At 46.6% G+C, this 57671-nt stretch carries 58 protein-coding genes and 1 pseudogene (1 of these 59 running past the window's edge); 9 read left to right on the top strand and 50 right to left on the bottom strand.

The genetic code is table 11. The features are described from left to right. The 18 genes from MMG03_RS02295 to MMG03_RS02220 form a co-directional block, all read right to left on the bottom strand. Positions 1-146 carry the beginning of an ATP-binding protein gene (locus tag MMG03_RS02295; RefSeq protein WP_249505542.1) on the bottom strand. It extends 1189 nt beyond the left edge of the window, so the window shows 146 of its 1335 coding nt (coding positions 1-146); it begins with the start codon at positions 144-146; the stop codon falls past the left edge of the window. 1 nt (position 147) lies between these two features. Next, positions 148-1200 carry a contractile injection system tape measure protein gene (locus MMG03_RS02290; protein WP_249505541.1) on the bottom strand — a complete coding sequence of 351 codons (1053 nt, stop codon included), beginning with the start codon at positions 1198-1200 and terminating at the stop codon, positions 148-150. Next, entirely contained in the window at positions 1197-2393 is a 1197-nt protein-coding gene (locus tag MMG03_RS02285; RefSeq protein ID WP_073284219.1) for a hypothetical protein, read from the bottom strand. The genes MMG03_RS02290 and MMG03_RS02285 overlap by 4 nt, the downstream gene beginning before the upstream one ends. Beyond that, positions 2386-3156 (bottom strand): hypothetical protein, encoded by a 771-nt coding sequence (locus tag MMG03_RS02280; protein ID WP_073284216.1) that lies wholly within the window; start codon positions 3154-3156, stop codon positions 2386-2388. The genes MMG03_RS02285 and MMG03_RS02280 overlap by 8 nt, the downstream gene beginning before the upstream one ends. Further along, on the bottom strand, positions 3143-6178 hold the full coding sequence (locus tag MMG03_RS02275; protein ID WP_249505540.1) for a hypothetical protein: 3036 nt from the start codon (positions 6176-6178) through the stop codon (positions 3143-3145). The genes MMG03_RS02280 and MMG03_RS02275 overlap by 14 nt, the downstream gene beginning before the upstream one ends. A gap of 3 nt (positions 6179-6181) precedes the next feature. Then, positions 6182-6586, bottom strand: coding sequence for a GPW/gp25 family protein (locus MMG03_RS02270; protein WP_199505714.1), 405 nt, complete (start codon positions 6584-6586; stop codon positions 6182-6184). 1 nt (position 6587) lies between these two features. Continuing rightward, a complete protein-coding gene (locus MMG03_RS02265) occupies positions 6588-6887 on the bottom strand; it encodes a PAAR domain-containing protein (protein WP_073284208.1) in 300 nt (99 codons plus the stop codon). A gap of 9 nt (positions 6888-6896) precedes the next feature. Then, a complete protein-coding gene (vgrG, locus tag MMG03_RS02260) occupies positions 6897-8681 on the bottom strand; it encodes a type VI secretion system tip protein VgrG (RefSeq protein ID WP_073284206.1) in 1785 nt (594 codons plus the stop codon). 5 nt (positions 8682-8686) lie between these two features. Next, the gene (locus MMG03_RS02255; protein ID WP_073284203.1) at positions 8687-9355 is read right to left on the bottom strand and encodes a hypothetical protein; all 669 of its coding nucleotides are present in this window, start codon (positions 9353-9355) and stop codon (positions 8687-8689) included. Beyond that, positions 9355-9507, bottom strand: coding sequence for a DUF5908 family protein (locus tag MMG03_RS16270; protein WP_369077388.1), 153 nt, complete (start codon positions 9505-9507; stop codon positions 9355-9357). Before MMG03_RS16270 ends, MMG03_RS02255 begins: the two co-directional genes overlap by 1 nt. Positions 9508-9509: 2 nt before the next feature. Beyond that, a complete protein-coding gene (locus tag MMG03_RS02250; RefSeq protein WP_073284202.1) occupies positions 9510-9956 on the bottom strand; it encodes a phage tail protein in 447 nt (148 codons plus the stop codon). Between the two features lie 14 nt (positions 9957-9970). Beyond that, positions 9971-10429: a phage tail protein gene (locus MMG03_RS02245; RefSeq protein ID WP_112132756.1), complete on the bottom strand. Its 459-nt coding sequence runs from the start codon at positions 10427-10429 to the stop codon at positions 9971-9973. Between the two features lie 16 nt (positions 10430-10445). After that, positions 10446-11888 (bottom strand): phage tail sheath C-terminal domain-containing protein, encoded by a 1443-nt coding sequence (locus MMG03_RS02240; RefSeq protein WP_249505538.1) that lies wholly within the window; start codon positions 11886-11888, stop codon positions 10446-10448. A gap of 23 nt (positions 11889-11911) precedes the next feature. Beyond that, a complete protein-coding gene (locus MMG03_RS02235) occupies positions 11912-12643 on the bottom strand; it encodes a hypothetical protein (RefSeq protein ID WP_249505537.1) in 732 nt (243 codons plus the stop codon). After that, a complete protein-coding gene (locus MMG03_RS02230; protein ID WP_249505536.1) occupies positions 12643-13221 on the bottom strand; it encodes a DUF4255 domain-containing protein in 579 nt (192 codons plus the stop codon). Before MMG03_RS02230 ends, MMG03_RS02235 begins: the two co-directional genes overlap by 1 nt. Positions 13222-13494: 273 nt before the next feature. After that, positions 13495-13671: a type II toxin-antitoxin system RelB/DinJ family antitoxin gene (locus tag MMG03_RS16015; protein WP_073159319.1), complete on the bottom strand. Its 177-nt coding sequence runs from the start codon at positions 13669-13671 to the stop codon at positions 13495-13497. 277 nt (positions 13672-13948) lie between these two features. Further along, positions 13949-14896: a malate dehydrogenase gene (mdh, locus tag MMG03_RS02225; RefSeq protein WP_073159321.1), complete on the bottom strand. Its 948-nt coding sequence runs from the start codon at positions 14894-14896 to the stop codon at positions 13949-13951. Between the two features lie 202 nt (positions 14897-15098). Next, complete coding sequence (locus tag MMG03_RS02220) at positions 15099-17567, bottom strand: FISUMP domain-containing protein (protein WP_249505535.1); 2469 nt, start codon at positions 17565-17567, stop codon at positions 15099-15101. 104 nt (positions 17568-17671) lie between these two features. On the opposite strand from MMG03_RS02220, the gene MMG03_RS02215 reads away from it, so the two are divergent. Together MMG03_RS02215 and yfcE are read left to right on the top strand one after the other, a co-directional pair. Next, entirely contained in the window at positions 17672-18400 is a 729-nt protein-coding gene (locus MMG03_RS02215; protein WP_249505534.1) for a sulfite exporter TauE/SafE family protein, read from the top strand. A gap of 266 nt (positions 18401-18666) precedes the next feature. Further along, on the top strand, positions 18667-19254 hold the full coding sequence (gene yfcE, locus MMG03_RS02210) for a phosphodiesterase (protein WP_249505533.1): 588 nt from the start codon (positions 18667-18669) through the stop codon (positions 19252-19254). Positions 19255-19331: 77 nt separating this feature from the next. Here the strand turns inward: yfcE and MMG03_RS02205 are convergent, their stop codons facing one another. Then, positions 19332-20249 (bottom strand): fibrobacter succinogenes major paralogous domain-containing protein, encoded by a 918-nt coding sequence (locus MMG03_RS02205; protein WP_249505532.1) that lies wholly within the window; start codon positions 20247-20249, stop codon positions 19332-19334. A gap of 170 nt (positions 20250-20419) precedes the next feature. On the opposite strand from MMG03_RS02205, the gene MMG03_RS02200 reads away from it, so the two are divergent. Then, positions 20420-21301, top strand: a complete 882-nt coding sequence (locus MMG03_RS02200) for a TIGR01212 family radical SAM protein (RefSeq protein WP_088665678.1) — start codon at positions 20420-20422, stop codon at positions 21299-21301. A 74-nt stretch (positions 21302-21375) separates the two neighbouring features. Here the strand turns inward: MMG03_RS02200 and MMG03_RS02195 are convergent, their stop codons facing one another. The 14 genes from MMG03_RS02195 to MMG03_RS02130 all read right to left on the bottom strand — a co-directional run bounded on the left by MMG03_RS02195 (position 21376) and on the right by MMG03_RS02130 (position 35365). Next, entirely contained in the window at positions 21376-22605 is a 1230-nt protein-coding gene (locus tag MMG03_RS02195) for a beta-ketoacyl-ACP synthase (protein WP_073159331.1), read from the bottom strand. Then, the gene (fabG, locus tag MMG03_RS02190; protein ID WP_249505530.1) at positions 22602-23345 is read right to left on the bottom strand and encodes a 3-oxoacyl-ACP reductase FabG; all 744 of its coding nucleotides are present in this window, start codon (positions 23343-23345) and stop codon (positions 22602-22604) included. Before fabG ends, MMG03_RS02195 begins: the two co-directional genes overlap by 4 nt. Positions 23346-23361: 16 nt before the next feature. After that, complete coding sequence (locus tag MMG03_RS02185; RefSeq protein WP_073159335.1) at positions 23362-23829, bottom strand: thioester dehydrase; 468 nt, start codon at positions 23827-23829, stop codon at positions 23362-23364. 15 nt (positions 23830-23844) lie between these two features. Beyond that, positions 23845-25074: a beta-ketoacyl synthase N-terminal-like domain-containing protein gene (locus tag MMG03_RS02180; RefSeq protein ID WP_249505529.1), complete on the bottom strand. Its 1230-nt coding sequence runs from the start codon at positions 25072-25074 to the stop codon at positions 23845-23847. Then, positions 25074-25682, bottom strand: coding sequence for a DUF3261 domain-containing protein (locus MMG03_RS02175; protein ID WP_073159339.1), 609 nt, complete (start codon positions 25680-25682; stop codon positions 25074-25076). Before MMG03_RS02175 ends, MMG03_RS02180 begins: the two co-directional genes overlap by 1 nt. Before the next feature lie 26 nt (positions 25683-25708). Beyond that, entirely contained in the window at positions 25709-28030 is a 2322-nt protein-coding gene (locus MMG03_RS02170) for an MMPL family transporter (RefSeq protein ID WP_249505528.1), read from the bottom strand. Between the two features lie 12 nt (positions 28031-28042). Then, the gene (locus MMG03_RS02165; protein ID WP_249505527.1) at positions 28043-28735 is read right to left on the bottom strand and encodes an outer membrane lipoprotein carrier protein LolA; all 693 of its coding nucleotides are present in this window, start codon (positions 28733-28735) and stop codon (positions 28043-28045) included. Further along, a complete protein-coding gene (locus MMG03_RS02160) occupies positions 28735-29160 on the bottom strand; it encodes a thioesterase family protein (protein WP_073159343.1) in 426 nt (141 codons plus the stop codon). Before MMG03_RS02160 ends, MMG03_RS02165 begins: the two co-directional genes overlap by 1 nt. Before the next feature lie 15 nt (positions 29161-29175). Continuing rightward, positions 29176-30702: a histidine ammonia-lyase gene (gene hutH / locus MMG03_RS02155; protein ID WP_249505526.1), complete on the bottom strand. Its 1527-nt coding sequence runs from the start codon at positions 30700-30702 to the stop codon at positions 29176-29178. Between the two features lie 39 nt (positions 30703-30741). Then, positions 30742-31431, bottom strand: coding sequence for a lipid A biosynthesis acyltransferase (locus MMG03_RS02150; RefSeq protein WP_249505525.1), 690 nt, complete (start codon positions 31429-31431; stop codon positions 30742-30744). Between the two features lie 295 nt (positions 31432-31726). Further along, the gene (locus MMG03_RS02145; RefSeq protein WP_073159347.1) at positions 31727-32482 is read right to left on the bottom strand and encodes a glycosyltransferase family 2 protein; all 756 of its coding nucleotides are present in this window, start codon (positions 32480-32482) and stop codon (positions 31727-31729) included. Next, the gene (locus MMG03_RS02140; RefSeq protein ID WP_073159349.1) at positions 32475-34814 is read right to left on the bottom strand and encodes an AMP-binding protein; all 2340 of its coding nucleotides are present in this window, start codon (positions 34812-34814) and stop codon (positions 32475-32477) included. The genes MMG03_RS02145 and MMG03_RS02140 overlap by 8 nt, the downstream gene beginning before the upstream one ends. After that, complete coding sequence (locus MMG03_RS02135; RefSeq protein ID WP_101479294.1) at positions 34814-35071, bottom strand: acyl carrier protein; 258 nt, start codon at positions 35069-35071, stop codon at positions 34814-34816. Before MMG03_RS02135 ends, MMG03_RS02140 begins: the two co-directional genes overlap by 1 nt. An 18-nt stretch (positions 35072-35089) precedes the next feature. Then, positions 35090-35365: a phosphopantetheine-binding protein gene (locus tag MMG03_RS02130; RefSeq protein WP_073159353.1), complete on the bottom strand. Its 276-nt coding sequence runs from the start codon at positions 35363-35365 to the stop codon at positions 35090-35092. A gap of 127 nt (positions 35366-35492) precedes the next feature. Between MMG03_RS02130 and MMG03_RS02125 the strand changes: the two genes are divergently transcribed. Genes MMG03_RS02125 through argH form a run of 5 tightly spaced genes read left to right on the top strand, consistent with a single transcriptional unit; the run spans position 35493 to position 39977 of the window. Then, positions 35493-36584, top strand: coding sequence for a methyltransferase (locus tag MMG03_RS02125; RefSeq protein ID WP_073159355.1), 1092 nt, complete (start codon positions 35493-35495; stop codon positions 36582-36584). 24 nt (positions 36585-36608) lie between these two features. Beyond that, positions 36609-37298 carry a beta-ketoacyl synthase chain length factor gene (locus MMG03_RS02120; RefSeq protein ID WP_073235362.1) on the top strand — a complete coding sequence of 230 codons (690 nt, stop codon included), beginning with the start codon at positions 36609-36611 and terminating at the stop codon, positions 37296-37298. Between the two features lie 5 nt (positions 37299-37303). Continuing rightward, entirely contained in the window at positions 37304-38077 is a 774-nt protein-coding gene (locus MMG03_RS02115; protein WP_249505524.1) for a 1-acyl-sn-glycerol-3-phosphate acyltransferase, read from the top strand. Between the two features lie 10 nt (positions 38078-38087). Continuing rightward, positions 38088-38507, top strand: a complete 420-nt coding sequence (locus MMG03_RS02110) for a hypothetical protein (RefSeq protein WP_141099742.1) — start codon at positions 38088-38090, stop codon at positions 38505-38507. A gap of 18 nt (positions 38508-38525) precedes the next feature. Further along, positions 38526-39977, top strand: a complete 1452-nt coding sequence (argH, locus tag MMG03_RS02105; RefSeq protein ID WP_249505523.1) for an argininosuccinate lyase — start codon at positions 38526-38528, stop codon at positions 39975-39977. Positions 39978-40057: 80 nt separating this feature from the next. On the opposite strand, the gene MMG03_RS02100 is transcribed toward argH, so the two are convergent. The 14 genes from MMG03_RS02100 to hemL form a co-directional block, all read right to left on the bottom strand. Further along, positions 40058-42127 carry a hypothetical protein gene (locus tag MMG03_RS02100; protein WP_249505522.1) on the bottom strand — a complete coding sequence of 690 codons (2070 nt, stop codon included), beginning with the start codon at positions 42125-42127 and terminating at the stop codon, positions 40058-40060. A 26-nt stretch (positions 42128-42153) separates the two neighbouring features. Continuing rightward, entirely contained in the window at positions 42154-42810 is a 657-nt protein-coding gene (locus tag MMG03_RS02095; protein WP_088665683.1) for a hypothetical protein, read from the bottom strand. A 22-nt stretch (positions 42811-42832) separates the two neighbouring features. Next, positions 42833-43471: an OmpA family protein gene (locus MMG03_RS02090; protein WP_073159365.1), complete on the bottom strand. Its 639-nt coding sequence runs from the start codon at positions 43469-43471 to the stop codon at positions 42833-42835. 3 nt (positions 43472-43474) lie between these two features. Beyond that, entirely contained in the window at positions 43475-45367 is a 1893-nt protein-coding gene (locus tag MMG03_RS02085; RefSeq protein ID WP_249505521.1) for a fimbrial protein, read from the bottom strand. 17 nt (positions 45368-45384) lie between these two features. After that, entirely contained in the window at positions 45385-46260 is an 876-nt protein-coding gene (locus MMG03_RS02080; RefSeq protein WP_249269269.1) for a hypothetical protein, read from the bottom strand. Positions 46261-46308: 48 nt separating this feature from the next. Beyond that, positions 46309-47043 (bottom strand): hypothetical protein, encoded by a 735-nt coding sequence (locus MMG03_RS02075; RefSeq protein WP_249269270.1) that lies wholly within the window; start codon positions 47041-47043, stop codon positions 46309-46311. Next, positions 47040-47870, bottom strand: coding sequence for a hypothetical protein (locus MMG03_RS02070; protein ID WP_073159371.1), 831 nt, complete (start codon positions 47868-47870; stop codon positions 47040-47042). The genes MMG03_RS02075 and MMG03_RS02070 overlap by 4 nt, the downstream gene beginning before the upstream one ends. Positions 47871-47894: 24 nt before the next feature. After that, positions 47895-48407, bottom strand: coding sequence for a tRNA adenosine(34) deaminase TadA (gene tadA / locus MMG03_RS02065; protein WP_249505520.1), 513 nt, complete (start codon positions 48405-48407; stop codon positions 47895-47897). Positions 48408-48425: 18 nt separating this feature from the next. Next, the gene (locus MMG03_RS02060) at positions 48426-48845 is read right to left on the bottom strand and encodes a hypothetical protein (protein WP_073159373.1); all 420 of its coding nucleotides are present in this window, start codon (positions 48843-48845) and stop codon (positions 48426-48428) included. Between the two features lie 44 nt (positions 48846-48889). Further along, the gene (gene nirJ2 / locus MMG03_RS02055) at positions 48890-49882 is read right to left on the bottom strand and encodes a putative heme d1 biosynthesis radical SAM protein NirJ2 (RefSeq protein WP_073235350.1); all 993 of its coding nucleotides are present in this window, start codon (positions 49880-49882) and stop codon (positions 48890-48892) included. Positions 49883-49990: 108 nt separating this feature from the next. Beyond that, positions 49991-50341 (bottom strand): hypothetical protein, encoded by a 351-nt coding sequence (locus MMG03_RS02050; RefSeq protein ID WP_249505519.1) that lies wholly within the window; start codon positions 50339-50341, stop codon positions 49991-49993. An 85-nt stretch (positions 50342-50426) separates the two neighbouring features. Beyond that, complete coding sequence (locus MMG03_RS02045) at positions 50427-51614, bottom strand: cytosine permease (RefSeq protein WP_073159379.1); 1188 nt, start codon at positions 51612-51614, stop codon at positions 50427-50429. 137 nt (positions 51615-51751) lie between these two features. Beyond that, complete coding sequence (locus tag MMG03_RS02040) at positions 51752-52120, bottom strand: hypothetical protein (RefSeq protein WP_249505518.1); 369 nt, start codon at positions 52118-52120, stop codon at positions 51752-51754. Between the two features lie 105 nt (positions 52121-52225). Beyond that, positions 52226-53512 carry a glutamate-1-semialdehyde 2,1-aminomutase gene (gene hemL / locus MMG03_RS02035; RefSeq protein WP_249505517.1) on the bottom strand — a complete coding sequence of 429 codons (1287 nt, stop codon included), beginning with the start codon at positions 53510-53512 and terminating at the stop codon, positions 52226-52228. Positions 53513-53790: 278 nt separating this feature from the next. Here hemL and MMG03_RS02030 point away from each other — a divergent pair, with 278 nt between their 5' ends. Then, the gene (locus tag MMG03_RS02030; protein WP_249505516.1) at positions 53791-54558 is read left to right on the top strand and encodes an Rpn family recombination-promoting nuclease/putative transposase; all 768 of its coding nucleotides are present in this window, start codon (positions 53791-53793) and stop codon (positions 54556-54558) included. A gap of 124 nt (positions 54559-54682) precedes the next feature. Here MMG03_RS02030 and MMG03_RS02025 read toward each other — a convergent pair whose 3' ends face one another. The 3 genes and pseudogenes from MMG03_RS02025 to MMG03_RS02015 all read right to left on the bottom strand — a co-directional run. Beyond that, positions 54683-56524, bottom strand: a complete 1842-nt coding sequence (locus tag MMG03_RS02025; RefSeq protein ID WP_249505515.1) for an FISUMP domain-containing protein — start codon at positions 56522-56524, stop codon at positions 54683-54685. Positions 56525-56811: 287 nt separating this feature from the next. After that, positions 56812-57120: pseudogene (tnpA, locus tag MMG03_RS02020) on the bottom strand (IS200/IS605 family transposase); the annotation flags it as partial. Between the two features lie 212 nt (positions 57121-57332). Then, a partial coding sequence (locus tag MMG03_RS02015; protein ID WP_275976868.1) for an FISUMP domain-containing protein occupies positions 57333-57671 on the bottom strand: 339 nt, incomplete at its 5' end.

Raw genomic sequence — 57671 nt, 5'->3', positions numbered from 1 at the left:
GGAGAATCATCATCCAGTTCTGGAGGCAATATAGCCTGCACCTGAATCATTTTACGTTCATCAGCAGCAGCAGAAAAATACTGTTCAAAGCGAGCATCAATAATCTGGCGACACCAACAAATTTCCTTATCTAGAACGGCACTCATTCTACCTCCACGCCACGCTAATCTTAGATTTCATCCAAGATGTTTTAACCATGGAATAACCCCAGGGGAGTTTATCTAGCAGCATATCATAAGCACTAGATGACACCTTAAGCAACAAGCCATCTTCAACGTCTTCAATGCTACCGGAACGAATCAAAAAACTGGTACGTAACCCATCTGCAGAAGTAGAACCTAAAGCTCCCCAATTCTTGACAACTGCATCAAGCAAGCTATTGACAACAGACTTGTCATCATCAGAAAGAATCGGTAATTTTTCGGGATCAAAAGAGCGATCATAACCACAGATAATGTTCATCAGTGAGGCTGGCGTCTTGGGGACTTCATAACTTCCATAAACAGCATACTTTAAAAGAGACAAACCTTTCAAGCGGGCGTCTTCAGAAGTAAACGTATTCCCAGATACACAACCCAAACGACCCAATAGCACAGGAATGTAAGGAGCCAATAAAACCAAGCCGGCATCATGAACTACATTCCTAGTTTCCTTAGGAGAAATCTTTTGGGGAGCAGGACGTTCCATCCTTTTAATATTCTGATATACTGAACATGCGATTTGACGAAAATCCAAACCAGGATTTCTCTGCATCATAATTTTGATAATGTATTCCGAGACTGCCAATGGGTCAAACTTTGAATTCGGATTTTTTACAAGCCATTCTTCGGCATAATATTCAAACTCTTTCTCAATATTCATCACTTGATTTATGGGAAGCAAGCGTCTGTAAGTTTCAGAAAGCATATTTAACGTAAGCTGGCTATGTTTCTTAAAAACAACCTTGGATAGGCTCTCCTTTAGAGTCACCGGCAATTTCCCGGAAAAATGTTGCAAGGCATTTTCAGAATCAACCTCTCCCACATCAATCGTAAGGTCATCTATTTCTAATTCACCGTCAAAATCCAGTTCATTTAAAATTTGATCCAATATATCAATCAATGTATTCCGGGCAAAAGAATAGAGAGAACCTTCCAAATTCTGGCAGGTTTGCGAGTCTGCAGCGACAATATTCAATGTCAAATTGTCAATGACGTTCATTTTTCATAAAACCAAGAAGCAGAAATTTTTTCGGGTAACGATTCAGAAAGCCAAATAAAAACAGGAATAAGATGAGCGGGCAATTCTTCTCGCACAAAATCTTCCATACTGTTGCGGGTTTCTTCGCTATAGGTATCAGAATTTCCCCATACAACAAAAATTTTTCCAAAATTTTTATTTAGGTAAATTCCATCCACAATATGATTTTTAACGCCAAGCATTATTTCAAGACGCGTTCCAAAATACTTTCCGCAACGATGCATGTGTAAAGCTGGCAAAGATCTAATGTATTTCACTTTAGCTCGTAACAGATTAACAAATGCCGTCTCTCCTTCGTGTTCATGGATTTTCATGAACAATTCATCAGGATACTCCATGCCATACATAGCGAGCATCTGGTCCAAAATTTTGCAGTACTTCTTTTTACTTGTCTTTAAAACGTCTACAGAAAAAAGATCTGCAAAATCATCTATTTTCGAAAGGAATTTCTTAATCAAAAACTCAACTGGTTCAAGAAACTTCTGTAAGGTTAAAGCATCTTCCCCCTTACGATATATCATAGGGAACTGATCAACAATGGGAGCAAAATTCAAGAAATCTCTCCGTATACCTTCAACAGAAACAACCTGATGTTTAGCAGTCTCTACAACAACCTTTTCTATATCCGAGTCTTCGTCAAGCCAGAGAAACTTCACTGATGAGATATTTTCGCCAAGAAGTCGCCAATCATTCCACAATTCATTAAAAGATTTCAGCAGGGCGATTTCTGCATTTTCCTTTTTAAGTTGGCTATTATCCTTTGCTACAATCATCACTTCGTAACAGCCATCTGTACAATTCAAGAATTCTGTCCGAATCGCGCCCTTCAAATACTTGGAAAAAAAACTGGAGTAATCTTCCGCCGAAACAGGAAAACATTCCTTTACCTGTTCTGCAGTATACAAAGCTTCACGACGCAGATCAATATTTCCATCTTTGGATGTCAAATAATCTTCAATATCAAAATCTGTTTTATAACCCAATTCCGATATAGCAAAGATGATGTTTTCCAAAAGGGTAATACCAGGATCATGGGCATTGAAATCTGTCCATATATTCCCACTCAGCTTTTGAATTAAAGCTAGGGAATCAAGGCGCATAGCCTCGTAATCAAGATCTTGCGCTCCACTTATTTTCGAAATTGTCTTAGCCAAGAGACTGCACCATCATGTTATCAAACCACAATTTTGTCAATCTATAGCGAATCAAGGATCCATTTTTATAGGCACAATGGGTGCGGAGTTGTAATTTAAAGGTATAACGCTCCTCCCCTCTTGCCCAACGAATGTCAATGCGGGACCCTCTACCTCCATAATAAGATTGGGTTTTATTAATAGCCGGCTTTCCATGAAATACGTTCATAGCAATAGCATGTGTCAAAGCAAAACGACCTTCATTTTCTTGACCACCAACGCCCGCGATAATCTCAAAGGCTTCGCATCCATTCAGTTCTTCCGTAATATCGTGCCACCTACCATCAGCCTCAACTTTAAGTTTATCATTTTCTTTACCAATTCGACCTTCACTACTTATGACACCATTCACGTCCAAGGTACATTCAGGAGTTCTTGTGCCAATACCGACTGCGGTAACCGAAGATGAGCCAACTAATGAAACCACACTATTTGACGACTCTTGAGAAGGTGTGGAAACATGCAAGCTAGAAGCATCCTCTTCAGCACCATTCTTACGAAGCTCCACTTGCCAAAGAGGAGTACCTTCGGTGACATTTTCATAAAAACTCATCAGTTTTCCAGAATCAGTCAACTGAGAAATTTTAAGTCCATTTTCAGGAGTCTTTTCAAAGCCATCTTCTTCGATATTTACAGAAGAATCGATCAAATCATTAAAGTCTTCTTCACACGGCATCTGTCCAGCGCGAAAAAGTGATTTAAGAGCATTTCTACTTAATTGCATTACCTCTCCTTCGAATAATGAAAGTGGAGCCAATTTCCAAGTCCCCAAAGCCAACACTGATGGGTTTAGATTCATTAATTTCGGGAACAATGTTTAAGAAGTGCTTTGCCATCGGAGTAGATACACTCCAGGGACAAAGGCCGCGAAGAATTCCCGATTCAAGTTGCTCAGAATGGTCCACATAAAAATTACAGTCATCTTCGGACGCAATCCTCAAAATGGACAGTTCCTTGATAAACTTTACATATTCCAAATTTTCAATGAACGTTTTCAGGTCATTTTCATTTAAGGACCAACCAAAGAATTTCTGTTGTCCTATCGGATACCAAGGCGAAATAAAACGGTTAATCTGATTGTTTAAATCCAACAGACATTCGCCTTCACCGAAACCATCTCGGAAATCCACAACACAGCGAACTTGCATCCTCTCAAAATACGGATTCAACACACGAATTTTTGCCGATGCCGGGATTTTTTCTTTCAAGAAATTCTTAATATCGTAAAGAATTTTACCTCCAAGACAAGGATCCCAGGAATTACCCTTTGTCTCAACCAATCGGGATACGGGAACAATGGTCACATAGCCAGGAGTCAAAACGCCCTGATTTTCAGGATTCAAACCCGCAAAACATTTGACCATGTGCACTTCCGGGAAATGTTCCAAAATAATGCGCTCATAATCCTTAGGTGAAAGAGCGCGCCCGCGATGATAAAGAAATTCCGCCACACGAGTGCGCATCCGTTCCTTATCTTCGGCCACCCGACCACCAAAAGATTCCGTTATCTGGAAAACTTCAGAAAGGCCTGCTCGGCTTTGCGCAAGTTCAGTAATGGTTTTCGGCTTAATTCTTTCCAATTTTCCGTAAGAATTTCCATCCATGCAACGCTTAACTTCAACCGCATTGGTGTAAACGGAATAAATTCGGCTGCATTGTTTCCAATTTCCTAAGGGTCGCAAACGAATCCAAGCTAGATTACCATACATTAACTTGCCCCCCTGACTCATTTCCTTTGGAAGCTTTAACGCAACAATTCCTGACGTAGTAAAACCAGAAGTTGAATTGTAAAGTACGTTTTCCGCAGGCAAATTCACCCAATTATCATTGCACAAGACGGACCAGGAAAAATCACCGATATCATCGGAAACCACGTAATCAGAATCCCGTTTCAAATGAAAAAAAAGATTTAGTCGCTGAGGAATCTTATTACAGGATATTCCTATCAGAAATGCGCCACCCAGATCATTCAAACCTTTTTTGGGGCTAAAGCCTAGAGGATGTAAGAAGAAAATCGTACTTGATTCCCCATCTTTATTAGAGTGACGGACGCCAAGTTCACATTTTGCTCGATAATTCAATCGCAGATTTTCTAATTCAGGAGTATACGGCTGATTCGGCAACGGCATTCCAGAAACCTTCTTTAAAGCCTTAGCCATCAGGGAATCACAAAGAGCACGAGTATACTCCTGATGCATAAAGGCCGCCTCGGGAGAATACAAGCGCATTCTATATTGAGCCCTGGCACTGCTTGATGCCAAAACCTCTCTAAATGATATATGAAAATCCGAAGACACTCCATTTTTTTGCGAATCAAAAAGATTTGCTAAAATAGGTTTCATATTCGCAGAAGGGTACTGTACACCATTATTAGTACTGCAAAGAGAAACCTTAAAATCAGCCGTATTAGGAACATTTGGATAAAGGCTATACCAAGAAGAGAAATCCCGTGAATTCGGAAGACCACGCCAAGTTCCATACAAATCTATATCGGTCAAACGTTTACCAAACAACTCATCACTAGCAAAAGCAAATGTATTCCCAACACAGGGCAAAGGACCAAAGGGTTGTAACGGACTAGAAAGCGATAGAGGGCCTAAATCGTTCATTACATCAAATGAACGCAATCCACACACATTCACATCTGCCTGGATTTTCTGTAACTTCAGTAGACGCAGTTGTTTCCAGGGATTATAGGAATTTTGAGGATTAATTTCGATTTTTACAACAGGATGTTCCGTATCAAATAAATCCTGATGAATAACGGAATTATATGGAACAATCGAGGGAACCGATTCCGACAAGACAAAAGACAGGCTAAAGCAATCACTTTCGAAGCGAGGATCAAGAATACAGGATTCCAACTGATAGCCTTCAACGCCATACCATCCTTCTTCAGTGGTCAAGTAAATCTTGAATGCAGTCGAGAATGTCTTAAGAAAGAGGTCAGGATCACTACCATACTCCAACAACGAACCTTCAACAGAATCTGGATCAAAGAAGAAGGTCAACTTAACTTTACGACACCCCTCTTTCAAGCGAAGAATCGGAGACGCAAATGCAATTCCAAGACGAGCATTTTGCGCATTTACAGAACGATTTCTGGATCTTGTCAATCCAAACAGCGGATAGGGGGTAATATCATCCCCATCGGCAACCAATTTTGGATCATAAATAGGAATTTCGGTTATAGTTGCCGGGGAATCGTCATGGATAGCAATTGAAAGTAGTCGCGCAACAGAAGCATCATTAATATTTGCGTCCTTAACCGACTCAAATACGATATCCATTCCCGCATCATCAAAACCAGCCAAAAATTTTGTCCCCGCCGGAAGATCACAGCAAGTTCCCACAGCCGGTTGCGGAAAAACAACATGGGCAGAGTCACCTTGGGTGGCCATTTTTTTTTCGCCAAGAATTTTTTCGTAATAAAAATCAACTCGCTTATCCGGTAAAGTATTCAAGCGATTCTTGACACGCAATAGTAAAGATGCGCATGTAGCATAAAGAGCTGTTGCAGGTTCCATATTGCCATCGGCAACACCCTCAACCTTTCTCACAAGGTCATCAACATCTACCGATTCTAGTATTTCAGCAATACCACGCTCTATGCAAACAGCCTTTAATACAGCCAATAGATCCCGTAACGAAGAAACGTCAACGGAATAAAAGCCCTGTTTCAATTCCTTGAAAAGGCGAGTTTCCTGGCTAAGTCCATCGCGAATGTTAAACCTAATTTTTTCCATAAACTACAGGGTCACATCCGTTCCTTCGTTAATATAGAAGGGAAAAACTAAATTGCTTCGTGAATTAGTCATTCGTACAGTGTATTGAATTTCCACATTCACAACGTCATCATCATCAACTTTCGTAATCAAAATTTCATCTACATCAATTCGAGATTCGTTCAGCAGAATGGCCCGCAGTATTTCATCTTTAAGTTGAGCAATAAATTCTTCATCAAAATTTCTATAGCAGAAATCTCGAATACGGCATCCAAAATCAGGATGCATCAAACGTTCTCCAGGATAAGTAAACAGGAGAATACGCAAACTCTCTTCAATATCCTCTTCAGCTACAGACATTTGAACCCCATCCTTTGAAAATGAAAGAGGGTACTTAAATCCACGTCCTAAAAATTCAGCAATACCCAACTCAGCCTCCAATAATAACCGTAGGGCATCCCACAGATATGGCGCCTCCATGAGCAGTTGTATCACCCATACGGGCAGCAGGTTTCTTACCAATCATAACCGTTGCTGACCCCTTGATAATGGTATCGGGAGGTCCAACGCAAACACAGGAATCCCCCATAACAGCCGCGGGCATACCTCCAATTAATACAGTAGGAGCACCGGGGCCTACAACTGGTCCTCCAACATGAGGAACCGGCGGAACGCCAGGAGTTTGCATGGGGCAAGTATGTAAATCTGTAATTCGAGCTGCGGGAGGCATACACATTCCTTAATTAATCATAACCATTGCACCCTTAACGGTCGTCTGTCCCGAAGCGGATATTTCAGCAGATGCATTACCCTTTACGGCGACGCCAACTTGGGCGGTTAAGTTCACATTCATCCCCTCACCTTTCAAATCACCTTTGGAGTTAAGATTTATGCCGCCCTTGGCATCCACATTAAACTTTCCTGTTACATCAAATGTCACGTCTTTAGAAGTTTTAACCTTTACACCACTATCCGAAAGTTCAACGGTATTTGTAGAATCGTCAAGAGAGATTTTCTTTTGATCATCATCAAGAACGAACATTCGGTTTCCGGGCGTTTTTATAGTAATAGATTTCTTCTCTTCGTTAAATTCAACACTCATTTTTTCGCGAGTGAGAAGCATCTTTATGTTATTAGGCTGTTTCAAGGCTTGCGGGGGAACTCGATTGGCGCTATAAAGGCTACCAAGAATCACAGCACTGGAAGGATCCGCATTAAAGAATCCAAGAATCACTTCATCTCCCACTTCCGGAAAAACAAGGCATCCAACGCCATTTGATGCATAAGGGCCGCCTAATCTTGCCCAAACGCCTTCTTCCTGATTCTGCATCAAGGGAATTTTAACCTTGACGCGATTCATCTTGTCAGGATCGTCATTAATCTGAATAACGACACCGGTCAACAACCCACTCACGCCACAATTATATCCAGAGCATGTAGGAGCTTCAACATCAAACTTTTCCACATGCCAAACCTTTTCCATTCCAAAGAAAATTTTAGTACACCACCGTCCCGGCTCCATATGATGCTGAATACCCGACACAAGGGCATTACCGTTAAATCGATCTCCCAAATAATTCAGTTTGACCAAGCCCCCCAATTTTACCTCAAGAGTACCAATGCAAGTTACAGAACCACAAATTCTTGAAAGTTCGTTTTTAAGTTGTTCCGCCTCGGCCCAAGTATCCAATTCAGACTTTTCGACCAGGGAATTAATCTGAAGTAAACGCGTGGGCGCATCAAGGACCTTGGCCATAGTACTGTTATCCAGATTCCCCACACAAGAAAGGCTCTGCAAAGAAGCCTTTCCCGTAATCACATCCTGTTTAGAAACGTCCCAAGCACGGGCTTCTGTCTTTTTTACTTGGTGAGTAGCATCGGCATAGGCATCAAACTCAATAATATCGGTCCCCCAGGTAAGGGAAAGCGAAGGTCCTCCATTGGTTGCAATTTTCTTGATGCTAACGCCATCATTATCATCAATAAGCCAGCAGCCATTGGCCTCAGCCCTAGCCATAACAAAATCCCAATCTGTACAATAGTACTGAAGCAATTCCTTATGATTTACGCCACCAATAGTCGTTGAAGCGTTTATACCATACGTCTTGAAAATATCCCCAACAATGGCATCATCACTCTTATTCAGATAGTTGGCGTTTTTGCGGGAACAGGTCATGGCAATAGCCTTATGACGACATTCGATTTTCGTGTAACTACGACCATCATGAGATGCAAAAATTCCAAGCTTTACAATTATCCCTGTAAAAACCTCATTCATCTTCGTGCCATAGCCAGCCTTTATGGTAATTTCGTTACCGGGCTTAAGGTCATCTCCTTCACACAGGGGGAATTTACCCTCTCGCATATAACCATCATCCACAACAACAACTGCTTTCGCAATGCCATTTATACGATAAATGATATCTGCCGAAATAACAACGAGTGCAGACTGCAGAGATTTACCCTTCGAAAAGACAGCACACTCTACAACACCATCGGCTTTGGAAAATGGAGAATTAGGCATAATACTTAATCAACAAGGGGCGGAAAATACAACTGAGATCCAGGTTTCAGACTTCTAAAATTGGTCAGGTTGTTGGCCTTGGCCACCTGCAAATAAAGGGAAGAATCCTTATAGACTCTAGCACACATCAAAGGAAGAGTATCCCCCACTTTGACCTCTACCAAATGAGTCAAATCCGGAGATTGTTTGTTCTGCCTAGCCAAAAGTTCTCTTATAGTTACATATTGATTGAACTTTAAGGAAACTTCAGCTCGCACAGGCTTTCCAGAACGATTGAACATTTTATATTCAATATTCATGGAACTAAGCCGAGCATACTGCAGAAATTGCCCCCACTGAATCTTTACAATAGGGGGCTCATGTTCAGCACTTATATAATCCGAAACAACCTTTTTCAAGGCGGCAATCATTTCGGGAATATCGTTGCAATTAATAGGCCAATCACATTTAGGAATGGCACCTGTAGCATCTAAAAATATTTTAGGGACAGCAAATAATTCACTATCATAGCCACCAAAACGAACCAATCCATTATAGTACCAAGTTTTGGTATAATTCAGATTCTGCGTCGTGTTTATAGTTTCGGGATTTACCATTACCGAAAATGGATTCACGCCAGAAACGGGAGACTTATCGGGATTGCAAGCCGTCAAAGTGAGCTTAGTTAATTTCATTAGCGATCCCTACTTTCAGAAATAGCATCTTGAACCATGCGTCGACATTCGTTCAACAATTCAGAGCGAAGGGACTCCTCATTTTTCGCCTTATTTTCGCTCTTAGGGGCTACAGATACATTAATACACAGATTTTTAATTTCTAGAGACATAGCTACACAGACGACATGCTTTCGTACTTTAAAGAGATTGATTCTATGGCAATTTCATTCTTCATAGCATCCAGTGATCCCAACGACCACTTATATGGATAAGCCCTTATAAAATGCCAAGTCCTCAAAGGCTGTTTTTTTTCATTCAACAACGAAACCAGCACATTCCTTGTTTCGATGCTTATTTCACCATTCATTGAAGCAAAAGTATTCTTGCACCATTCATATATAATGGAATCCTTGTGAACAAAACCTTTCTTTAAAACAAGGTCATCATGCTTACAATGCTTGGGCAAGAAAAAGGAACGTGAATTGTCGCCTCCAGAACGAATTTCTTCACATTCGATAGAAGTGGAAAGTCCTTCAACAACTTGAAAGGATTCCTCCGCACCTCCAATCTTCACTAGGAAATGAAATACAACCGGAAGCGACCATTCAACGTTTTCCATAAAAACCTACAGGATTAGCCGTTAGAAATGGTAAGGCCTTCGTGAACAATTTCGATGCTTTCAACAGCAACTTCATTGCCTTCGGCCTTCAGTTCATAACCAGAAATCTTGGTGGGCCAAGCATTCTTCAAGGTCCAAACCATAGTAGGTGCGTTGGTTTCATCTAGCAAGCTGATCACAATATCAATACGTTTAATGGTATTCTGTTTGATCTGATTAAACCAATCCCAGAACTTGTTATCACCCTTGAAGATACCCTTCTTCATAGTCACATTGCTGTACTTGATGAGACCAGGCATCTTGATTACAGAGAACACAGCGCTGTCGCCTGTACGATACTTGATTTCTTCGGACTGAGCATCCAAACCAGTCACTTCCTGGAAGGACATTTCCTGATCGCCCCACTTTACAGAAAAGTGGAATTTCGGCAAGGGCCAAATGTTTGTACTTTGGGTAGAACCATCTTCTGCCATATTTAATTACCTCCTATTAGGACTTCTGCTGTTGTTGCTGGAAAGTGAGTTCAATAAATTCTGCCGGGCGGAGCAAAGCCACCTTAACGGTGATACGCAGAATTCCTTCAAGAATATCTTCGGCAGTCATAGTTTCGCCAAGACCAACATAGACTTCAAATGCATCGGTCGCACTAGCTCCAGCCAAACCGCCACGACGCCAAATGTTGAAGAGGAAGTTCTGAATCATGCTCTTCATGGTCACCCAAGTATTTGCATTGTTGGCTTCGAAAACGAAAGCCTTAGATGCCTGCTTAATGGATTCTTCGAGCATAATCATAGTTCGGCGAACGTTCACATAGCGCCAATCCAGACTATTGCCATCGAGAGTACGGGCGCCCCACACCTTATTGCCATCGCCAATAAAGCTACGGATTGCATTGACAGCCTTACCATTTACAGGAACGTTCAAATCTTCCTGCTGTTCATCGGTCAGGTTAACTGCAGGAGAAATCACGCCATTAATTCCAATATTTGCAGGAGCCTTCCAGACACCAACATTGTTATCGACCATGGTATAAAGACCAGCAATAGCACCAGAAGGAGGAATCAAATTCAACTGCTCACGAACAATATCCATAATGGTGGAATAATTCATGCAAACCACAGAAAGGGTACGATGGAGAGCAAGAACTGCTTCTTCATCGGTCAAATCTACCGTAGAAATCTTTGCAATTTCAGCCTTTACAGCTTCAGCCTTTGCAGCGGGTTCCGCAGGAACTGCGGCATTGAGCTGCGCCACCAGAGCATCGAGATTTTCGACATTGGCAAAAGTTACTTCATTAGACTGAACAACACTTGCATTTACCCACGGATAATATGCAGCACCATAATTCAGGAATGAGGTCACCTTTTCGCGGAACTGAGAAATGCATTCATCAGTATCCTTAAAGCCATCAAACACATCCAAAATTGCAAAGCGGTTCTTCATCTTACCACAATGAGCAAGCATTGCATTTTGCACGTTTGCACAAGCATCCGCAGATTCCAGAGAAACTGCTTCAGGAATCACAACGAGAGTGGGCTCCTGTTCCTTTTCGAAAGGGATAATCGCTTCGGTCAAAGCCTTTTCAGAAATTTCTTCGCCATAGGCACCTACAGACATGATGTAGCAGGTTGCACCACCGTTCTGGAAGAACATGCGAATAGCATCAAAAAGACGGAAACGAACCTTAGGAGATTCAACCGCACCATCATCCTTCAAGGTAAAGCGCATCAAAGCGCCTTCACCATAAATGGAACGAAATTCAGCAAAAGAAGTAACACGCTGCGGTTTATTGAAAACAGACTGACCTTTATATTCAGCCTTGGCAGTATAGCCAATGAACGCAGGAATCGCAGTTGCGACTTCTACTACGGAACTAGGAAAGGCGTTCTTTTCTACTAGATAGACGCCCGGTGTTTTGTAAGCAGTGGCCATTTTTAGCTTGAGCTCCTTTTTTGTTAGAGATTAATGAAAGATTCTGCTATTATTTCATAGCCATTATCGTTTAACTCTATTCGCGATAAAGATCTGTAATCCATATTAGGCATGGCCTTCAACAACAATCGAGACGTTTTCTTTGTCTTTAACTGAAATCTTGGCGCATCACCATAAACAATGGGGTATTTATGTTGAGAGATAAACGCAACAGACTTTTCATCCTTGCGATACACATCAAAATCAGATTCATCATTTCCTCTTAACCCATAAATTTTCAAATCATCCAAATCGATGTCGCCCTGAATGTAATAACACCAACGGCAATTCCTTGTCTCTAAAGGGATTTCCAGGATCTCTGTGGTTTCATGATTTTTTGAAATTTGATAGTTTAGAATAAACAGAGGTCTTCTTAATCTCAATTCCTTTTCACACTCATCAAGGGGAATTTCAGAAAAAAACACAGTATTGTCTTTAACCACCACCATAGATATATTGTCAGAACTAGTCTTAAGGTTTGTTACACCATATAGGTTTGAATCCGTCAAAAACACGCCAAACCGCATAGATTCAAGATTATCAAGAGATTCATTCGGTGCTAAAATCTGCAAGTTTCCCAAATTCCGACGCAAAACGATATTACGATGAGCCATTTCATCGGCAGTAACTTCCGTCGGTACAAAGGAAAAACTGGAACAACGTCCTCCGTAATATTCATGCGACACGCTAATATCTGTAAGAAACCGATACGGCATCAAACAATCCCAATCGAAGCATCTTCAGGAAATTGGATAACATAGGGGCTGTAGTAAGAGTACCCTTCTCCAAGAGCAACTGCACGAACTTTGTACAATACAGAAGGAACGTATTTACCTCCTAAAATACTCCAGAGGCTATTTAGTTCTTGTATGCCCATATTTTCCATATCCAGGAACATTTTTTCTAGACCTATAGGCATATCAGGGGAATTAGTTCGATCAAACACGGTATGATCTTGCAAAAATGAAATTGTTTTGGAAAGATACCGCAAAGATTCACTATAATTAGAATTCTTGAAATTCGCAGCAATCATTACATCAAGATTCAAAAATACCTGTTTTGAAGGAACGACATTCCTATACCCGTCAAACGTAGTTGTCGCATTTTTTCGAGCATTACTTTCACTAGAGACATTCACAAGAAATAAATTCAATTTATTTATAGATTGCTCAGACTCTCGGCCATCATTTTCAAACAGCCTTGAGACAACAACCAAATTTTCTTGTAGTGATTGCTTTGTTCGCAGCCGATTATTTAGTCGAGTTGCAAGAAATTGAAGCGTTGCATTAATCATTAGAACAAACTATTTATATTTTTTTGATACAAATTTATAATCGCAATAAAATAACGTCAATCCGCACAAAAATCATCCAAATTGCATAATACATATACACCATATAGTACACATACAACAATCATCAATACGCTGTACAACAAAGTGTAATAAAAATATTTTTTGTTATTTTTAACTTACATTCATTTTTTTATACAAAAAAAACTACCATCAGGTAGTTTCAAAAATTCAAGCAAACATTTATCCCATACCCCCCCCAAAAGTTTTAGGTGACTACCCATTAATCAATCGTGATTCACCTCCCCTTACTTCAAAAGGCAAACGATTCTCACGAATAGAAGACTTAATGAAGATTGTAATCGCTGACGTTACCGAAATTCCAACAGAATCGCAGAATTCCTGAAATTCCTTTTTTGTTTTCTCGTCCAACCTAACGCAAATTGTACTCATTATGCATTAACCCTCTCTTATAAAGAAACCAAATTCAGTGTTTTTATCATCCGAATTTCTGCGCGAAAAATAATATAATACACGAACAAAATCAACACAATTTATACATTTTTTTCAATTCAAAGTAAAACACTTTATTAAGACACTTTATATAAGGTATTACAAAAATACAACAAAAATAATACAATTGCAGACAATGTAAAAAAGAACAAATTCTACAAACTAAAAAAAGACCTGCCCTTTAAGGCAGGTCCTTTTTACACGAAGGGGCTAATAATTAAGTATTAGCGTCAACCCATTCAGCGTTCTTCTTGCAAGCTTCGATAGACTTTTCGAAGGCAGCCATTTCAGCGTCGTTCATCTTCACTTCGAAGATCTTTTCGACACCGTTTGCGCCGATCACGCAGGGAACGCCGCAGTAGAGGCCCTTGCCCTTACCAGCATATTCGCCGTCCAGCTTGACAGCGCAGGTAAGAACGCTCTTCTTGTCCAGGAGGTAAGCTTCAGCCATCTTGATAGCGGAAGTTGCCGGGCTGTAGAATGCAGAGCCGCGGACGAGGAGAGAAACGATTTCGCCACCAGCGTTAGCAGTACGAGCAGCAAGTTCGTCGAACTTTTCCTTGCTCATGAGCTGCGGCAGAGGAATGCCACCGACGGAGACGCAGTCATAGAGGCTGACCATGGTGTCACCGTGACCGCCCATAACGATTGCCTTAACGTCTTCAGCAGAAACGCCCAGTTCCATTGCAACGAAGCAAGCGAGACGAGAAGAGTCCAGAACACCAGCCATACCGATAACCTTGGAGGAATCGAAGCCGGTCACCTTCTGCATGTTGTAGACCATTGCGTCCAGCGGGTTGGTGATAACGATAACGAATGCGTTGGGAGCGAGTTCCTTGATCTTGAGGCCCACGTCCTTGATAACGCCGCAGTTGATGCCCAGGAGGTCATCACGGCTCATGCCCGGCTTACGGGGAACGCCAGCGGTAACGATAACGACGTCTGCACCAGCGATATCGTCATAGTTGGTAGAACCGGAGAGGTTGCAGGAAGTGCCCATAACGGAGCGGCCTTCCATAATGTCGAGAGCCTTACCCTTCGGCATACCTTCAGTCATCGGAATATCGATGAGGACCACGTCACCCAGCTGCTTCTGAGCGAGGACGAGAGCCATAGTACCACCAATCTGACCAGCACCAACGAGTGCAATCTTCTTTCTTGCCATGATTTTACCTTCCTTAATAAGGTGTTGAAAAATTTACGCCATAAATATAGCACATTTAGGTGAAAGGATAAAGGTTAAAGGATAAAGGTTTTGGCAAAAGAAGATAAAAAACACGTTTAGCGGAAAGCGTAAAAGGATAAAGATTAAAGAAAACTCTGTTTTATAACATTGAAAGGGGGCAAACTGCCCCTGGAGGCTCAATTTACTCATCCTTGACGCATCGAATAGAGTAGCCATACGTCTTATACTCTTCTGTATCAAGAATTGCGTCCGAAGGATAAGAGAAATACATAGTCTTGGCTATAGTCGTAGAGACATCTTCATCCAGCCAGAAATACGCACGCTCGCCCTTGCCTTTAAAATCTGATGAACTGGAATAATACCCTATGGGGAAAACGCCAAAGCCCCAGCGGTCCTTGCCACTTTCGACGCCTGCATAATAGGTCCATCCATAGGAGGTCTTCAGGAGAGATGGCGTTGAACCATATTCCGAGAAACCACTCACAAAACCAAGAAGGGTTTTGAACTCATCCAGACTCGGCAAATGCCAACCAGAAGGGCAAGCACCCTTATACGGGCGTTTTATTTTACAACGACTCACCCCACAAATCGCTTCTGCAGTATCTAAAGCCTGCGCCCAGGTGTAAAGCTTTCCGTAAGAACTGTACTTGATAGAATCGTTATCGTAGAATTTTCCATCTCCGTACGCAAGGTTTTCTGCCATCCAAACCTGGTCTCCCATGGTAACGAATTTATAGGCTCTGCCATCACGCTTGTCTATAAAGCACGTATTCTTGTCGGCCCAGAAGGCCTTAGCCTCAAACCACTTGGTCGAGGAAGCCAATCGATTGGTGGAATAGGACGCACGAAGAGTTTCCTTATCCTTCACAAAGACTTTTTTCTCGAAGTTCTCTACATTTACAACCTCGGGATCCTTCGTGAATTCAACGTAACCGATACGTTCCGTACCATCTCCACCGGGAACCGTATACATATCAACCAGTACGCCATAAAAATCAGATTCTGACGAAACCCGGATGGTCACCGCATCGTTTTCGGTAAGGCTTTCATCCACCAGTTTCAGGACAGCCTTGTCAGTAACATCCATATACAGGGAATCACCGAAAGATACCGTTGCGTAAAGAGCAAATCCAGCCTTGGCCATATCCTTTGATACGGTCCCTAACGTTGCGTCTTTATACTGGATAAGAATGGTGTCCTTTTCATCAATGGCCAGAACACCATCATTCTTGAGGCCATTCATAAGGAATTCTCCATAGAAGTAATCCTTATATCTGTAAGCAACAGCGCGGATTTCATCGCCTTTTACCTTACTGGAGATCGTCACCTCTACGGAGTCCTTACCGCAACCTTCGTCATAGACATAGAAATGTCCCTTGGAAGCCTGGTTATATCGATCCGCATCAAACTCCACTCGGCTATCGGCATTTTTCTTCCAGTAGACAGTTACGTTTTCAAATGTCTTTTTTTCATCTTTAAAGGTATATCGCACATCAACTGTCAAAATTTTCGCAGGATCAGAATAGAAGTAGTTATCGTGATTCTTACCTTCATTCACAATAAAGAAACTTCCTTTATAAAGGCCACCTGCACCAGCAAGCTTGAGATGGGCGTCATAGGTACCGAAGCCGCCCTCATTTTCTGTATAATGACATTCATAGCCGTCGTTATAGCACAAAATCATGGATACCTGTATGGAATCTCCTTCGGCATTCTTATCATTAACGGTAACAACCACTTCGGCGCTGTCCCCGTAATACCAAGGTTTATCCAGGGAGATAAAGTCTCGTTCACCCTTGGAAGCCAGGATAAATGCCACATTGCGTTTAATGACTCTTTCAGGGTTTTCATCCTTGTAGCTGACTACCACGTTATCCCCATCCTGCACCTTGATCGTCCTGGATCCAGAACTCTTCTGAGCGAAGAACAGAATGGCATAGTAGAAACCGTCCCTAAGTTCTGCAGTCAGCACAATCCCCTTGGAATCAGAGGTACTGGTCACAGTAACTTCAACAGTATCCTTTTTAGCCAGGATATCGTTATCGCTAATACGAATTAACAAGGAATCGGAATAACTCCATACGGTATCGCCAATTTCCACATGTTCGGCCTTATTAAAATCAATACTTGCAGTGGTACCACCATTGCTACCGGCCTGGCCATTGGTTCCATTCCAAATCGTTCCTATAAAATCCTTGCCACAGTAAATATCGATGCCCTTTTCGTCATCGCGGTATTCACCAGAACAACTCAGACCATCCACACCATCCTTGCCGTCCACACCGTCCTTGCCGTCTTCGCCGTCGGTTCCATTGATGCCGTCCTTGCCATCGGTTCCATTGACACCATCTTTACCGTCGGTGCCATTGACCCCATCCTTACCGTCGGTTCCATCTTTTCCGTCGGAGCCATCCTTACCGTCACTAGACTCGTATACGGGAATCTTGCTCACACCATAGGTTTTCCAGTCCCCTTCCAGGCAAAGCAACAATTCGCCCGTACTTGTCACATAGGACATTTCCCCTTCCATGGATTTCTTGCAGGAATCAAGGTCTGATTTTGCAGAAACAACCTTCAATCCTTGACGATTTGGAGAATCATCCTTCTCCGCAGAAGATCCATTGTCATCCCCGCAGGCCCAAAAACACATAACTGCAACTAGCAGCAAAAATGAATATAAAATTTTTTGCATTTTCATATTTCCCTCTTATTCTATGCAAAATTATAGTAAGATTTTTAAATTTGAGATTGATAATGGAAATACATTACATTCTCATACTGGTAGGCATTAGCTGCATGGGTAGCTTCATCCAGCGGGTCAGCGGTTTCGGGTTCGGCATTTTCGTGATGACAATCCTCCCCCACCTACTGCCCAGTTATGGAGAAGCTACAGCCCTATCGGGTATGTTGGCAGGTTCCATGTCCATTGTCGTGGCCCTGCGAATAAGAAAGTTCATCGTCTGGAAAGAAGTTTTGCCCATCCTGGCCATTTTTGCCGTAGTCAGCTTTTTTGCTGTAGGGGCCGTGGCAAACTTCGATGACAAGATGCTGAAACATGTGCTGGGGGTAATTCTAATTGCCATCAGCATCTACTTCTTCTTTATCAGCGAAAAAATCAAGCTGAAGCCCACCATTTTCGTCCAGGCAGTCCTAGGGATTATTTCTGGAGTCATGGGAGGCCTGTTCGCCATGCAGGGGCCGCCAGCAGCGCTCTACTTTTTGGCATCTTGCGAGACCAAGGAAAAGTACATCGCCCACAGTCAGGTGTATTTCGCCCTAGGGAACCTAATGATGACGTTCTTTAGAGCGACAAACGGATTCGTAACACCTGCAGTAGGAGCCGCCTACGTTTACGGTTTGGCCGCCGTGATTCTTGGAGCTTTTATTGGCGGCAAGGTTTTCAAGAAAATTCCCCACAAGGTGCTAAAGAAAATCGTGTATGCGTATATGGCCGCGAGCGGAATCGTGGCACTAAACGGATGAGAGAGAGCTGGTAGTAGGTAGTAGACGGGAGGTAGTAGACGGGAGGTATGAGGGCGGAGCCTGCGGCTCCTTTCAGGTAAATAATCGCGCCGATTGCACCTGGCTTATTAATTCATATCTACGTCACTAGATCCTTCGACTTCGTCGCTTCGCGACTTCGCTCAGGATGACACGCAGCCCCCCACTCTTCACTCTTCACTATTCACTGTTCACTATTCACTGTTCACTCTTCACTATTCACTGTTAATTATTTACTTTTGCTTCGTATGCGTGCTTTAATTCTTTCTGATATTCATGGTTCTGCAATCGCAGCACGACGGGCATTGTCCTTCTTCGAAAAGTTCGGCTGCGACAAGATTTTCTTGCTGGGAGACACTCTTTATCACGGGCCACGTAACCCGCTGCCCGAAGGACACGGTCCCATGGGAGTTGTGGAAGCGTTGCGACCTTATGCGGATAGGATTGTAGCCGCCCGCGGCAACTGCGATGCCGACGTTGACTTGATGATGCTGGACTTCATCAAGATCGAAGATGAATATGCCGTAGTTGAAGATGGACCCGTGCGCTTGTTCCTAAGCCATGGCCATATTTTTATGCCGGAATGTTTCCCGTCTAACGCACTTTCTCAGCTGGCCCCCACCCTTAAAGAAGACCGCCCCATTGACGCCTATCTTTATGGCCATACACACATTTACCAGTTGCAAAGGAACTTCAAGGGCGTGCTCATGGTAAATCCCGGATCAACCAGTCTGCCCAAGGGCGGCAACCCACCCACCTTCGGTTTCTACGACAACGGCAAGTTCAGCATCCACCATCTTGAAACCGGCGAAGAATTAGCTTCCGTCACCTTGTAACGCAGGCTTCACTTGCAGTTCACAAAGACCTTTTGATTCAGGTATTGGAACAACGTCTTTTCTAGGCTATCCAGGGCTTAGTCCTTGATGCAACGGACGGACATGGCGGAGGTTTTCAGACCAACGTAAGATCCGATGAAGTCCTGGTTGCCGTAGTAGAGGTTCCAGTAAGAAGCCCTGTTTTCACCGATGATTTCGTGTGAGGTCCAGAAATTGGCTTCATCGCCAACGGACACGTAGAGTCCACGATTGTCGCGATAGCCGGCAGGTTTTGCACCAAAGCCATAACGGTTTGTACCCACAGGGACCTCACCCATATCATCGTCATTCCAGCCGACAATAGTCTTGAGGCTCGTTCCAACACCTTCTTGACCGGCATTCTTCTTGAGCACATAATCATGAAGAATGGTAAAATCCCTCATCGTGGGAAGATGCCACCCTTCGGGGCAAGAATTGGCGGAACTCCACTGATAAAGTCTACCGTAAAGAGTGCAGTTTTCTTCCTGATCGTTGGGACACCAGCTGCCTTCTGTTTCGTAAGCAAGATTACGACGGAACCAGGTCTGACGGCCAATGACAACAATATCGTAGCGCTTACCGTCGCGAAGATCGCAGAATTCGTTCTCACCCACGTCGCTGCAAAGAGCCACCATGGCGGAATCCGGTTCGGTAGGCACAGGCAAAAGGGCCAGGGAATCGCCGGCACTGTTATTAGATTTTTTCTGAGACGTAATAAGGGTAATCTTCTTTTTGGAAATAGGCTTCGCCTCGACCTTTGGCGGCGGCACGGGAGCCACGGTATCAACCGCAGGAACCGTATCGACAGGTGTTTCGACAGAATCAACTACTGTATCGGCAGGAGCAGGAACAGTATCAACGGGAACAATAACGACAGTATCCTTGGGGGGCGGTACAGGGTTCGAACGGAGTATGACAGACTCGTCTTTCTTGCATCCAAAAAGGACACTTGCAAGAAATAATGCAAGAATGCACAAAAAAGCCGATGTAAATAGACGAAATAGCTTCAATATTTCCTCGTTTCATCCCATACCACAAGGAAATATAAATACAATTTAACGAAATACGTCATGTCTAACCTTAATTATTACGTCAAAGAGCATTATCTGTTGCGACATTTGCATCATTTTTAAGCTATTATTCAAGTATGAACTACACGCCTTACCGTGACTTGTTAGCAAAATTGTTCCCGAACTACCTAAAAGTGAGGAAACTTCCTCTTAACGGAGGCATGAACTGTCCTAATTTGGACGGTACCAAGGGCTTTTCGGGCTGTTCTTACTGCAACAACCGCAGTTTCAGCCCTGTTTTTGACCAAGCCAAGGTCAGTATCCAGGAACAACTGGAAAAATTCGTGCCGAAACTGAGGGACAAGTACCCCAACGCCGGCATTTTGGCTTATCTGCAGCCTTATACAAATACCCACGCACCCCTGGAACACTTAAAGGGGATTATCGGCCCCATCATCAAGCATCCGGAAATTGCCGGTCTCGCCATCGGAACCCGCCCCGATTGCCTGGAACAGGACAAGGTGGACTACCTGGCGTCTCTAAACAAGAAGAAGCCCATAATCGTGGAAATCGGACTGCAGACAGCCAGCGACTTGACATTGGCTGGCATTAACCGTAGACATACTCTGGCGGAATTCGAAGACGCAGTCGCCCGTTGCCAGGCAGCAGGTCTCTGCGTGACGACCCATGTCATCGTAGGCCTCCCCGGCGAAACCATGGACGACTTCAAGCGCACGGCCCAAGTGGTTCGCGACCTGCATCTGGCCGCCGTGAAAATTCACCCCCTGCATATCGTGGTGGGAACAGCCATGGCCGAGGATTACGCCAACGGACAGATTACCCTCCTGACATTCGAGGAATACTGCGACGCCGTTGCAGAAATGATCAAGATTATCGGAACCGAAACAGCCATCGAACGTTTTAGCGGTGAAAGCCCCAGCGAACTGCTGATCGCCCCCAACTGGTGTGGCGAAAGGGACAAGATTATCGCGCTGGTAAATAAAAAACTGGAAGGCTAAAAGACGTTTTATCCCATATGAAGAAAGGCTGCTGTTCAAAAAGAACCGCAGCCTTTTTAAGGTCCATTTCTTAATTAGACCTTCTTGAAAATCAGCGAAGTATTAATACCGCCGAAAGCGAAGTTGTTGGACATAAAGTATTCCACATCCATTTCGCGACCGGAACCGGTAATGTAATCCAGGGGAGCGCATTCCGGATCCACGTTCTTCAAGTTAAGATTGGGGCTGAACCAGCCACGATTCATCATGTTGATGCCAAGCCAGGCTTCAATGCCGCCACAGGCACCGAGGGAGTGACCGATGTAGCTCTTGAGACTGGATAGAGGAACGGCCCGATTCCTGAAGGCACCGTAAGTGGCCCAGCTTTCGGCAATATCTCCATGATGGGTAGCAGTGCCATGACCGTTCACGTAGCCAATGGCTTCGGGAGCAACACCGGAATCCAGAAGAGCAAGTTCCAGGGCATGCTGCATGGTTTCTTTCTTGGGCTGGGTAATGTGGTCGCCATCGGTATTGTGACCGAAGCCCACCAGTTCTGCATAGATGTGCGCGCCACGGGCCTTGGCGTGTTCATATTCTTCAAGCACCAAGGTACCGGCACCTTCGCCAATGACCAGACCGTCACGATCCTTGTCATAGGCGGCAGGAGTCAGTTCCGGAGTATCGTTCTTGACGCTAGTTGCGAACAAGGTATCAAAGACTGCTGATTCTGTAGGATCCAGTTCGTCGGCACCGCCAGCCACCATCACATCCTGCATGCCATACTTAATGGCTTCGTAAGCGTAACCGATAGAAAGGCTTCCGCTGGTGCATGCGGTATTGGTGGTAATCAGACGTCCAGTCATGCCAAAGAACACGCTGATATTCACGGCGCAAGTCTGGGGCATAGAGCGGATATAAGTGGTAGCTGTAATCTTGGAGCAATCGTAGGGAGGATTCAACATGGAGAAGAAATCCATCAGAGGATTGACGCTACCCATAGAAGAACCGTAAGCCACACCCACTCGGCCAGACTTTAAAAGTTCGGTATCGCCAGTGAGGCCAGCCACCTGCATTGCCTTGTCGGCAGAGGCCAAAGCCAGGAGTCCCACGCGACCGGCACCACGGATTTTCTTGCGGGGGTATTCCGGCAAGTCATAAAGAATGGGTGCAGCCAGACGAGTGTTCATCTGGGTATACTTATCCCAATCTTCCATACGGACAATGCGATTCTTCAAAGACTTTAGGCTAGTGAAGATTTCATCCAGTTCCATGCCGAGGGAAGAAATGCAGGAACCACCGGTAACGACAACTCTACGACTCATGCCAAACCTCCATTTACAGAAATTACCTGGCGGGTAATATAGGCAGCTCCATCAGAAAGCAAGAACACAACCGTGGCGGCCACTTCTTCAGGTTTGCCCACACGTTTCATGGGAACTGCCGGCAAGATCATATCCAGAGGGGCATCCTTGATCATTTCGGTTTCAATGATGCCAGGAGCGACGCTATTCACCGTGATGTTACGGCTAGCCAGTTCGGTGACCAAAGCCTTTGTGGCTCCGATAAGGCCAGCCTTTGATGCGCTGTAGTTTACCTGGCCACGATTACCGATAACGCCAGACACAGAAGAAATGGTCACAATACGTCCACGACGCTTGCGGCACATGGGCATTACAATGGGGAACATCACATTATAAAAACCGTTCAGGTTGGTATCGATCACCTTGTCCCAGAACTCGCCGGTCATGGCAGGGAAAGGCATATCGGCACAGACACCGGCATTGGTCACAACGCCATAATAAACGCCATTTTCGGCAATGTCCTTTTCGATTACTTCCTTGCACTGCTCGCGATTGCTGATATCAAATTGCAGAGTACGAACACAACCGCCATTGGCGCGAATCTTTTCGGCCAAGGCATCAACGGGAGCCGCATTTCGATTGTAATGAGCCACCACGGTGTATCCGGCATTGGCCAAGGCTTCGACAATGGCAAGTCCAATTCCGCCACTGGCTCCAGTAACCAATACACTCTTAGCATTTTCAGTCTTATTATTATCCATTTTACCCTCTACACACTCACAAACCCAAGGACGCCTTGGGATCAGGAACCTCTACGGTATTCAACGTTGCAGCAACGACCTGCTTTCCGTCTACCGAAGCGGATCCATCAAATGTTACCGCCATATCCATGCGGATGGTCTGGCGAACTTTTACCACGACAGTATCCCCCGTCTTAAACACAGGAATATCAGTCTTGAAACTAGACACGCTCATAATAAAACCGACCTTCGGTTTTTCGCCTTTGGAACGTCCATAAATTCCCGACAGAGCGGAAATACTCTGCGCCATATATTCAAAGGCAATCCAGGCGGGCACACCGCCTAGATTTTCATCATAGAACATGCAGTCCTTGCGAATATCAATTTCCGTGGATATGGAAATCTCTTCTAGGCTATAGCTCTGGACTCGGTCCAGAAGAAGCATTTTACCCTTGTGGGGCACAAGTTCACTGACGGAGTCTCTTGTCTTGAATTCTTCAATCATCAGTATTCCTACATCTTAGCCGTTTTCTACAATAAGCGAAACGTTACATCCGCCAAAGGCAAAGGAGTTGCTCATACAATACTTCAACCCGTTGGCAATTTCGCCAGGAGCCACGAGATGAACCGCAGGGAATGCCGGATCCACCACCCCATCATTCAGATGAGCAGGCAACACTCCCCCATTTTTTAGAGACATGCAACAGAACGCAATCTCTAGAGCACCGGCAGCCCCCAGAGAATGACCGGTCAAGGCCTTTGTGGAACTTACCGGGACAGACGCCCCATTTTCTTCGGAGCCGAACACCTTGGCAATGGCCTTGCTTTCCATGGAATCGTTCAACCTGGTTCCAGTACCATGCAGATTCACATAGCCAATCTGATCCGCTGAAATTCCGGCATCTTCAAGAGCGGCATGCATCGCCTGAACAGCACCCATTCCATCGGCCCGGGGTGCCGTAATATGGTCGGCATCGGCACTTTCACCACAACCAATCACCTTCAAGGTCGGCTCTGCACACAGTTCCGGGCAAGGCTCCCTGGTCACCACAAAGAAGGCTGCCGCATCGCCCAGGGTCAGACCTGAACGATTTGCACTAAAAGGATTGGTAGGCTGATCGCTCATCGCTTCTAACGATGCAAACCCGAGAATGACCGGTAACGAGGAAATATCCACCCCACCCACAATCGCCACGTCACAATGACCGGCATAGAGACTATTTCGGGCAGAAATGAAAGCGCTGGCACTAGATGCACAAGCTGTGGAATGAACAAGAATCGTGCCCTTGATTCCATAACGTTCCGCAATAAACCTTGCGGGGAAATCAGCACGCTGCATATCCAGGACATAACCTTCTGGATACTTGCCCGTTTCTTTAAAACAACGCAATGCCGAAAGGGATGCCTCAGATCCATTGTCGCAGGAACCGATAAAAATACCTACGCGGTCTGCACCAAACTTTTCAACGGCTTTCCTGATTGTATCATCCAGTCCGTCGCCATTTATACCAGACAAAGCCGCCTGAGCCAAACGGTTCACGCGATTATCGAACCACTTGTCAGCTACAGGAGGCAAGGTATTCGGATCGATCGATGCAGCCGGCCGCATAACGCCTGCCACATCGTACATGGTAAATTCACCGCGTTCCGCATTATTCAATTTTTCAAGAACTTCATGGTGATTGGCCATGTTACCACCGCCAAGAATGCAGTGGAAGGCAAAGTCATTAATGTATAAAGGACGCTTCATCAGTTTTCGCTAAGGGTAATATGGTAACGGTATTTTCGCAGCTCGTTCACAAGTTCAATTTCGGAACCAGACTTTTTGACAAGAAGGATTGTATTCCCGTCTTCAAGAAGGGTCCGTTCAAAGTCAGCCCCCTCCACCTTCTCACGGAATTCAAAACCAGCCTTTTCAAAATTATTCTTGAGAGCGTCAAAAGGATAAAAACAAACCTGGAAATCCGCCAGCACGTATTCAGCCTTCATCTTTTCGCCATCGATGAAGGAACTGGACAGGGATACAGAATCCTTGGTATAGGTCAATTCTGCAATGGTCGTACCAAAACCGCCAAACAGGTGAATCGAAAGAATGGAATCATTGGCACGAACCCAGGTGTCACCCGAAAAAGAGCTGGTATCGCCATCGGGTTTTGCAAAATGTCCCTCTAGACGCTGAGCCATGTCTATGGAACCAGACATGGCCTGTGTAGGCAGCAATTGTACGGAACGTCCATCGGAATAAAACACCGGGGCTGTTGAATCCGGTTTTACTACAGCCTTATGGCATGCCCCAAAAAACAGGCAACATAGACATGCTGCGGCAATAAAAAAAGCTCTCGGGGTAAGGAATTCCATCGAGAGCAAAGCTAGAAAATTTAAATTCACTCCCCGCTAAAGGGAGACAAAATAAAGCAACAAATAATGCCTAGAAGGGTCGCTAGGCCAAAGGTGGCGACCGGCACAAAACTACTAAAGGCTAGACTGCCAAAAGAAATCAGCGTGGTACAAGCCGAAAGCATAACCGCCAACGTGGTCACCAGATTCCTACGCCCCCCCTCCTTGAAGAATAGGGCATAATCGATACCGATACCAAGGGTAAGAATCACCCCTACAATGGCAAAGAAATTGAAATCGATTCCTGCATACCCAAAAACAGCAGCCAAAAAGAGGCACGCCAGAACAGGTGCGCGAATTATGCGGACTGCCTGACGAATTCTGTATACAAGAACAAGAACCAGGAATACAATTACATAGGCAACAGCTACCAGCAACAGAGACGCATGGGATAGTTTTGTCAGGGTTGCGTTAATATTCGCCATCTTGTTCACGGCATAAACTTTAGGTAGGTCTTGAGTCAGTGCAGCTGCATCAAATTTTAAAGATACGTGCAAAGGTAAAACCGCACTGTAGAATTTCCCGTTCACCTCGCCAATCCACAACATATTCAGAAGGCTCTTGGTAGAAGAGGGGAAACGACTTTCGGGAGTTAAGTAAGCGGGTTCCGTAGCAAGGCTCGCCTTAAAGGCTGAATCGCTGACGATTCCCAGTTCGGACACAAATGACTGCACTGATGGAGCAAGCTGTTGAACAGCAGTCCAAGTTTCCTTCTGCGTTTTTACCGAAGGCAAGAAGCTGCTTGTGGCCAGAAAACCGGATAACAGGGAATCCGTTTGGGCGGACGCCAATTGCAGAGCAAGCGATTCCTCTCGCTGGAGAACCTCTTCAGGAGAATCGCCTTCTACAATGAAATAGTTGGCTGAAATTCCAAGGTTGTTAAGACGGGCGTTTAAAATTTCTGCGGCCTTCAGTTCATCGTTCATGCTATAGAGAGCTCGCATATCCGTATGAACATTCAGCAGGTAAAGTCCCGGAAGCAACGCCACAACAAATACGCCACCTAAAATTTGACGAAGATTGCGACCCGCAGGAAAACGTTCGTATACCTTCAGCACCTTTTGTGGAACGAGGGCTGGCAAACCTCCCTGGCGGCGAGGCTGCGAAATAACCGGGAACAACAAGGTAATTGTCGCAAAGGAACTTGCCAGGCCGATAAGCGAAAACACAGCCATCTGGCGCAACAAAGGGAATTCAGCAAATGTGAGGGCAATGTAGCTGAGTTCCGTGGTCATAAATCCCAACAGCAGTCCCTTGAAGATATGCCTGCGAACGTCCTTCACCCCATTCTTCCAGCTGGTAAAGAAATGAATGGCATAATCAATGCTCACGCCAATGACGCTGGTGCCGAAAACAAAAGTGAAAATATGAATCGATCCGAAAATAGCCCAGGTTCCAGCCAAAGCCGTAGCGGCGGCCACGGTAATAGACAAAACAGTAGCCACAAGGGGGAACACGGTTTTAAAGGCTAGCAGAAGAAGCAAAATGATCAAGGCCATGGAAATTCCAGAAATCCAGGCGATTTCGGACTGGGCGTTGCCAGAACTTTCATAACTATGGAAAGGTACGCCAGACTTGGCTACCTTCAGCCCAGGGTAAACCTGCTGCAGGGAATCCAAGGCTTTGTCCAATCGAGAGAGAACATGTCCCTTTGAAGCCATGGACGGTGTTTTTTCTGATAGGACGGCACTCCACATGACGTAATTAACGGGACTTTCCAATAAACCGTTTGCGGAATCCGTTGCGGTAAGCACCCCTTCCTTCAAGGTAAACTTGCCGCCCATCAATGGCGAATTCAGGGTGAAATATTCAAAGCTCTGTTCCCCAAGTAAAAGCGGATCCTGTTCAAGACGATTCAAGTCGGCCAGGGAGAATGCACCATAAACTTTCTGAAGAGCTTCGTTCTTCAAGGTTTCTACATCCCCGGACTTCAACATTTCACGTACAGGAGATCCCTGCAACACATAGCGATTTTCAAATAGAAAATCTCTGTTTTCCTGCATGGCATTTTCATCTACATGCAGACGGATTTCATCAAAAGATTCATCTTTTTCAAAGGACGCGAACAGCGCTTCAGCGGAAGCCTTGGCAATAGAAAAATTCTCGTGCCCCACCAGTACCGAAATATTCCGTATACTGCGAGCGCTCAAGACTTTTTCGGCTGCACTTACATGATGCAATTCATCGGAATCCGGCAACACCGAATAAAGATCGGACTCCACATTCCAGGGAACAGAAATACCGATAATCAAAAGAAGGGCGTGAAGTACAACCCAAATTGAGACACCGATTTTCTTATTCAAACCCATAGAATCACCAAGTTACGGATTATCTCTAAGAGTTTTATAGATCCTAACCGGAACGTTTTCTTCTGCAGAAATTAGCGAATCCATCTGGGATTCACTCATCTGCTTCTGGTCAGAAAGTTCATACACAACAGGGTTGCCTTCCCCGTCGGAAATGCTCATCTTGTCAAGACTTGAGGAGCCTTCAAGAACAATGCTCTCGATAACCTTACGAACAGCTGGTTCGCGAGGCACGAGGCCAATCACCACGTTCTTTCCGGCTTTCTCAAAATACACCGAGAAATTTTTCTCTAGCTCCTGACAGTTGCCAGAAAAGACCGCTTGTATCGTCCTAGAAAATTCGGCAAAGACCGGATTTTCCTGGGAAGAAATTTTCTTGATAGGTCCCTTTCCCGCCTGCTGGAAAATTCCGCTCTGAGTCACCATCATCAAGGAGGCAAAAGGTTTCAGGGTGTTCCACGAAATTCCATACTTGCTGGAAATCATGAAGTTCCCCGTAGAAACGAAATCGCGGTTCAGCTTCTTGATGGACTTCGTCTGTTTGAAATTTCCATAGACAATTCCATGGGAAGTCATCTGTTCAAGGGCCGCAGTTAATTGCTTGCGGGATCCGTCATTTACAGGATGATCAAAGACCGCGCCCAAAGCAAAAGTCGCGGAAACCATCAAATAAAAAACGGAATAGGCAAACTTGTCCAGGAATTTCATCAGTCTTCCTTATCCAATGCAGTTCTCACCCGATCAACGAAGCAGGCCGGGCAAGTCCAGAGGGATTCCTTCGTATTCATATCCACGGCCATCTGGGTACTTTCAGCCTTTGTCAGCACGGCACCCGTTTCGGCATCCATAAACTTGTAAGCCAGCTTCATACAGACTTCGTATTCAGTCAAGGTTACTTCGCAACGAATTCTCTGCATAAATACCATAGGGCGAATGTACTTCACATGCAGATCCACCACAGGCCAAAGGTAACCGCTGCGGGTCATATCCCTGTAATCATAACCGATTTTACGAAGCAAGGCACAACGGGCCACTTCCATGAACTTCACATAGTTCCCATGCCAAGCCACCTGCATAGAATCCACATCGTAAAATTCAACATTAAATTCGACGGTTTCTTTAATTTTCTTCATTTTAACCTGTCTAGTTTAAACTGCGTAGAATTTCTGACGGATCAGTTCCAAGGTGTTGCGGAGATCACCTTCCAGCTGGCGATCACATTCCAGGGGAGCAAACTTTGAGAAGACCTGATCGTAGGTGTTCTGAAGATTGATCATGCGGTCTGCGGAAATTTCGCCACGTTCAAACCGAATGCGCACGGCCTGGGCAGAGGCCAACAGTACAGCAGCAGCCACCTGTTCAGAAAGTTCCAGAATGCGGATACAGTCACGGGACGCAATTGTACCCATGCTAACCTTATCCTGATTATGACATTCGGTAGATCGGCTAAAGACGCTCATGGGCATTGTCAGGTGCAGCGCTTCTGCGGTCCAGGAAGAGACGCCAATCTGAACAGCCTTGAAACCGTGATTAATATCGTAATCACCCTTAGAGCCAGCCAAGTTCGGCGGCAAGTTGCGATTGAACTTGATGTCTACAATCATGGCCATCTGACGATCCAGAAGATCAGCCACATTGGCCACAATATTCTTCAAGGTATCCATAGCCAGACAGATATGTCCACCATAGAAATGACCGCCATGGAAAATATTGTGGGTTACCGGATCCACAATGGGATTGTCGTTAGCGCTGTTCAATTCCACTTCAATCAACTGACGCAGCAAATTTTCGGAATCGTAGAAAAGTCCGATAATATGGGGAGCACAGCGAAGAGAATAAGGGTCCTGAATTTTTTCGGGAACCACATTGTTGGCCTCGGCCAGATTCAAGCCATGGCGAATTTTCTTGGCGGCCTTCATCAGCCCCGGATGAGGTTTAACTTCGAAGAGGCGCTTGTAGAAATGGTAGGCATTGCCCTTCATGGCAACAGTAATCAAGGCAGTAATTCGACAAGCCAGGTCAGACAGATACTGGGCACGAGAGAATGCCATGCAGGCCACGGCGTTCATGGCGGCGGTACCATTCATAATGGCGATTGCTTCCTTGGGACGGAACTTGTGAGGGGTAATACCCAGTTCATTCATCACGTCTAGAGATTCACGAACTTCGCCCTTGTACAGCACCTTACGTTCACCGATTATAGCACCGGCCAAATAAGACAGCGGAGTCAAATCGCCGCTGGCGCCCACGGAACCTTCCTGAGGAATCAGAGGAAGAATGTCGTTCTGCAGGAAGGTCATCATGATCTTGAGGAGAGCATAGCTGACACCGGAATAACCCTGTGCCAAGGTATTCATACGCACCACCATGATGGCGCGGGTGGTTTCAGGATCAAAATAGTTTCCCATACCACAACCATGAAAACGAGTCAGGTTAATGGGAAGCTGGTAGTAATGTTCCGGAGGCAGGACCTGAGTACAGGAATCACCGTAACCAGTCGTTACGCCATAGATGCCACCATGTTCAGCCAGAGCCTTATCCAGGAATTCTGCGCCGGCATCAATCATTCTCTGGAAGGCTTCGGAACTATCCAGTTCAACATTGACCTGCTTTTTAGCAATGGCCACCACATCTTCGACGGTCAGTTTTCTGCTACCAACAACTACAGTTTCCATAATCATTCCTCAATCATCAAAAATTTTTCTGTCTGCGGATCAATCTTCCCAGAAGTTGTAAAAGTTATACCACTGGTATGGATGTTTCAAACAGAGTTTTTCCAAAATCGATGTGTATTCCCGCAGCAACAACTTCAGACGTTCAGGGCGTTCCTTACGGGAACATTCCAATGAAGTCTTGGCTCGAATCACATGCATCTCATAAGTGGATTTAATATCGAAATCCTTCTTGCGGATTGCGAACATAAAATAAATCGGGGCGTTCAGAATTCCAGCCAGAGAGAAGGAGCCTTCCGGGAAGTTCGCCTTTTCGCCAAGAAATTCCGTTTCCAGTTTGCGGTCGCGGGAATTGGCAGAGGTTCGGTCCCCGGCAATCACCACCAGATTACCGGCAGCAATCTGATCCTTCATCCAGACGGCGGTATCGACGCCGATATTATTGGCATCAACCACATGATCCATAAGATCGGGATTTAACTCTCGAAGAAGTGCGTTAAACTTTGAGGTACCCGAGAAATCAACGACAGGGAAAACTTCAAAATCCTTCTGGGTATGATATTCATCGTAACCCGTAAGCGAACGGAGCATTTCCATATTGCCTAGATGAGAGCAAAGGAGGAATGCCCCTTCCCCACGATTCAGCTGATCCACCAAGGCATTCAAATCATCGTCTTGTGTTTCGATGTTGTTCAGTTTGATGGCCCCTTTCCAGCCAAGTAGCTTTTCCATCATGGAAAGGGCGAAGGACAAAATGTGTTTATAGGGCCCAAGAAAATCAGGACGTCTTTTTTGAACGCGAGCCAAATGTTCTAGATAAATCCGTGAGCGGGCTCGTACCGGCTTGGCCCCAATCCAAAAGAAAAAACAAATTATCGCCGTGCAGACTTCTACGAGGAACAAAGGCAAATGGCACACAATCCAAAGCATAAAGCGGAAGTGCCAGAGGCTACCTCCAACTTCTTTCACTTCGGACCAATGCTCCGATCTTACCTTTTCGTTTTCCATAAAATGCCTTTGAAAAAATCTACTTCTTCTTAAAAAGTCTGCGAGCAAGAATCATGGGACTGCGAAGGAACATGCCGCAGCACAGCTTAGTGTGCGTTGCAGATATGGCGACATTGTCGTGAAAAACACGGAAGTTGGAAACACCGTCTTCGGGATAGCTAACCTTGATGGGATAGAAGCGCATCTTAAGGCCCTTCCAGGAAAGTTTCACTAGAATCTCAATATCGAAGCCCATTCGGTAATTGCGAATTTTCTTTGCTACGGGCCAGACACTAGCCAGCGGATAAACTCTGAAACCGCACATGGAATCAGGAATTTCCCTGGACATGGTTTCAATGGACACCCAGAAGTTGGTAATCTTGCGCCCCTGCTCGCGAGCCTTGGGAACGGTTTCGTCATACTGGGGGAAGCCGCCAATCAGATCGTCAGGATGCTTTTGCGCGGCCTTCACAAAGAAGGGAATCTTGCCCATGTCATGCTGACCATCCGCATCCACCTGCAACGCGTGGGTAAAGCCTGCCTTTACAGCAGCTTCAAGGCCAGAACAGACAGCCTTGCCCTTGCCACCATTTACGGCGTGGGTCACAAGAATGGTATTGGGAACTTCACTAGCAATCTGTTCCAGAATCTGATGCCCTTCGGGCGCATTACCATCGTCCACAAGAACAACCGGTATGCCATAAGAAGCCAGCACATCCACCACATGACGGGACGCCGCCTCATGACGGTATACAGGAACGACCGCACAAATCTTAATATCAGTCAAACTAGCCATTCAAGCCACCTACATTCATAGTGAAGGAGCCATTTGACAAGGTCTTTTCGCCCAATTCATCGGTATAGTTAAAGGAAACCTTTCCTGCTTCCTCATCATAGGAAATTTTCACATTCACCGGCGTATCCGGGAAAATGGGATTTGCAAATTTCGTTCGATGAATCTTTGAAAGTTCCTTGGGAACATCCAGGAAATTACGGGCCAACTTAAGAACCATGTCAACCTGCACCACGGCGGGAAGCAACTTGAACTCCGGGAAATGTCCGTCGTAATAATCACTTGTCGCAGGGAAAATCAGCTTGGCGGTCAGCACGCCAGTCTCCCGACGGAATTTCAAAATTCTGAAATTGGGACTTTCAGCTAAACCAAAGAGCGCCTGCACATCACGCATGCGGATCTTGCCTTCGGTATTCTGAGGCAATTCTTCTAGATAGCGCCACTTCTTGGGAGACACCGTATTTTCGATGAACTTGACCAGGTAATCGTGGAAGAAATTATTCATCTGAAGTTTGGTGGAGCCCGCAAACTTTTCACGGCCTTCGGCATTCAGCACAATGGCTGCAGCCAAGTACTGACGCTTGCCCACCATGGGAACCACACGCACATCCTGCACCAGCCCCGTCTGCTTCAAGCGGTTTTCGACTTCGGGCAGGGAGATTCGCTTTTCTTCAATCTTTACGATAGAATCGGAACGTCCCTTCAAGAGGAATCGACCGTCATCGTAAATATCTACCAGATCGCCTGTGGTAAAACCATCCGGTTCCAGGATGTAGCTGGACTTGATGTTCAGACAATCATTTTCGCCCAGACTCATCTTGCAGACTTCAAAGGGTGTCCACACAGGGCCATTCTTAGACTGTCGATAGGCAATGCCACCTGTTTCTGTACTGCCATAGATTTCCATGGTCCAGTAGCCAGTCAGTTCGCAAGCCCTTTCGGCAACTTCCTTAGGCAAGGGACCACCGGAAGAATAAATGATGGGAGCGCACTTAAAATCGAAAGGCTTGTCGCTATCGGCGGCCAGGCGTTTCAAGTATGCAGGGCTTGATGCAATGACAGCCTTTTCATTTACGAGGCCGGCAAGTTCCTGAGGGAAGTCGATTCGGCGTCTACGGAAAGGCAGTCCTGTGGCGATAGGCAAAAGTACCGAGAACAGCAAACCATAAATATGATGATGGTTGACTGTACTATAGACCTTGTGGTCTACCCAGTCATTACCAAAGACCTTCACCAGTTCAAACAGTTCGTTCTCAAATTGCAGGAACAGCTTGAATACGGCCTTAGGTTCGCCAGTGGTGCCTGAAGTGTACATGACCATTTCGGCCTTGGACTTATCAAACTTTCCAAATTTCAGGTTTGCGGTATCGGAAGTTTCGCCCTTCAGGATATCCTGAATCAGGGAAGCCCCATCGGCCGCCGTACCAAACGGTTCGTCGGTAATAAACCCATATTCAGGCTTCTTGATTTCCTTGATGAAGGCATCCTGGCGATTGGCAGTCACGAGAGCCTTACGGCCACTCTGCAACATGGCAAGCAGGGCCACCACAAAGAAATAGGAGTCTTCGCAATGCAAAATCCAGGGGCAATTATCCCGGGATTCCAAGAAGGAACGAACCTTGGAAACGTCACTTGTAAAGTCAGACCATGTCTTTACGCTTTCACCATCAAAACTGACAACAGCCCCTTCGGGGCGGGAATTCAATTCCAAGTCGCAAACAGGAACATAGGATTGCAATTTACTCTGCATAATCTTTCGGATCAAAAATTCAACGGCAAAAAATACACCGATTAAAATGTAGGAAAAAAGCCCGTTGTACAAGGACCACAAACGGTCAGAACCAACGAACACGGTGGTTGCAGACACACAGGCGTTCGCCACAAAGAAGATGCACCAGGCAAAAGTCACCCTGTCGCAGTACCGTTCCACATAATTCCTGCTTGGCGAAGTCTTGATAGTCTTATCGCCCAGGTTGGCCATGCGGAATACGAAACTAGGCTTTTTCCATAGGGTAAAGCCAAAAAAGGCGAGCAAGCTCAAGTTCACCAACACGGGGTAGAACTTCAGGAACAAAATGTTGTCTGCAAAAAAGGAGACTACCCCACAGACTAGGATCAGCACAACGAGAACCGCTGCCTTTATGGAATTCGCGCGGCCGAGTTCCCCTGCCCCACGGTTGCGGGTAAAATTGAGGAACTGATAAAAGGCAAGCGCCAAGAGCAAAATGCTCAAGCGCCTAGGAGAAAGTCCCCAGAACTCCATCCCGCAAAAGACGAGCACTGGGTACAGGACAGAAATTGCGGTAAAGAAAACCTTTCCCGCGATAGACTTCATTACTTAGATTCCGAATTCTGAATCAGGTTGTAGATGGCGTCCACAACATCCTGAAGGGTACGCACGGTCTTGAACACTTCGGGATCGATATTGCGAGGAAGGAAGGACTTCAACTTCACAATCAGGTCCACAGCATCGATGCTATCCAGTTCCAGGTCTTCGTAAAGACGAGCCTCGGGCGTAAGCTTGGCCTCATCCATTTCGAATTCTTCGATGAGGGCGGTCTTGATCTTATCAAAAATTTCCTGTTTTTCCATTTGTGTACCTTTAAGCCCTTATGCGTCAGTGTGCTTGGAAATGTATGCGGCAAGAGCATCCACAGAGGCGAAATGCTTCTTGGTTTCTTCGTTAGCCACAGTGAAGGTCACGCCAAAATTTTCCTTGATGGCAATACCCAATTCCAGAGCGTCGATGGAATCAAGACCGAGACCTTCACCCTTTTCGTTTTTACCAAAAATGGGAGCCGCATCAACAATGTCGGCCGGAGTGATATCTTCCAGTTCCAGTGATTCGATCAGCACTTCCTTAATGCGGGTGTTCAGATCAGACATGAGACCTCCAAATGTTTATATACATGACAACCGAGTCAAGAGTTACAAAAATACGATCAGGCAATATAGAAAAAATTATATTTGAAACTGCTTTACACCCCTCTAAAAAGGTTTCGGAGAGTGGAACATGTTTGACTTTTATATTAACGACAATATTGACGCTGTAAACGCCAAGTTCGAAGCTCAGAAGATTGCATTTGCCCCCCTTAGTTTCCAGGCCGCCCGCGCCCTGCGCAACCTGGGAATCCTGGATGAAATTAGCAACGCCCGCAAAAAGGGAATCAAGATTTCCGAACTATCCCAGAAGTTGAACATTTCTCTCTATGGAATCGGCGTACTGGTAGAAATGGGACTTGGCATGGGAGCTATCAAGGTCCACAAGGATTCTGATGACGATGACCTGCGCCTTACCCTAGGCAAGATCGGCTTTTTCCTCATGAAAGATGAAATGACCCAGGTAAACATGGACTTTTCCCAGGACATCTGCTACCGCGGTGCCGAAAATCTGGAAGAATCCATCCTGAAAGGCAAGCCCGCAGGACTCCCCCACCTGGGACCGTGGAAAACTGTTTACGAAGGTCTTTCCCAGCTGACCGAACAAGAAAAGAAGAGCTGGTTCGGCTTTGACCATTTCTACTCTGATTTGGCCTTCCCCGAAGCCCTGCCCATCGTTTTCGAGAAGCCCGTTGGACGTCTCTTTGACATCGGAGGCAATACTGCCAAGTGGGCCATTTCCTGCTGCAAATACAACGCAGACGTAAAAGTTTCCATTATCGATCTTCCGGGCCAGACCGCCGTTGCCGAAAAGAATGCTGCCGCAGCGGGTTTTGCCGAACGCATCAATACGCTCCCCTGCAATGTGCTGGACGAAACCACCGCTTTCCCCACCGGAGCCAATGCGGTATGGATGAGCCAATTCCTGGACTGTTTCTCTCTGGAAGAAATCACCAAGATTTTGACAAAGATCCGTAAGGCTGCAGCCCCCGATACAGACGTCTACGTTCTGGAACCCCTTTGGGACAAGCAGCGATTCGAAGCAGCAGCATATTCCCTTCAGGCGACATCACTGTACTTCACCTGCATCGCCAACGGCAACAGCAAAATGTACCGTTACGAAGAACTGAAAAAGGCAATCGAAGTAGCAGGTTTCGAGCTGAAGGAAGCTCACCACAATGTGGGCCCCAATGCTTATTCCCTTCTTCGTTTCCGTATCAAGTAAGACGCTCTTTTTGTAAGGAATCTTATGACAAAGAACGTTTATATCCAGCGACTGGCAAGTTTCATTCCCAACGACGCCCAACCCAAGCCTGACGTATCTTTCGTCCCGATGCTTACCCGCCGTCGCCTGACCTATGTTTCCCGCATGGTCGTTCTCGTAAGCGATATGGTATCCAAGGATAGCGAAGGCAACAAGTTGCCTCCTTGCAAGGTGACGTTCGCCTCTCAGTTTGGCGAAATCACCCAGCAGCTCAAAATATCCCAGGCGCTAATTGATACGGGCGCGGTTTCTCCGGCCCATTTTAGCCTTTCGGTATTTAACGCCTCTGTCGCAAACGCAACCATTCTCGAAAACAACACCGCAGGCTACTCAGCCGTCTTCTCGGGAAAGGAATCCTTTACCTCGGGCCTCACGGATTGCCTCGCCGCCTTGCAAAATTGCGACGACGCTACGGAACGAACCTTCATCTTTGCAGACGAACTAATTCCCGAAACTTACGCACCCGTGGCAGGAGTCCCCTACCCCAATGCCGTTTGCGGTCTCGCCCTCCGACTCACCACCGACGAGGCTAAGGCCGACAAGGCCTACAAGGGAATCAACCTGAATTCTCAGTTGGAGTACCTCAAGATGCTTCAGGGGAATTTTGACACCGCGGCAGAACAGGCCATCGCTTTCCTGAGCGCCCTAGAAATGCAGAAGCAACCCGTATTCTAGACTCCATGCAGAAGATTATCTACATCTACCGAATTGCAGTAAAACTTTTCAGTTTTGCATTTTTTGGTTTATGCAGTCTAGGATTGGCCCTTGGGCTTTTCCCCATTATGCATGTCTTGGCCGGATTCTCCGAAAAAAAGTTTAAGGCCATTGCCCGACGTTTCAACCATTGGTATTTCAAAGTTTTCGTAAACGTCATGAAGACCATTCGGTGCATTGACGTTCAAGTCGAAAACAGGGAACAGCTCTCCCATATCAAATCTAAGGTGGTGATTGCAAACCATCCCTCCCTCCTGGACGTTGTCATCCTTTTTTCCCTGGTTCCCAATGCCGACTGTATTGTCAAGGGTTCACTCATCGAAAACAAGTTCATCTCCTTGATCGTACGCAACCTTTACATTCCAAACACAATTCCTTTTGACGAACAGATGGAACGGGCAAGGCAATCCATGGAGGAAGGCAATAACCTGATCATCTTCCCCGAAGGAACCCGTTCTAGGCCAGGTCAACCCTGGGAATTCAAGAAGGGAGCCGCACGTTTCGCCCTATTCTCCGAAAACGATGTCGTACCCATATTTTTCGGCGGAAACGAAAAGATTGGACTCCGGAAGTGTGATAAACTTTTGCAGTACCACCCCACGGAACGCTACCAGTACAACCTTAAAGTTCTACCCCAGATATCTGTGGCACCATACAAAGGTGTACCGATGACCAAGAGTGCCATTAAACTCACCGAAAAAATGAAGATGGCGCTTGAACAGGAACTTTCAAATGTCTAACTTTGGTATTATGAAAAAAACAGTCGCATTTCTTGTTTTGGGAACGTCAGTTCTCATGCTCACCTCATGTGGTGGCGGTAAATTCCAAAAGTTCCAAACTTCAGAACAGATGAACACTCCTTTTAACTGCTCGGGCCTCCACATGCGAAATGCCCAGTGGCATTTTGTGGATGATTTTGGTCAAACCGTAGATGCCATCGGAACCTGCAAGAAGGGAATGAAACACGGAAATTTCAAGTTTTCCATCAACGGCACGGTTGTAGCCAAGACTAAGTACAACAAGGACATTGAAATCAAGTCCGTATGTATGCTGGATCCCAAAAATTCCGTTAGCTTAGCTTTCTGCATGGAACAAACCGCAAAAAGTAACATCGCAAACATAGAGCCTGTTGACGCAGAAGACGACAGCGACTTTTTAGACGAAGAATAATTCAAAGAGAGACGTTATATGTCAAAGAATACAAAGACCGTTAAGGCCCCCAAGGCAGAAAAGAAAACCTCTGGCAAGTCCGGCACCCAGACCAACATGTGGACCGGCCGTTTCGCTAGCGGCATGGCACAGTCCATGGTGGACCTTTCCTTCAGCCTCCACTTCGACTCCGAACTGATTGAAGAAGATATCGAAGGCAGCATCGGTCACGGCAAGGGTCTGGTAGAATCCGGTGTGCTGACCAAGGCTGAATACAAGAAAATTTGCGACGGTCTCAAGACCATTCTCGATGACTATCATGCAGGCAAGAACCTGTGGCAGCCTTCCGACGAAGACATTCACATGGCAGTGGAACGCGTTCTCACCGAACGTATCGGCGCTCTGGGCAAGAAGATCCATACTGGCCGTAGCCGTAATGACCAGGTCTGCACCGACTTCAAGCTTTACATGCGTCACCGCGCTGCAGAAATCCGCGCTTTGGAAGTGGAATTGATGGAAGTGGTCCTCGACCTTTCCAAGAAGTACTTCGGCAAGCTGATGCCGGGCTACACCCACCTGCAGCAGGCACAGCCCATCTACTTCAGCCATTACCTCATGAGCATGTTCTTCGCCGTTTCCCGCGACGTGAAGCGCTTGGATAACTTCCTGGAACTGCACTCCCAGCTGCCCCTGGGTAGCGGCGCCATGGCTGGTTCCGCATTCCCCTACCAGCGCGCATTGGTTGCAAAGGAACTTGGCTTCAAGGATGTGAGCCCCAACTCCATCGACGCCGTAAGCCATCGCGACATGATGCTGGAATTCAACGCCGACCTCGCCATCATCGCAAACACCATGAGCCGTTACGCCGAAGATTTCGTAAACTGGAGCACCAGCGAATTCGGCTTCCTCACTTTGCACGATGCATTCAGCAGTGGCTCTTCCATGATGCCCCAGAAGAAGAACCCGGACTCCATGGAACTGATCCGCGGTAAGTCTGGCCGTATGCTGGGTAACTTCAGCGCCATGTACACCTTGGTGAAGGGCGCTCCCCTCTCCTACAGCCGCGACCTGCAGGAAGACAAGGAACCGGTATTTGACAGCGTTCACAACGTGAAGGTCATCCTCCGCGTCATGAAGGAAGCTCTGGAATCTGCACGTTTCAACTTTGACAAGATGGAAGCCAAGATGCTGCCGGCCCTGCTGGCAACCGACCTGGCAGACTTGCTGGTGGAAGCTGGCGTTCCCTTCCGCGACGCACATCACGTGGTCGGTAGCCTGGTCGGCGAAGCCGCCCGCCAGGGTAAGGAATTCACCGAACTGTCCGACGAATCTTGGGCAGCCGCCGGCGTTCCCGATGTCGCCCGCATGAAGAAGACCCTCACCTTCGAATACAGCGTCAGCCGCCGTAACATCGAAGGTGGTACCGGTCCCAAGTCCGTGAAGCAGCAGTTCACAAAGGCCGAAGCTCTTCTTAAAAAGTTTAAGAAGTAAGATTCGTTCCTGAAATCTACAGAGCATTAAAAAGACCGCAATTTGATTGCGGCCTTTTTTTGATAGAAATTTATCTTAAATTATTTCACAGTAATGCGGTTCTGCTTCAACAGGATTCCATTTTCCGTAACACGGACCAAGAGAACCTTATTCTTGAAAGAAGCCAGGTTTACGCCATAGGACGTTCCGTTGAAATCTGCCCCATAAACCTTATTTCCCTGCATGTCAAAGATAGCGACATTCTTGTGAGAATCCCCCGAAGCGAATACCTGAAGGTAATCGTTTTGCAAACGGAGTTCAACATTAAACGTCGTAATTGCCGACAAGGCTGTAACATCCTCATTGGTTGAAAATTCATCTACAACAATACTGGGTCTTGTCAACACACGATTTGATTTTTTCACATCCAAGGAAACTTCATACACTTCCCCGTTAATCGTGAAGCTTTCTTTATAAACAACAGGATTTGTGTATTTCGGGACGGTAGATGTAATGGTCAAGGTTTCTTCTGATTCATTATAGTCTATGTTCAAGAAATAAATCATCCAGGAATTACGAACGTAGCTTTTTACGCCGCTAATGGTTATAGGTTCAATAGAGGCGTCCTCTTCAACGGTCTGCTGCAAGGAACCATAAATTTTGAAAGCGTCTTTTTTCACATCACAAGTCGTCACCTTTACACCCTTCTTAGTAGTAAAGCAAATATTCTTGTTTTCTTCCATAATGCCATAAAGGTTGATTCCAAGATCAAGCCCAGACCAGGATTTAAAGCCATAAAATTCAGTCACGTTTTCTGAACCAGGGAACGGATCATCGACAAGATATTCTTGATTCCCGCCGTCATTAAAATTGGGAACCATCTTCGATCCGGCCTCCACCAAATCTACGTATTGATGGAACGCATCGTCATTTAAAGAGCTATTCCAGACATATTCATCATAATCAACATGCCAGATCAGCAAACCATGACTGGGCAATATAAAATCCCACTTATTTTTCTGTCGATTTTCAAGAATAAACCATTCATCGGGATTATTCGGGACGGGAATCATATAGGCCTTATTAGAAATTTCCAGAGGTTCAATGGTAATGACATCGGCCTTCAAATCCAAGGTATCAAAATCCAGCCATCCCAAAAAATTCTTTTCAAAAGCATTATAACCAGGAGCTACATATCCGTTGCCGCTGTGGACTCCCAAAGTCATCACGCCCCAGCCGTGTACGCCAGGAGCTTGAACACCCCATGTTTTTACCCAATTTAAATCCACGCCATTTGTGCTATAAAGGTCATACAATCCTAAAGCATGGCCAAACTCATGAACAAAAGGAGAAAATACAGCACCATTGCCCCAAATTATGATGTGGGTATTGAACTTCTTTCCATTTCCTGCATCTACGCTCCCAAGGTAGCTCATGTAGGACTGTGCGCGTTTTTCATCCTCTTTTCCCAAGGTTCCTGCAAAAACAACAGAAAGGTTATCAACCTCGCCATCACCATCAGCATCATATTTTGCTGCATTAAAGGCTGCATTTTCCTTCAACTTGGCGGCGACTTCTTTAACCAAGCTATCTAAGCCAAAACCAACATAGAAGCTGAATTCCTCGTCCAGCTTCGCTGTATACACATCAAACTCAGGCACAAACTTTCCCACAGACTGATCGATAAAATAGTCACGGATAGAACCAAGATAATTATTCCTGGAATAACCGACCTCATTCAGCATGTCATCAAAGTCCGAGAGGTCTGATCGGTGCTCGGAATTGTCATACACCAGAACCACCGGAAATTTATTGGTTCCGGCAGTATAGCCCAGGGGCGAAGGCTTTCGCATAAATTGGGGACCATTGCCTTGGTTTGCCTTTATGTTCGCCCACGCAGCCGGTCCCTTTCTTTCGATTTTGGGAAGTTTATTGAAAAATGAATTGCTTTCAGAAGTCGCAGCTAAAGTTTCCGCAACAAAAAAAAGTACCGCAAGCATTGCGGCTAAAAAATTAGAATGTTTCATTTCTATGTTCTCCTTTAGTGGAGCCCAAAGATAGTTTATTTGAACAATCCTACATACCGCGAAACAAAAATAGAATAAGTTTGTATACATCGCCTGTTTTATAAATTCATACAAAGAAACCGTGACCCCAAAGCCACGGTTCATTTTTATAAAGCTTGTTTTTTAGAAGACTACTTCTTATCCTGCGGAACCAGGCGCTCCACAATACGGAACAAGTCGTTATAGATTTCCAGGAAGTCTTCTACCCAGATGGGGTCGCGTTCGCCCACCACATGGAAGGTTTCTTCCAAAGTATGACGGGCATTGTAAGGACCAACCAGGCTGCCCGTAGGAATGGAAACATTCCCCTGATAGGCGGACTTGGCCACGATGCGGGCACGATAGCTTCGGCGCAAACGGGAAATCAGGGCGGCACGGAGGGCCAGCAGTTCATCGTGAGCCAGCAGGAATTCACCAGCCTTGATCCAGGCTTCAACCTGAGTCAGGCGGCGCAAGGTGGCGTCACGTTCCGTTGCGGGAATCAACTGGCGCTTAGAAGAAAGAGTCTGCTTGATTCTTTCGGAAATCTGGGACAGCAGAGATTCATTCCAGATGAGCAAGGGGCTTTCGGCAAATCGGTTGTCGGTCTCCACCTTGGGCGTATGGGTCGCAATCCAGCGGTCCAGCTTTTCGGCCACCATGCCTGCTTCGGGCAGACGGTCAACGGCGATATACTCACCGGCACGATTCAGCAGGTTGTCGGCATAAACCATACGCCAATGCGGCAGCTTTCCGGTCTTGCGGATAGCATCTACACTCTGTCGTAAAGATTCCAAACGGTCCTGCATAAAAATCCTTCAGTATCAAGCCTTACTGCTTCTTATCCATCATCTGGAGCGGGGTCACGCCAATTTCTACGCGGCGGTTCAGTCGGCGATGTTCTTCGGTATCGTTAGGATACTTGGGCTGGTGTTCGCCAAAGCCTGCGGCAAAAAGACGATCCGGGGGGAATCCCTGGGCAATCAAGGTCTTCACCACATTCACTGCACGTTCCGTAGAAAGATTCCAGTTGGTATAAGTATTGGATTTGATGGGAATGTCATCAGTAAAACCGCTAACCATGATTACATCCGTAGAATCCAGTGCGTCAAGAAGGCCCTTGCTGATTCCCTTAATCACGCCCACACCTTCGTTGGTCAGGTCGGCACCGTTCACCGGGAAAAGGAAGGATGCCTGAATCTGGATCTTACCCCCTTCCAGGGCAATAAGGCCAGCCTCGATAGAGGTCTGCAAACTCTTGGAAAGAAGGGCGTTACGTTCAGCGGCAATCTTGCGCATTTCTTCCTGACAGCTCAGCACTTCCTCTTCGGTACGGGTAAGGTCTTCGGCCTTCTGTTCCTTGAGGGTCGCCATGGCCACAAAAGCCAAGATGAACAACGACACCAGGGCAACGCCCAAGTCCGTGTAGGCCATCCAGGGATTGCTGTTTTCGTCTCGCTTGAAACGCATAGATTATTCCTCGACCTTGTTCTCTTCGGAAGAGGCGGATGCAACAGAGTAAGAGCCCGGACGCTGAGTCTGTTCCAGAACTTCCAACAGGATTTCCTGAGTTTTGACCGCATTTTCCATAAGCACTTCGCTGGCACGTTCGTGGAAGGCTTCCAGAGACTGATTCAGATGTTCGATGAAGTTTTCTTCTTCGTCGCGTTCTGCAGTATCGCCGCTGAGCTTTTCAAGAATGGTTTCAAGACCAGCGCGGAGCATTTCAAGGTTGGCGCTCAGTTCAGACTGGTTGACTCGCATGAGTTCTGCCGTTTCTACGATGTTGCCGCCAAGAGCGTCGGTTGCTTCCTTTTCCTTGACAACGCGTTCGTCGATGCTGACGGTAAGAGCCTTCTGGGCTTCGAGCAGAGTTGCAGAAGTTTCGGAAAGTTTCTGGAAGGCGCCCAGGATATCGCTGGAGAGGCCAGCCAGCTTTTCGGAAACAGAAGCGGAAAGTTCTGCAGAACCGGCCTGAGCCTTTTCGGCCACCTGAAGGGCAACGTTCTTGAGAGTTTCAAGACCATCGCGCTGGGCATCCACATTGGCATTGGTACGTTCTTCCAGGCGCTGCATGAATTCATTCCACTGTTCGTTGGACTGCTTGACCTGTTCAGAAATGGAATCTGCAATGCTGTTGGAAGTATCGGCCAGAGAACTCTGGGCAGATTCGCTAACCTTATAAAGGCCATCATAAACGCTGCCAGAAACATCGCTCAGGGCAGACTTCACATCGTCAGCCACACTGTTAAGGCCAGCCTTCACGCCGCTGGCAATATCGCCAAGACCAGAATCCAGTGCAGAAGAAAGGCCGTTCAGCTGATCTTCAAGCTTAGACGGAATAGATTCCACAGAAGCAGACAGAGCCTTCACGCTGTTTTCCATGGGAGCAAATGCAGTAGAAATAGAAGCGCTAACAGAGCTACCCAGATCCTTGACGGATTCGTTCATGCCGCTCATGGCAGAAGCCAGAGATTCATTCAAAGTCTTCACGGAAGCAGACATTTCTGCAGAAACCTTTTCTACAGAGGCATTCACGTTAGCAGAAACCTTGGCCACGGAATCAGAAACATTCTGGTTCATCATGGTGGTGGCGGCGGTCAGTTCCTCGCCCACCTTAGCCACAATACCACCCAGGCCATCCTGCACAGCAGAAGTCACCTTGGCCAGATTCTTTTCCACAGCGTCAAACAGACGTTCCAGTTCATTCTTGTTCTGTTCCAGTTCGTCACCGGTTTCGCCCTGAAGATTCAAAGTCATGGTATCCAGGCGGGCCATAAAGGAATCGCGGGCATTGAGCAACAGGGAGCGGCTAGTATTCAAAATCAAGGCGGCAAACAAACCACAAAGGCTAGTACCGAAAATACCCTTCATACCCTGGAACAAAAGCTGGATAGTATCCAAAGTTCCCTGGGTGGTAGAATTGTCGATGGCACCACCGGCTGTGGCCACGGAATACATCAAACCGAAGAAGGTTCCCATAAGGCCCAGCAGAATAACGGTACCGCCAGCGCTACGGGGAACGTTAATGCCCACATTGCTGTTGAGCACTTCGAAAGCGATGGGAGAATCCAGACGAATCCTTTTTGTCATCAGGCGGTTGGCCAGCTGAATGCGGTTAGCCACAACGCCTTCGCCAGACACACTGTAAGAACCGCGGCTTTCGCATTCGTCTAGCACCAGGTTTTCAGCTTCGATCAAGTTCAACTTCTTAAGAGCCAGAAGCTGTTCCATCACGAACACGACAAAGATTGCGCCCATGATCACCCAGCCAAACAGCGGAGCGCCAAAGTACAATGCGCCTGCCACCAAAACGACAAGGCCCACAATGGTGAGTAATAAGATGGAACTAAATGCACTCTTCATTTTTTACCTGCATTTCATTAAGCCTTAAAAGAGGCCTGGGTTTCAAACAAATTCATCTGACCGCGGTTGAATCCGCGAAGGAACATAGCCCACTTGCTCTGGTACCACTCGATTACCTGAATGGTAAGTCCGCGGGCATAATCACAAAAATCATCGGTAAAGGCCAGGAAGCCATTTTCGTATGCGTAATGGGGATTCCAGTAACGACCTACATTACGGGCACAGGAAGCGGCAGAACTGTAGTAATGAGTATTACCCTTGGTAGCAAAGGCCGCAGCAAAACGCTTCTTGGCCAGGGCGTTCAAGGAACTGCGCAACGAAACCACCATGGAGTTTTCCTTATCGCGCAAGGAAGCTTCTAGACTGGGCAGCAACTTGGACATGGCGTCTACGGCGGATTCGCTATGCCAGTACTTGCACAACTTTTCCTGCAGTTGCATCACGCGGCCATGCATACGCACAAACAGAGGTTCCGCATCGCTCACCAGCAAATGGATGGTTGCCGAATAGAAGGCATTAATATCCTGTTTGCTGTTCTTGACCGTCAGATACCAACCCTTTTCTTCGTCATGATGCAAAAAGTCACCTCCTTCCAAAAGGAGTCGCATCACTTCATCAGTAGAAAAACGCTGCATCCACTTGGTGCGGAATTCATCGTAAAGCTTATTTGCATCAGCGATAATCTGAGGGAAGCTGGCATCGGCCAACTTATAAGCGGTTTCGCTATACGAAATCAATTCCGACGTTCCTACGTTCACAGACGGGTCGTTCAGCATGGCATCAAGATGTTCGTACAGCACGATGGACCAAGTGACCATCATGGACTGCGACAGCGTTGCCACCATGGAGGAACGGTTAGGGCGCACCGTCAGACGGACACTGTTGCCCGTCATCTTTCGAATTGATCTGCGGAAATTTTCCTGCACTACGCCAGATGCTCCCTAGAAAGCCGTTTCGATACGATGCCAAATACTGCGGTTCACGCGCTTGCCCTTGCCAGCCATTTCTTCCACTTCGCTGCGGACATCGGCTTCAAGATTGTTATTGATCAAGCTCTTATCACCGTCAAACTTTCCACCGGCTTCAAGATAGAGGCCGTAAACATTGTTGGAAATCTTGGTTTCGGCAGACATCACCTGACCAGCACGCACAGAAAGGGCAAAACGGTTGCGGGTGAATTCGCAACGGGCCAGGAAAACCTCGGGCACGTCGTCGATCCACAGGCCATAGTAGTTGTTAATGAACTGCACACTTTCGAAAATACCCTTGGAGCGGAACACCGTATTGCGGAAGGCATTCTCCACCACCAGGTTCTTCACTTCGAAAGGACGGCTAGAAGAAACAAAATGTAGACCGTTCCAGCTTTCGCTAGAGTCGGCACTGCGGAACACCACAGGCTTCTCGTCGGTACCGGAAATCTTTACGGAACCGCGAAGCATCAGCTTGGCGTATTCACCCATCAAAACGGTAACACCCGGTTCCACCATCAAGGTATCATTAGCAGAGAACACCACCCCCTGTTCCAGAAGGTAAGGGCTGTCAGCCTCCACAAGAGTAACCTTGCCGTTCTCGATCTGCGGGAAAGGCATCTCACCAGCCACGGCAAGACCGCACACAGAAAGAGCAGTCAGCGCAGCTGCAATAACCCCCGCAACTCGCTTAGGAATCAAAATCAAAATTCACTCCTCAACTTGATCTTCTGGATCACGTGCATTTCGGGAATAACACTTTCGGCCACCAGGTCGCTTACTGCCAGGTCGCCAGTCAGTTCCAGGTTCACAGAAGAAATGGCCCCGTGGGTCATATCAAACAGAATCGTTCCGGAACCCACAATAAAGCCCTTGCTGGACATACGAACGTCGGCAGTAGAGTCGGCCACTTCCTTGTACTTCAGGTTCATGCCGATCTTTGCCATCTGCACGCCGTCGTGAACATACTGGTCCTGCAGGGTAAATGCCTTGTACACCACCGTATTGGCCTTGTTGTTGCCCGGAATATCCATGGGACGTTCCCAGGTTTCGCCAACGGCAACAGGCTTACCCGGCAGCAACGGCTGCACCTTCAGGAACAGGCGGATCAAATCCAGGGCTTCGGTTCCGAGCATCACGGAATCTTCGATGACCGCATTGCTGACAATGCCGTCCTTGGCCATCTTGAACTGGAAATGTTCCGTGGACATATAACGTTCCATGCTGCGGAATTCATCCACAGAACGCTTGTCGGACTTGTAGTCCACAGAATCAATCTTCATCTGGAACTTGGCAGCCCCATCATCATAGGCGGTCACCAAAGTATTGGTAGCCTTGACCACCAGATGTGTATTCATGGCCTCGGGAGTGCCAGTCACCGTATCCATCGGCAAAATGGCATTCAGGGAAGATTCCAGGTAATAAGTCTGGGGCGGAACGTTCTGGGTATTAAAAGCCAAAGTAAATTCGTTACCGTCACAGGAACACAAAAACATGAGCGCAGCAGAGCTGGCGAAAAGCTTAAAGAAATTCATAAGTAAAATTTAATTTTTTTCAAATTACGACACAGGCGGTTTGGCGCCAGAGTCACCCTTTTCAAGGCGCATCCGCTGAAAGAACAGCTTTAACAGCCCCAAACATTCCCCTGCCAAAACCCCGCCCGTCACGGGAACCACCCTTTTCAGGGCATTATTGGCAATCACGTCAATGGTCGTGCCGCAGCCACCGAAACAGGTATCCGGGGAACCATACACAACGCGACCGACACGGCTGTTCAAAATGGCGCCGGCACACATGGGACACGGTTCCAAAGTCACATAGAGAGTGCAACCATCCAAACGCCAGTTATCCAGCGCATTGGCCGCCGTACCGATAGTCAGAATTTCGGCATGGGCCGTGGCATCCTTCAGCATCTCGATCTGATTATGCCCCTTCCCTATGACCACACCGTCCTTTACGATAACGCAGCCAATGGGAATTTCACGTTCATCAAAAGCCTTTTCGGCCTCACGCAAGGCCATACGCATAAAGCGTTCGTCTTCAGCATTCTGGTTTTCTAGGGAATCGGCCATAAACAAACTAAAAAGGAATTATACAAACAAAGAAATAATGGAGATAATCAGGGCAAGAACAGCTAACGATAAAGAGACAATTGAAATCGGAGACTTCGGCTCCTTAGGCAGCTCTGCATCGGGTCGAATATTTTCGGGAAGCAACTTGATCAAGAACCTCACCTGCTTTTCCAGGGCGGCACAACGGGATTCAAGACCCTCGAAACGATTATCGTGTTCTTCGTCCTTGATGGCCTGACGATGGAGTTCCTGATCCTGTGCATCATTCTTGTTGGTAATGGAATCAAGGCGAAAATCATGTTCGCGATCCTTGGCCACCTGAGACTTCAACTTGAATTCCTGACTCTGATTCTGTGAGCTCAGGGAATCAAGGCGAGCATCGTGCTCACGATCCTTTTCACGAAGTTCCGAAATTTCACTTTCTTTTACGTCTGACATAAACACCTCATCTTATACCCAAACGTGATCCCGAATATTTCAGTCTACTTCAAGCCTCTTCCATAGGCGCAGTTGTTATCTTCCTGCATATAGTCGCCATCGTGATAGTAGGCGGCACGGGCGCGACAGCCTCCGCAACGGTCATTGAACTTGCACTTGCCGCAAGCCCCTTCGTAAGCCTTGGTACGCAGTTTCTTGAAAACTTCCGCATTGGCCCAGATTTCGTCAAAGGGCGTATCGTGAACATCGCCTGCGTCTTCAAGCATGTAAGCACAAGGGCGAACGAGGCCCACCGGATTTACAATGCAATAATCCAGCCCGGCAAGGCAACCGCGGGTGTAGCGAGTCTTGATGCCCAACTGGTCAGCAATGCGCAGGAACTGAGGCGCACAAGTAGGCTTTACAGGAATACCCAGAGTGCGGCTCTTTTCCATAATGCTGCGGAGCAACTTTTCGTACTCCGCTACATGAAGTGCATGATCCGCAATTTCCTTGCCACGTCCCACCGGCACTAAAAAGAAAATCTGATGGTTTACAGCACCGATGCTCTTGACCCAATCCATAATTTCCAGGATTTCCCCCTGGTTCCAATCCATAATGGTGGTATGAATCTGGAACGGGAGACCTGCGGCCTTGCAGTTTTCGATACCAGCCATGGTCAGTTCAAAAGCGTTGTCCAAGCCACGGAAATCATTATGACGCTTGGGATCGATACTGTCAATGCTAATGCCCATGGCCATGGCTCCGGCCTTCTTAAGTCCCTGGGCCAATTCGGCGGTAATCATGGTACCGTTAGTACCGAACACCGGACGGAGACCATTCCTGGAAGCATGTTCCACCAGTTCCAAAATGTCCGGGCGGGTCATGGGTTCGCCACCGCTGAAAATCATGATCTTGAAACCGGCCTTGGTGATTTCATCAATGAGCTTGTGGCCTTCGGCCGTTGTCAGTTCTCGATCCCTGGTACCACCAGCGTTCTGGTAGCAATGCTTACAGGTCAAGTTACACTTATTGGTGGTCATCCAAGAAACGATCATGATTATCCTCTTTTTACTTGGCTAAATATAAAAAATGGAAATCCTCAGTTTGGATTTCCATTTCCATATCAGTTAATAACTTGGTTATCAATTACAAACAATGTCTGATTAGAACTTATGGCAGTCCGTCATGCCTTCCCGATAAAAGTAGGTAGCGCCTTCACCCACATCATTCGGGCACTCCATGGTATAACCTTCGGGACAAGCGTCCACCAAAACCGAAGACTTCAAGTCCGAACTGGAGCCACCGCAAAGGAACTCTACAGACTCGTGAGTAAAACAACGGATTTCACCATCATTGAATGTATTGAGGCAAGCCTTGCCGGACTTGCTTCCGCCATTGTTTCCACCATTGTCCCCACCGTTAGATGCAGACGGAGACGAAGAAGAATCATCACCGCAAGCGGAGATAGTGGCGGCAAGACCCAGAGAAGCAAGAATCATAAAGAACTTTTTCATTTATTCTCCTAAAGATTTTGAAATTTTCTTTCCTAAAATATAACAATGAAATATTTTTTCATCATCGATAAAAATATAGAAAAAACTACTTCTTGATTTTTGCAGCAAATGTCAGTGCTGCAGAAATTGCAACCGCAAGCAAAGTGGGACCAACAGCATCAAAGCCAGTATTTACAGCCACCTGGTAAGATGCAAAACCCACCAGCCAGGCAAACAAATTCCAGATCCAGAAACACTTTCTTTCGAGATGTTCCTTCACAAAGAAGAACGAAACCAGAAGAACAGCCGCCATGGGCGCAAATACAGAAGCGATCAGATACAAGAAATGAATGTAGTGGTCCACGATTCCCCAAATAGCAAGAACCGTACTGAGGGCGCAAACCACGACTCCCGTAACCTTGGGATTCAGCCTACCCACAATGGCCTTGGCCGATTCACCTGCAGAGTTGGCGGCCAAAAAGTTGGTCGTCACCGTAGAAAGGGCGACAATCAGAATGCCTGGGATACCGATGCCAGCCAAAAGAATTGCCTGGGCGATGTTGGTCCCTACACCAAGACCAGCAATCTGCAGGCCAATAAAGTACATCCAGAAGCTGGCGGCAGAATAGGCAATGGCAGAAACCGCAGTTGCCGCCCTGGGGCGAGCCACGTCCTTGGTATAGTCAGAAATTACCGGCAGCCAGGAAAGGGGCATGGCAATGGAGATCTCAAAGACCGTCCAGAAATTGAAGGTAGGAAGACTAGAGGCTGCTCCACTGGAAGCTACCGTAGCCGCGGCACCACCCAGGCCAAAGAACTTCGCGGTAAGCACCACCAAAAGAACGGCCAGCAAGCCCATGACCACCGTGGTGATCTTCTGGGTACGGCGAAGCCCCACAAAAACCCAGGCCGCAATAAGCACAGCCAAGATAATGCAAGTCAACGGGAATGAAACCGGCAAGTTCAAACCCGCCAAAGCCATGGCACCCTGGGCATTCAGAACTGCAATCCAGCCAATAAGCTGCAGCAAGTTCAACGAGGCAAAAAACTTGGAACCGTACTTACCAAAAGTGGAAGCCGTAGTCTCCATGGCGTTCAAGCGGACCCTGGCACCGATAAGTCCCACAAAGTACAGCATGATACCGCCCAAGACATGACCAAGAATCAGCGGGAGCCACAAACCATCGGGGGTATTGGAAGCCCCAATCTCGATACCACATTCAATTTCAGAAACGGAGATGGCTACACCAAACCAAATGATTCCGTTGGTAAAAATACTCGTCTTCTTTTCCATATAAGTTCCTAGGAGTTTTTCAAATTTTGGGGAACAAGATAGAAATAAAAGTCTAGTTTTATTACTCTAAAAGCAAAAAAGGCTTCCTGACATCAGGAAACCTTTATATGTGAAACTTGATTTAGAAAGACTAATTATTAGTCTTCACCGCCCAAGAGGTTATCACAACTGGAGTCGGCGGCATCAGCGTCGTAGAAGTACACAGCACCACTTCCGTCAGGAGAATCGCACTTCTTCTTTTCGCCACCGGCGCAGCCAGAACCCTTAGTAGCTGTAATTCCGAAATCCGGTGCACCTACACAGCTTTTTTCCAACTCATCAGCAGCATCAGCATTGGAAGAAATTTCAGCACAGGAATGCGAAGTAAGGGTTTCACCCATAAAAACGCGTTCAGTCTTCATATCGCAAGATATAATCTTACCACCGCTAGAGGAAGAGTCATCACCGCAAGCAGTAAACATGGCTGCCAAACCCATAGCAGCAAGTGCGAGAGCAATCTTTTTCATTTTTAATCTCCTATTAATCATAAAATTATGTTATAAATACAACACATTTAGTTCTTAATAGTTCAAAAAGCAGTCTTTTTTCAAAAAAAGTGATTTAAACCTAAGCTAAAGTGCTTTTAGGACCTTGCGGGCAGCTTCGATAGTCTTTTCGATGTCGGCATCAGTGTGGGCAGAGCTGACGAAAATGGCTTCGAACTGGCTGGGGGCCAAGTAAATGCCTTCATCCAACATTCCCAGGAAATACTTGCGGAAAAGTTCCAAGTCAGACTTCTGAACATCGGCAAAGCAATTTACAGGACCATCAGTGAAGAAGACGCAGCCCATAGAGCCCACCTGGTTTGTGGTCATAGGGAGACCCGCTTCCTGGGCAGCAGCCTTGAGGCCTTTTAACAAGTTCGTCGTGGATCGTTCCGCACGAGTGTAATGTTCCGGATTGCGGCTCAGTTCGCCCATGGTAGCAAGGCCCGCAGCCATGGCCACCGGATTGCCGGACAAGGTGCCAGCCTGATAGATTCCGCCCAAGGGAGCAATCTGCTGCATCACATCCAGGCGGCCGCCATAAGCGCCCACCGGCATGCCACCGCCAATGATCTTACCGAAGGTGGTCAGATCCGGCTTAATGCCGTAAAGGCCCTGGGCGCAATGAACACCCACACGGAAGCCGGTCATCACTTCATCGAAAATCAGGATGGAGCCATGCTTCTTGGTTTCTTCGGAAAGAGCCTGGAGGAATTCCTGAGTCGCAGGAACAACGCCCATGTTGCCAGCCACCGGTTCCACGATAACGCCTGCGATTTCATCACCGATGGCGTTGAAAGTTTCGCGAACCTGAGCCACATCATTGTACTGGAGCGTCAAAGTATACTTGGCAAGGTCTGCGGGAACACCCTTACTGCTGGGCTTGCCCGTAGTCAGCATGCCGGAGCCGGCCTTGATCAGCAGGCTATCGCTGTGACCATGATAGCAACCTTCAAACTTGATAATCTTATCGCGCCCGGTAAAGCCACGGGCAGCACGGATGGCACTCATGGTAGCTTCGGTACCGGAGTTCACCATACGAATCATCTCGATGCTGGGAACCAACTGCATCACCAATTTTGCAAGTTCAGATTCCAGACCGCAGGGTGCGCCAAAACTAAGGCCATTCTGAGCCGTTTCGGCAACAGCCTTGATAACGGCATCGTGAGCGTGGCCCAACATCATGGGGCCCCAGGAACCCACATAGTCCACATAGTCGTTTCCATCGACATCATAGATATGGCTACCCTTGGCACGAGCGATAAAGGGAGGAGTTGCCCCCACGTTTCCAAAGGCTCGAACAGGACTATTGACACCACCCGGCATCAGGGACTTTGCTTCAGCAAACAGTTTTTCACTAATTGAATGATTCATAGGATACAATATAGGAATTATGAACTTTAAGCTTCCCCAAGATTTTACAGTTGTGCATCAAAAAACTTCATGATTTTTCTGCAGCATCTCGCTTGACAGTTTGTTCTAAGTTTCATATATTCCGTCTATCTGCGAGTGCAGATTTTTTCATATATCGTATTCATCTGCGAATGCAGATTTTTTTTACATAGCTTCAACCTTTAACCTGCATTTTCCGCAGTTTGGATTGGCACCTTCTTTACAACAATCTAAACCGAGGTCACCCTTGAATTCAGGAGGTGACCCGAGGGCAGGTTCCCGGCGATTACAGTAACACAGAAAAGACTGGTTATGCGGACTTGGTATTTATCGCCGAAGTTCGTCAGGAATTTCTGACGGGCAAGGCCAAACCGGTTCAGGTCTGCGTCGGCTTCCTGGTGGAGCACAAATCCTCCAGCGACGATGGCGTCATGGATCAGCTCCGCAAGTACCACTACTATCTGATGGAAAACCAGCTGAAGGCCAATGCGGAAAAGGTGATTCCCTCCGTGGCAATCATCCTCTACAATGGCAAGGACAACTGGGACCCGCTTAAAAAGCTGCAGGCGTACCCCAAGGAACTCCAGAGGTATCTGCACCCCTTCAAGTGCATCCTGCTGAACGTGAAGGAGGTTTCTGACGAATCTCTGAACGGATTCGGGGCGCGCCTTGCAGCCTTCATCTGCGCCATGAAGTACATCTGGAATCCAGACAATTCTCGGGAGACATTCTCTAAAGTACTGGACCGAATCCACAAGGAACTGCCCAAATCGGAAGCCCTTGACTTACTGTACCAGATGGATGTATATTTGAAAGGATGGTTAAGAGCCAACTTTATGGAGGCATTCAAGATGGATTTCGTTCGTCCCAATTACAAGACTGTCGGCGACGTTCTCAGGGAAGAAGAAGAGGCTGCCAAGAAAGCCGCCCGCAGGATGCTTAATCAAAACGAGCCTATGGAAAAGATTGTAGCCTATTCCGGTCTGACCGAAGAACAGATCAGGAAGCTTGCAATCCCAAAGCCCTAAGATTCAGATTTCTTTCAGAAAAAAATCTCACCCGCGGTTATATACTGCGGGTGAGTTTTTTTGAAACCAGTAGTAAAAAAAGCCCGCCGGCACTAAAACCAGCGGGCTTTTGAGAATTAAACAGTTATTCTTCTTTATCCTTTACGCAACGGATGGATATTCCAAAATCTGTCTTAGTTTTACCCAAAAACATTTTTTCTGTATCAGGGTCATCATTAGCATAGTCAAAAGACAAGGTGGTATACGTTCTTAATTCCACCGGATCAGCATCAGTCGTCCAGAATGCCGTATACTTGTCAGAATTCCAACAATCGGTCGTTCCACAATTACCTGCGGGAACGACACTGAATCCCAGTTCATCAGTTCCGCCCCATGTCGTGGATCTCAAAACTTCGGACGGATCGCCGGTTCCCCCACATGTGGCACGAGCGATTAGATCCTCAAAATCAGCCTTCGACGGCAAACGCCAACCCTCAGGGCAAACACCAATTACACCGTAATAAAGCAGTTGTCCACCGCTAGTATGTTCTTTTGTCTTGACGTCAGAAGCACCATATTGAATGTTTTCAGCAAACCATGTCCGATCACCGATGGTCACTGTCTTGTACTCATGCTCATCGCGAGTATCGATATAGGTACCCTTAACAGTCTCTTCACAGGAGGGGGCTGCACTGGAGGTTATCGGAGCGGCCGCGCTGGAGCTGTATTCAAATACTTCCGGTACAGCGCTGGAGCTCGGAACAGATGCGCTAGAGCTCGGAGCAGCTTCGCTAGAATAGGATGCGCTGGAGATTATCGGAGCGACCGCGCTGGAGTAGGCAGGTGCAGCGCTGGAGCTCGGAACAGATGCGCTAGAGCTCGGAGCGGCTTCGCTAGAATAGGATGCGCTGGAGATTATCGGAGCGGCCGCGCTGGAGTAGGCTGGTGCAGCGCTGGAGGTTGCTGTGCTGGAGGCAGTATTTTGAAGAAGTTCATCGTCGTCAAGGCAAATCCATTCTTCCGGATCATAGGGAGTGCTTCCGCACAAGGGCTCTTTGAGATTGACGGAATTGTCACCGCAGATAAGTTTCACGACACCATTGCCTTTGTCACTGATGCTGCAGCTGGTACCATCCTTACCGTCATTCACCACATATTCGGCAGATTCGCCTTCGGCGGTTTCGCAAGTGATGGTCGTCGTCTTCGTGCCATCATTATTTTCGATCTGCGATGCAGAGCAGGAAAGGCCATCTTCGCCCTTATCGCCCTTGTCGCCCTTGTCACCCTTATCGCCCTTGTCACCCTTATCACCCTTCAGGCTGGCAAGCCAGTCTTCCAAGGACAATTCGGATTCAGCCAGTTCGAAGGCGCTCTTGCCGTTCCTGAGGGTGTCTAGGACTTCGCCATCGCAGCTAACTTCGATGCCTTCATTAATGATTTCGGCTGTACAGCTGGTGCCGTTGTCGCCATTGTCGCCCTTGTCGCCCTTATCACCCTTGTCACCCTTGTCACCCTTGTCACCTTTCTTGCCGTCTTCGCCGTTCTTGCCGTCTTCGCCGTTCTTGCCGTCTTCGCCGTTCTTGCCATCTTCGCCGTTCTTGCCGTTTTCGCCATTCTTGCCGTCTTCACCATTCTTGATGGTGCCTACGACTTTGCCATCGCAGCTAACTTCGACGCCGTCATCAACGACCTTGGCAGTACAGCTTGCGCCATTCTTGCCATCCTTGCCGTCCTTACCATCCTTGCCGTCTTCGCCATCCTGGCCCTTCAGGGGAACCCATTCCCCATCAGCACAGAAATACAGGGCAGCGGAATCAGTCACATAGGCCATTGCGCCCTGGTTGCTTTCGCTGCATTCACCAAGCTTCTCGTCAAGAATCGAGACGTTAGATCCTCCGTCAGATACGGTAGATTCATCACCGCAAGCAGACAATCCCAAAATAACAGCAGATGCAACTACTGCATATTTACTAAACTGAGCACTCATACTCACTCCTTTTAAAAAAAGACGCGGTAAATGTAAGAAAAAAAAATGATTTTGTCTACAAAAAGTAAGTTTATTTTTTTCAGACAAAAAAAATTTTTTATTTATTATTTCCTGCATAAAAAAGGAACCCACCGGCAAAAAAAGCCGGTGGTTCTTCATAGACGGGCAAAGCCCTATGTTACGGCACGCGCTAACACGCGTACGCAGTCTGCCACCTGCGATGGTCCTTACCCGGCTACCCGTAAACGGGTTATTTCTTTCCGAATAGGACTAACTGTTCTCCGTACTCGGCTTCGATATTTTTTCTGTAATTCAGGATATTTCTCATTGATCATCAAACTGCTTTTGCCCTTCAGGTATCCGATGATTGATGATGGCGAGTATTTCGGGGGAATCGAAAGCAACATGTGTACATGATCAACGCAGACTTCGGCTTCAACAATCTCAATATCCTTCCATTCGCACAATCTTCTCAGAATCTTTCCTATCTCAAGTCTGCGTTCCCCGTAGAAAACCTTCCTTCTAAATTTTGGGGCAAACACAATGTGATATTTGCAATTCCACGTTGTATGTGCAGTTGTATTTCTATTATTCATATTAATCCTTTGGTTTTATTGTGATGCAGTTGGCAGACCGCACCATCAATTTAGCCAAAGGATTTCTTTTTTCATGATCGCCAGAAGGCTTTACTTGAACACCCCAGCATAGCTGGGGGTTTTCATTTTATACAAAAAGGGCGCTAAAGCGCCTACGCTCAGGTTCGGATATATAGGCAAGCAAGCTTGCCTATGCATCACTCACCATCGCTTTAGTCCCGAAGACAGCGAACGGAAAACCCGAAGGTCTTATCGTAGTCGTTATGGTTCACGCTGCCGTAGCCGTAGTAGAAGTACCAATCGTACGCGTAGCTACTATCGTACTCTGTAGAACTCCAGAAGTATGCGAAGTTGCCCCCGTAGCTGAAATTGCCACCGTAGTTGCGGCTGCCCGCCGGCAAAACAGCGAAGCCAAAGGAATCGGAGCCGTTGCCACCACCAGACCAACCGCTAGTAGATTTCAGCTTTAAACCGGCGGTGCTGGTTCCACCGACGGCGGTCCACAAAGTATTCCACTCGTCATCGTTAGGCAGGTGCCAACCTTCGGGGCA

This window comes from Fibrobacter sp. HC4, from assembly GCF_023373925.1.
Lineage (GTDB): Bacteria > Fibrobacterota > Fibrobacteria > Fibrobacterales > Fibrobacteraceae > Fibrobacter.
This window is presented reverse-complemented; position numbering and strand designations above follow the sequence as displayed.

Excerpts from the sequence above, each read along its gene's own strand:
- MMG03_RS02290 (WP_249505541.1), bottom strand. The coding sequence starts at position 1,200 with ATGAACGTCATTGACAATTTGACATTGAATATTGTCGCTGCAGACTCG.
- MMG03_RS02280 (WP_073284216.1), bottom strand. The coding sequence starts at position 3,156 with ATGCAATTAAGTAGAAATGCTCTTAAATCACTTTTTCGCGCTGGACAG.
- MMG03_RS02275 (WP_249505540.1), bottom strand. The coding sequence starts at position 6,178 with ATGGAAAAAATTAGGTTTAACATTCGCGATGGACTTAGCCAGGAAACT.
- MMG03_RS02265 (WP_073284208.1), bottom strand. The coding sequence starts at position 6,887 with ATGCCTCCCGCAGCTCGAATTACAGATTTACATACTTGCCCCATGCAA.
- vgrG (WP_073284206.1), bottom strand. The coding sequence starts at position 8,681 with ATGCCTAATTCTCCATTTTCCAAAGCCGATGGTGTTGTAGAGTGTGCT.
- MMG03_RS02255 (WP_073284203.1), bottom strand. The coding sequence starts at position 9,355 with ATGAAATTAACTAAGCTCACTTTGACGGCTTGCAATCCCGATAAGTCT.
- MMG03_RS16270 (WP_369077388.1), bottom strand. The coding sequence starts at position 9,507 with ATGTCTCTAGAAATTAAAAATCTGTGTATTAATGTATCTGTAGCCCCT.
- MMG03_RS02250 (WP_073284202.1), bottom strand. The coding sequence starts at position 9,956 with ATGGAAAACGTTGAATGGTCGCTTCCGGTTGTATTTCATTTCCTAGTG.
- MMG03_RS02245 (WP_112132756.1), bottom strand. The coding sequence starts at position 10,429 with ATGGCAGAAGATGGTTCTACCCAAAGTACAAACATTTGGCCCTTGCCG.
- MMG03_RS02240 (WP_249505538.1), bottom strand. The coding sequence starts at position 11,888 with ATGGCCACTGCTTACAAAACACCGGGCGTCTATCTAGTAGAAAAGAAC.
- MMG03_RS02235 (WP_249505537.1), bottom strand. The coding sequence starts at position 12,643 with ATGCCGTATCGGTTTCTTACAGATATTAGCGTGTCGCATGAATATTAC.
- MMG03_RS02230 (WP_249505536.1), bottom strand. The coding sequence starts at position 13,221 with ATGATTAATGCAACGCTTCAATTTCTTGCAACTCGACTAAATAATCGG.
- MMG03_RS16015 (WP_073159319.1), bottom strand. The coding sequence starts at position 13,671 with ATGAGTACAATTTGCGTTAGGTTGGACGAGAAAACAAAAAAGGAATTT.
- mdh (WP_073159321.1), bottom strand. The coding sequence starts at position 14,896 with ATGGCAAGAAAGAAGATTGCACTCGTTGGTGCTGGTCAGATTGGTGGT.
- MMG03_RS02220 (WP_249505535.1), bottom strand. The coding sequence starts at position 17,567 with ATGTGTTTTTGGGCCTGCGGGGATGACAATGGATCTTCTGCGGAGAAG.
- MMG03_RS02215 (WP_249505534.1), top strand. The coding sequence starts at position 17,672 with ATGGAAATACATTACATTCTCATACTGGTAGGCATTAGCTGCATGGGT.
- yfcE (WP_249505533.1), top strand. The coding sequence starts at position 18,667 with ATGCGTGCTTTAATTCTTTCTGATATTCATGGTTCTGCAATCGCAGCA.
- MMG03_RS02200 (WP_088665678.1), top strand. The coding sequence starts at position 20,420 with ATGAACTACACGCCTTACCGTGACTTGTTAGCAAAATTGTTCCCGAAC.
- MMG03_RS02195 (WP_073159331.1), bottom strand. The coding sequence starts at position 22,605 with ATGAGTCGTAGAGTTGTCGTTACCGGTGGTTCCTGCATTTCTTCCCTC.
- fabG (WP_249505530.1), bottom strand. The coding sequence starts at position 23,345 with ATGGATAATAATAAGACTGAAAATGCTAAGAGTGTATTGGTTACTGGA.
- MMG03_RS02185 (WP_073159335.1), bottom strand. The coding sequence starts at position 23,829 with ATGATTGAAGAATTCAAGACAAGAGACTCCGTCAGTGAACTTGTGCCC.
- MMG03_RS02180 (WP_249505529.1), bottom strand. The coding sequence starts at position 25,074 with ATGAAGCGTCCTTTATACATTAATGACTTTGCCTTCCACTGCATTCTT.
- MMG03_RS02175 (WP_073159339.1), bottom strand. The coding sequence starts at position 25,682 with ATGGAATTCCTTACCCCGAGAGCTTTTTTTATTGCCGCAGCATGTCTA.
- MMG03_RS02170 (WP_249505528.1), bottom strand. The coding sequence starts at position 28,030 with ATGGGTTTGAATAAGAAAATCGGTGTCTCAATTTGGGTTGTACTTCAC.
- MMG03_RS02165 (WP_249505527.1), bottom strand. The coding sequence starts at position 28,735 with ATGAAATTCCTGGACAAGTTTGCCTATTCCGTTTTTTATTTGATGGTT.
- MMG03_RS02160 (WP_073159343.1), bottom strand. The coding sequence starts at position 29,160 with ATGAAGAAAATTAAAGAAACCGTCGAATTTAATGTTGAATTTTACGAT.
- hutH (WP_249505526.1), bottom strand. The coding sequence starts at position 30,702 with ATGGAAACTGTAGTTGTTGGTAGCAGAAAACTGACCGTCGAAGATGTG.
- MMG03_RS02150 (WP_249505525.1), bottom strand. The coding sequence starts at position 31,431 with ATGGAAAAGCTACTTGGCTGGAAAGGGGCCATCAAACTGAACAACATC.
- MMG03_RS02145 (WP_073159347.1), bottom strand. The coding sequence starts at position 32,482 with ATGGCTAGTTTGACTGATATTAAGATTTGTGCGGTCGTTCCTGTATAC.
- MMG03_RS02140 (WP_073159349.1), bottom strand. The coding sequence starts at position 34,814 with ATGAAGTCTATCGCGGGAAAGGTTTTCTTTACCGCAATTTCTGTCCTG.
- MMG03_RS02135 (WP_101479294.1), bottom strand. The coding sequence starts at position 35,071 with ATGGAAAAACAGGAAATTTTTGATAAGATCAAGACCGCCCTCATCGAA.
- MMG03_RS02130 (WP_073159353.1), bottom strand. The coding sequence starts at position 35,365 with ATGTCTGATCTGAACACCCGCATTAAGGAAGTGCTGATCGAATCACTG.
- MMG03_RS02125 (WP_073159355.1), top strand. The coding sequence starts at position 35,493 with ATGTTTGACTTTTATATTAACGACAATATTGACGCTGTAAACGCCAAG.
- MMG03_RS02120 (WP_073235362.1), top strand. The coding sequence starts at position 36,609 with ATGACAAAGAACGTTTATATCCAGCGACTGGCAAGTTTCATTCCCAAC.
- MMG03_RS02115 (WP_249505524.1), top strand. The coding sequence starts at position 37,304 with ATGCAGAAGATTATCTACATCTACCGAATTGCAGTAAAACTTTTCAGT.
- MMG03_RS02110 (WP_141099742.1), top strand. The coding sequence starts at position 38,088 with ATGAAAAAAACAGTCGCATTTCTTGTTTTGGGAACGTCAGTTCTCATG.
- argH (WP_249505523.1), top strand. The coding sequence starts at position 38,526 with ATGTCAAAGAATACAAAGACCGTTAAGGCCCCCAAGGCAGAAAAGAAA.
- MMG03_RS02100 (WP_249505522.1), bottom strand. The coding sequence starts at position 42,127 with ATGAACCGTGGCTTTGGGGTCACGGTTTCTTTGTATGAATTTATAAAA.
- MMG03_RS02095 (WP_088665683.1), bottom strand. The coding sequence starts at position 42,810 with ATGCAGGACCGTTTGGAATCTTTACGACAGAGTGTAGATGCTATCCGC.
- MMG03_RS02090 (WP_073159365.1), bottom strand. The coding sequence starts at position 43,471 with ATGCGTTTCAAGCGAGACGAAAACAGCAATCCCTGGATGGCCTACACG.
- MMG03_RS02085 (WP_249505521.1), bottom strand. The coding sequence starts at position 45,367 with ATGAAGAGTGCATTTAGTTCCATCTTATTACTCACCATTGTGGGCCTT.
- MMG03_RS02080 (WP_249269269.1), bottom strand. The coding sequence starts at position 46,260 with ATGACGGGCAACAGTGTCCGTCTGACGGTGCGCCCTAACCGTTCCTCC.
- MMG03_RS02070 (WP_073159371.1), bottom strand. The coding sequence starts at position 47,870 with ATGAATTTCTTTAAGCTTTTCGCCAGCTCTGCTGCGCTCATGTTTTTG.
- tadA (WP_249505520.1), bottom strand. The coding sequence starts at position 48,407 with ATGGCCGATTCCCTAGAAAACCAGAATGCTGAAGACGAACGCTTTATG.
- MMG03_RS02060 (WP_073159373.1), bottom strand. The coding sequence starts at position 48,845 with ATGTCAGACGTAAAAGAAAGTGAAATTTCGGAACTTCGTGAAAAGGAT.
- nirJ2 (WP_073235350.1), bottom strand. The coding sequence starts at position 49,882 with ATGATCGTTTCTTGGATGACCACCAATAAGTGTAACTTGACCTGTAAG.
- MMG03_RS02050 (WP_249505519.1), bottom strand. The coding sequence starts at position 50,341 with ATGAAAAAGTTCTTTATGATTCTTGCTTCTCTGGGTCTTGCCGCCACT.
- MMG03_RS02045 (WP_073159379.1), bottom strand. The coding sequence starts at position 51,614 with ATGGAAAAGAAGACGAGTATTTTTACCAACGGAATCATTTGGTTTGGT.
- MMG03_RS02040 (WP_249505518.1), bottom strand. The coding sequence starts at position 52,120 with ATGAAAAAGATTGCTCTCGCACTTGCTGCTATGGGTTTGGCAGCCATG.
- hemL (WP_249505517.1), bottom strand. The coding sequence starts at position 53,512 with ATGAATCATTCAATTAGTGAAAAACTGTTTGCTGAAGCAAAGTCCCTG.
- MMG03_RS02025 (WP_249505515.1), bottom strand. The coding sequence starts at position 56,524 with ATGAGTGCTCAGTTTAGTAAATATGCAGTAGTTGCATCTGCTGTTATT.